The following is a 57,671-nucleotide window of genomic DNA, read 5'->3' as shown; positions in this document are numbered from 1 at the left end:
TTCTGTTTTGCAGCGGATTGGATTCAGCTGTACCTACAATTGTATATTCCATCGTATCACCGAATTCCAAATCTTCAACGATTACAGTGGAACCAATGCTTACTGTATTTGTATCAATTTCATCATTGTTGATAATACGTGCGTTGCGAAGCATTTTCTCAAGAGTAATGATACGCCCTTCAATAAAAGCCTGCTCGTTCTTAGCATCTTCGTACTCTGAGTTTTCACTGATATCGCCATAACCAATGGCTATTTTAATACGTTCAGCGACTTCACGGCGTTTGACTGACTTAAGGTTTTCTAATTCTTCTTCCAGTTTCTTTAAACCATCCTGGGTAAGAATGACTTCTTTATCGCTCATCTAACCGATTCTCCTGTCATGAGAAAAATTTTCGCACTTCGGGCGTGAAACTTAAGTCTTGTAGAAATTTCAGTATCTCGAGAACGCCCAAGAGATAAGTTGCTTCATTAAATCCTAATCAACGAAAATTCACGCATCATTCGAGAATATCATATGCAATCTGACCGCGATCAGACCATCCCTTATGTGGAATTATCTCCCGAGGCGAATTTATACTGTGAAATTATATGGTAACCATTACAAAATGTCAATGTTACCAAAGAACGAAATGAAAACGTTTCATATTCCAACAGGTTAGAATTAGAGAGCTAGTGCAGCCTCGGCCTCTGCTGATAATTGCGCCTGACCTTCTCCGCCTTCAACTTCTGCCGCAAAATTTTCTAGAATACGCACTACATCTTCACGTCTTGTCTCTTCCATGATGGTGTCTTTTATTCGTGCGGATCCTTTAATCCCTTTCAAATACCATGCAATATGTTTACGCATTTCACGTACAGCAACTTCTTCGCCTCTCATTGCGATGAGACGATCCATGTGCAGGATAGCGATTGTAATTTTCTCTTGCACAGATGGCTCAGGAGGGAGTTCTCCGGTTTTCAAATATTGTACTGTACGATAGAGCATCCAAGGGTTACCGAGCGCACCGCGTCCAATCATAACCCCATCAACACCTGTCGTATCAAGCATGCGACGAGCATCTTCCGGAGTCGCTACATCGCCATTACCAATGACCGGGATGGATACCGCTTCTTTAACTTGTTTAATAACACTCCAGTCTGCACGGCCTGTATACTGTTGCATTCTTGTTCTGCCGTGAACACTTACCGCTTGACCGCCGGCTCTTTCAACAGCAAGGGCATTTTCAACAGCGTATATGTGCTCGTGGTCCCAACCGATCCGCATTTTAACCGTTACTGGCTTTTCGACAGCATCAACGACAGCAGCGACCATATCATAAATTTTGTTTGGATCAAGAAGCCAGCGTGCACCTGCATCAATTTTATTCACTTTTGGTGCAGGGCAGCCCATGTTAATGTCGATAATATCAGCGTTCGTCTCTTTATCGACAACTTTTGCAGCCTCTACTAAAGATTCACGGTCGCCGCCGAAAATTTGCAAGCTAAGCGGTTTTTCCCGTTCATCTACATACAGCATTTCAAGTGTACGTTTGTTGCCATGCAAAATAGCTTTATCGCTTACCATTTCCGCGCAAACTAGACCCGTACCGAATTGCTTTGCGATGAGACGAAAAGCAGGGTTGCAAACCCCAGCCATCGGCGCGAGAACGACCTCATTTTTCATTTCAATGTTCCCTATTTTAAGCATTCCTGTTTCAACTCCTTAAGTTTTATTTTATTTCGAACGTTATCCGTTCAGTTCAGTTAGTTCCTGAACAGATATATTTAATCCTTGTGCGATCTTAATTAGCAACTGCTGGTTTATCGGCTTATTTCCTCGTTCAACTGCACCAAGCACCGCGACGGAAATATTTATTTTATTTGCAAACTCTTGCTGAGTATATCCCTTTAACTTTCGAAATGCTCGGATTCTCTGGGCCAACTGAACGCTTTCCATCGCTGCACTCCGTCCTTTCCATCCAACTTATGAAGAGCGCTTTGCACGAATGTGTATAAGTCTGGCTGTTCATCTGCTTGGACAATTTCAGACAATGGGACCAGCACGAAAGCCCGCTCTGCCATACGAGGGTGCGGGAGAATCAGCTCTTCCGTCTCTAGCACTATACCGCCGAACCATAATAAATCTAAATCAACGGTGCGCGGACCCCAGCGAATGGTACGAACACGGCCAAGCTCACGCTCGGTGTCCAGCATAACGTTTAAAAGCTCCTTTGGCTTAAGAGACGTTCGAAGCGAAGCTGCCATATTTAGAAAAGAAGGCTGATCAACATAACCAACCGGATCAGTCTCATATAAACTAGAGCATCGGAGCACGTTAATTTGCGGGTGAGCATCTAACCGATCAATGGCCGAGATTAACGTTCCTTCACGGTCTCCCAAATTGGCCCCCAAAGCAATATAAGCCTCTGATCGTTCAGAGGAGGTATACACAGCCATCATAAGTTCTCACTTTCTCTTCCTATAAAGCTCCACTGTCACACCTTGAAAATGGATGTCAAACGGAGGATGCGGCTTTGTTACTTTTACGCATACCGCATCTATAACAGTATAAGTGTCTAATAGAGAGGATGCAATATGTTCGCCTAACGCTTCAATCAGCTTGAATGATTTTTTCTCGACGATTTCCTTCACGAGCTCATGAACTTCGGCATAATTCACCGTCTTGGTGAGATCGTCATTTTGCCCTGCCGCACGAAGATCGAGATCCATTTCAACATCGATGTAGAAACGTTGTCCAAGCTTTCTTTCTTCCTCAAAAACACCGTGGTAACCGTAATATTCCATGCGGTGCAGCACCATTTTATCCATTACTATTCTTCCGCCCTTCATTCATTAGCATAAAGCATAGCATCGCACATCGTTACTGTACGCTTAATTTGTTTCACATCGTGGACTCTGACCAGCTGACAGCCTTGCGCAATTCCAAAAGCGACTGTCGCCGCAGTTCCTTCAATGACATCATCAACCGGCAGATTAAGCGCGGTGCGGATAAACCGTTTGCGAGACGTAGCAAGCAGCACCGGAAAGCCAAGCTCTGTTAAGCGGTCTAAGGACTTCATCAAAATCAAATTTTCCTTATAATCCTTCGCAAAACCGATTCCCGGATCTAAAATAATATGTTCATCCTTCACACCTGCACGGCGAGCAATTTCTACACTTTCCAGCAAATCGCGGACAACGTCTGACACAAAATCGGTATAATCCCGCTCCTTACGGTTGTGCATCAGAATGACTGGGCACTCTAGCTGAGCTGCAACCTCAGCCATTTGCGGATCTTCCTTAAAACCCCATATGTCATTAATCATATGAGCCCCTGCATGGATTGCCTGACGCGCAACTTCAGCCTTATACGTATCTACTGAAATAGGAATATGAGGCGCCTGTTTATGAATTGCTTCTATAACAGGAATAACACGGGAGAGTTCCTCCTCCATTCCTACCGGTTCATGACCAGGTCTAGTCGATTCCCCGCCAATATCGATCAGGTCTGCTCCATCTTCAATCATTTGCAGAGCATGCATAACCGCCCGTTCGGGATCGTTATAACGTCCCCCGTCAGAGAATGAATCTGGCGTTACATTCAGAATCCCCATAATCAGGGTGGACTTTCCAAGCGTTAAAGTCGTCTTGCCGCATTGGTAACTTCGTTCGTAAATCGTTGGTTTCATTTCAGCATCCCTGCCTTCTTTCTATATAAATTCAACAATTGTGACGTAACTGGCCCAACTGTACCACTGTTCACTTTATAGATTGCTCCGTCCGTATCGATGAGTGAGGTGATCGGCACTACTTCTTGGATAGAGCTTGTTATGAAAGCTTCATCCGCATGAACCAGATGGTCCCACGTGTAGTTGCCCTCAGCGATCTTAATTCCGAGTTCCCTTGCAAGCTGAATGACAAATGCTCTCGTAATTCCCGGTAAAATTCCGTTCTCTATCGCTGGTGTATATAGTCTATCCTGTTTCACAAAAAATAGATTGCTGACAATACCTTCAGCTAAATAACCCTTCTCCGTTAAAAATAACCCTTCCGCCTGCGCCGATGCCGCTTGTAGACTTTCTAGCAATTCCCGTTTGGCGAGAATATTGTTCATATAGTGGAGTGACTTCAGCCTTACCTTGCCCTCTGGGGTATTGCGCCGCAATTTTAACCGCAATAAGCTCTTTCCCCACTCGTAAACGGAAGGAGAAAAAGAAGGCAGCTCCTTCATGTACATGACTCTGGTTGCTCTATGATAGTTTGCCGAAGGCAATCCCAGTACATCTACCCCTGCCGAAACGGTATATCGGATATACGCATCCCGAAGATTATTGGCCGCGAGAAGTGATTTTATTTCATCATTTATTTGACTTGAACTTATATGATGCTCAATTCCAAGCTCCTTACAACCTGCTTCAAGTCTCTCCAAATGTTCATCCAGCAAAAAAGGAACGCCATGATATGTACGAAATGTTTCAAACAAGCCCATACCATACAAAAAGCCGTGATCCATTACGGATATCACGGCTTCGGAGGCAGGGATAACAGCTCCGTTCATCCCAATGTAGTTCATCCTCTTAAACCTCTACCTTATGCTTAAGGAAATTACGTAGCATCTGGTGACCATAGTCGGTAATGATGGATTCCGGATGGAACTGAACACCTTCGATTGGGTACTCTTTATGACGCAGTCCCATAATTTCACCCTCTGCAGTCTCAGCTGTTATCTCTAGGCAATCCGGCAGACTTTCCCGATCAACGATGAGCGAATGATATCTCGTTGCCGTGAAAGGAGACGGCAATCCTTCGAACACAGAAGTGCCTTTATGAAGAATCGGAGACGTTTTGCCGTGCATTAGGCGCTCGGCACGTACAACCTTACCTCCAAAAGCTTGACCTATAGCTTGATGACCTAGGCAAACGCCGAAAATTGGAATAATGCCTTTAAAATGCTTAATGACATCTAGAGTAATACCTGCTTCACTCGGTGAACGTGGGCCTGGTGAAATTAGAATATGGTCTGGGCTAAGCCCTTTAATCCCTTCAATATCAATTTCGTCGTTCCGACGAACGACAACTTCTTCTCCCAGTTCGCCTAAATATTGAACCAAGTTATACGTAAATGAATCATAGTTATCAATAACTAATATCATGAACTCATCCCTTATCTTCTTATTATTGATCGGCAGTTTGTTCACTGTACTGTACCGCTTTGATAGTGGCTCTGCCTTTGTTCAGACATTCGCGATACTCTCGGTACGGGGCGGAATCAATCACAATTCCCGCTCCCGTCTGAATGTAACCTGTACGATCTTTAACGACCAATGTTCTTATAATAATATTTAATTCCATATTGCCGTTATAGTCAATCCAGCCCATTGAACCTGTATAAGGCCCTCTTGTAACCGGCTCTAATTCCTCGATAATTTCCATCGTGCGTACTTTCGGAGCACCGGTTATCGTTCCTCCTGGAAATACAGCTGCAATTACATCATAAACGTTACGGCCTTTAGCGAGTCTACCTTCTACTTGCGATACTAGATGCATGACATGCGAGTAGTATTCAATCGTCATAAGCTCGCTTACGTTCACCGATCCATATTCAGCGATTCGCCCGATATCATTGCGTTCTAGATCGACAAGCATAATATGCTCTGCTCTTTCCTTCTCGGTGCCAAGCAATTCCTTAGCCATGGCCTCATCTTCCTCAGGCGTGCTGCCGCGGCGTCTTGTTCCCGCGATCGGTCTAGCGCTAACATTGCCCTGCTCTACCTTAATAAGCAGCTCAGGAGATGCGGACACAAGCTGAAAATCAGGAAAACGCAGCATTCCCATATAAGGCGACGGATTGAGAAGGCGGAGCCACTCGTAAATGTGCTCTGGAGTCGAACGCAAAGGGAACTCTCTTCTCAGCGATAAATTAACTTGGAACACATCGCCCCTTGCAATATACTCCTGAATGCGGCGTACCGCCTGTTCAAACTGCTCCTGCGGGAAAGGAGTGCTGCCTTCTAATGAGTCAGTCATAGAGTTAGCCTGATCATTCTGCAAAATGCCGCGCCACTCTTCTAGCCTATCTATTAGATGAGGCTGATTTCCCCAGTCATTTATTTCTTGCCAAAGCTCCCTCATCTTAGCGGCACGCCCAGCCGCCTCTTCGTACAACCGCTCTAATTCGTCTGTATTCGGATGACTGTCAGTCGCTTGTTCTACAGAAAAAGGAACATGTACGATGCAATATAGAGCCCCTTCCTGCATATCAATCGCCCAAATCTCATCCATTTGCATCCACACATAATCAGGCAGCTCCAAGTCATCCGCAGCTTGCTGCGGGAGCTCTTCAAGAGAACGAGCAACATCATAGCTCAAATACCCTACGCAGCCGCCGCCAAATTTAGGTGCGCCTTGCACATAAGGAGAGCGGAATGGAGACATCCACTCCTCAAGCATCTCAAGCGGCTTCCCTTGGAGCCAGCTCTCCTCTCCGCTCGGCGAATGTTGAACGAGCGCTCGGTTTCCTTTGCCCCGGATGATAGAGACCGGGTGCAGACCCATGAACGTGTACTGTCCCTCCTTGCCGCTCTCGAGCACAAAGGAATAAGGTGACGCTTCCTGCCAAGCCTTCTCCCAGCTCGAAGGTAGGCGGATGGGCATGTTATCTATTTTTATTATATAGGGAAGCATGGTGTAACCTTCCTTAGACCAAACTGCCCATTGCTCCAATGTTGTTAATAGATGAACCACAGAGTAAAATCCTCCAAATCTATAGCTGGTTAGCTTGCGTTTAGTATACTAAAGCATACCCAGCTTGAAAAGATTATAACGATACACGGACAAAATAACGAGGGCCCCCATAGTCCAGATGACTTGGGGGCCCTTCTTACAAGACAAGTATTTATAAATTAAGCCTCAAAGTTGTAGAGCGGTGTGCTCAAGTAACGTTCACCGTTACTTGGAACAATCGCAACAACACGTTTGCCTTTGCCGAGCTGCTTAGCTACTCTCAAAGCCGCATTAATCGCTGCGCCAGAAGAAATACCAGCTAGAATACCTTCTTCTTTCGCTACACGACGTGCTGTTTCAAAAGCTTCTTCATTCTCGATATGAATAATTTCATCATAGATATCTTGATTCAAAATTTCAGGAATGAAGTTAGCGCCAATACCTTGAATTTTATGTGGTCCTGGTTTACCTCCTGCAAGAATTGGAGATGCCGCAGGCTCAACTGCATAAATTTTAATGTCTGGGAAACGTTCTTTAAGCACTTCACCAGCGCCTGTAATCGTACCGCCTGTACCAATGCCCGCTACGAAAGCGTCGAGTGTTCCGCCAATCGACTCAATCGCTTCAACGATTTCTGGGCCAGTCGTTTCACGGTGGATCTTAACATTTGCTTTATTTTTAAATTGTTCAGCTACGAAGTAGCTCGGATTCTGCTCCAAAATTTCTTCAGCTTTCTTAACCGCGCCGTTCATTCCTTCTGAACCTGGTGTAAGCACCAATTCAGCACCATAAGCTTTAAGCAGATTGCGGCGCTCCAAGCTCATTGTTTCTGGCATGACAATGATAACTTTGTATCCTTTTGCAGCTGCAACCATAGCAAGTCCAATCCCTGTATTGCCGCTTGTTGCTTCAATAATGGTATCCCCTGGCTTAATACGCCCTTCCTGTTCCGCAACTTCAATCATGCTCAGCGCAATACGATCTTTAACGCTTGAACCTGGGTTTTGATATTCAAGCTTTACATAAACTTCCGCACTATCCTCTGGTACAACGCGGTTCAAACGAACAAGGGGAGTATTTCCGATGAGTTCAGTAACATTATTAACGACTTTAGCCATTGTAGAGCCCTCCTTAACAATATGGATAACCTGCTTGCTGCATACCGAAAAGTGTAATATAGCTACATTATTTCCGAGTAAACCAGTCGGTTTTTATGATACTTTCATATTATCAACCTTAAATCATATTGTCAATAATAGACATTAAAAATTGTCATCCACATGAAGTCTTCATCGATTACGATTTAGGCGTATCATCTACAATTGTAGCCTGGAATTTATTTCTCAGCTGCTCCTCTAGTTCCGATTCGCTTATCGCTTTATCCATTGCTAGCTGTTTACGGACAGCGGCTCTAATTTCATCTTCAGTTCCCGGATTCGAAATGTGAATACCCTGAAGCTGAATAACAGCGAAACCATCCTCAAGCCTAATCGGCCCTTCAATGCCCCCGACGTCTAACTTCTCAGCGGCTTTCAAGATTGGCGAAGGTACAAAAGGATCGTCCTCCTCGATTTCCCCTAATTTACCGCCTTGCTCATTGCTAAACTCATCAATTGAATATTGCGAAGCCAGCTTGCCGAAGTCGGCTCCGTTTGCCAGCTGCTGAAGGATACTTTCTGCTTCGGATTCTTCTCTAACCTTAATCATGGCAATGTTCATAGTCTTCTTCGCTTTGAAGTCATCAGCATGGTCTTTCAGGTATCGATCAATCTCCGAATCACTTACTTTAATGCCATTTGTCGCAATTTTATCAAGCAGCAATTGGTATTCTGTCTGAGCTGCGACCTCTGCCCGGCTAAGTCCAAGCTCATTTTGCATCTCTTCATAGTAATCTTGCTCGGACGGATAGCCGCTCATAAGCCGGTCTAGTTCCTGCCGAACTTCCTCAGCTGTGACATGAATGTTAAGGCGCTTCGCTTCCGCGTATACAGCTTTATGATTAAGCATGTCTATGAGTACATCATGACCATAACGTTGCTTCAGCGCTTCGACCCATTCTTCCTCTGAAATGCTCTTACCATCAATAAAAGCAACCGGTTTGCTCCAACCCGTTGTTGCTACACCTGCCCCCGCGCCCGCTGTCTGCATTGGTTTACGGATGAAGTCTATACTAACCATCACAACAACACAGACGAATAAGACAATGACGGCTGCCCACAACCTTTTTTCTTGTCTCGTCATAAGTCTTTCGTTCCTTCAGTCTTATTTCTTAGCTTGTTCTAACAGATGTTCTAATTGTTCCTTATTAAAAGAATACGTTTCGTTGCAAAAATGACACTGAACCTCAGCCCGTCCATCTTCATCGATAATTTGCTTGAGCTCTGATTCCCCTAAGCTGATAAGTGTTCTTTCAACTCGTTCATGGGAACATTGACATTTGAAATGGATGTCCATACCGTCAAGCACCTTCACATCAGGCAAAAGCCAACGCAGCATTTCATCCAGTTCGAGTCCCTGATCAAGCAGCGAAGTAACTGGCGGGAGCGATCCGACAGCTTGCTCAATGACGGTAATTTCATCATCACTTAAACCAGGCAGCAATTGAATAATAAATCCTCCCGCTACAATGACAGAATTATCCGTGTCAACAAGTACGCCTAGACCTACAGCAGAAGGTGTTTGCTCTGATTTAGCAAAATAGTATGTGAAATCTTCGCCAAGCTCGCCCGAAATAATTGGTACACTGCCGCGATAAGGCTCTTTCAAACCTAGATCTTTCGTTACATAAATATATCCGCTCGTTCCGACCGCGCCCGCTACATCCAATTTCCCTAAACTGTTGCTTGGGAGATGAACATGAGGATTGTCTACATATCCGCGGACCTCACCATGTGCATTGGCATCGGCTACGATTTGACCGATCGGACCATCGCCTTTGACTTGGATCGTAAGCTTCTCCTCGCCTTTCAGCATCGCACCCATCATCGCTGCTGCTGTTAACGTACGTCCCATTGCCGCTGTTGCGGTTGGAAATGTATCGTGTCTGCGGCGTAATTCCTCAACAAGCTCTGTTGTGCGTACAGCAAAAGCACGTACTCTTCCATCCATAGCTGTTCCGCGAATCAGCCGATCTTGTTTGTTACTCAAGTTGTTCAGCCCCTTTTATGTTTATTAACGTTTAAAGCTTGTCTTATGTTACGAACAAAATTATTTGTTACGCTCATAAATGATCCGAAGCCCTTCAAGTGTAAGCCAAGAATTGACCTCTTCAATCGTCTTCGTCTCACTGGCAATCAATTTAGCAAGTCCGCCTGTAGCAACGACCTTAGGATTCGCATTCATTTCTAACCTAATACGCTCCACAATGCCGTCTACCTGACCTGCATAGCCATAAATAATGCCTGCTTGCATTGCATGCACCGTATTGCGTCCAATGACGCGCTTCGGCTTCTCAAGCTCTATGCGCGGCAATTTCGAAGCTCGTTGGTACAGCGCTTCTGTTGAAATGCCGATACCCGGAACGATTGCCCCGCCTAAGTAGTTGCCCTGCTCATCAATGCAATCGAACGTTGTTGCAGTCCCGAAATCGACAACAACAAGCGGACCACCGTATATTTCTACAGCAGCTACTGCATTTACAATTCGGTCCGCACCGACTTCTCTTGGATTCTCATAACGCAAATTGAGACCCGTTTTAATGCCCGGCCCAACAAGAAGCGGCTTAATGTGCAGAAACTTCTCGCTCATACGTTCCAGCACGTGCACTAAAGGCGGAACAACCGAAGACATAATCACACCCTCGATATCTTCTACCGAAATACCCGACATCCGAAACAGATTATAGAACATAATTCCATATTCGTCGGAGGTAGACTGCCTCGCTGTGCTAAGGCGAAAATGATGCAGCAGCTCACGGTCTTTATATATGCCGAGTACGATATTCGTATTGCCTACGTCTACTACTAGAATCACGGGCTTCCACCCTCTTTCTTCGCATTTAAATCTAAACTAATATCCAGGCTGTGAAAAGAATACGTAAGACGTCCCACAGAGATCACATCAACACCAGTTTCGGCGATCGATCTTATTGTATCTAAAGAAACGTTGCCTGAAGCTTCTATTATAACATGGGGCGCCTCATTTTTAATCTTCTTCACCGCCTGCTTCATTCGTTCGAGACTCATATTATCAAGCATAATGATATTCGCTTCTGCTCGAAGCGCTTCTTCGACTTGCTCTATATTTTCAGTCTCCACTTCAATGGTCATGGTATGCGGAATATTCGCCCGTGCGCGTCTCACCGCCTCGGATATACTTCCTGCAGCTTTAATATGATTATCTTTAATCATAACGGCATCATAAAGTCCAAAACGATGGTTCGAACCACCGCCTACACGTACTGCATATTTCTCGAGCATGCGGTGTCCGGGAGTCGTCTTCCGGGTGTCCACAAGACGCACTTGCAATCCTTCTAGCGCTTCTACATAAGAATGAGTGCGAGTTGCGATGCCCGATAAGCGCTGCAATAAATTTAACGAGAGTCGTTCCCCCGTTAAAATATGATGCGTGCTTCCTTCAATTTCAGCCAGCACAGTACCCTTGTTAACCGTGTATCCATCCTGTACGTGTGCTGTGAATGACAACTCTGGATTAACGACTTCAAACACGAGCTGAGCCACCGGCATGCCTGCGATGACACCATTCTCTTTAGCATGAATAATGGCTTTCGATTGATGTCCTGGCGGTACTGTCACCTGCGTTGTCACATCGCCAGAACCAACATCCTCTTTCAGCCATGCGCGAATGGACTCTACGAGCCCTTCATTATATCCGTTAAACATCATCACTTGTTTCCTCCAACATTCCTTGGTCACAGTGCATCAAAATATGTTTGCGCCAGCTTGCATCATCGCGGTGCGGAAAATCATCTCGATAATGAGCTCCGCGGCTTTCCTGCCGCTTAAGTGCAGATTTCGCCATAATCACGGAGCAAATAAGCATGTTGGCGAACTCATACTCTTCCCGTTTCTTCAGCTCTGCTTGAAAAATAGGCAGTTGCCTGTTCAGTTCATCAATCGCTTCAGTTAATGTATCCTTATTTCGACGTAAACCAACCTTACGGACCATCACCTTTTGCAGCTTCAGACGACGCTCAATAATCGGCTGCCTTGGCGGACCTAAGCGATGTAAGTCATAAGTAATGTCTATGTCGACATGTTCCAAAGGAGGCAGTTCACGAATATGGTTCACAATTCTGCTTCCAAAAACGATAGCTTCGGATAAAGAGTTGCTGGCGAGTCGATTGGCACCGTGCACACCTGTAGAAGATACTTCACCACATGCAAATAAACGCGCAATATTCGTCTCCCCATTGAAATCCGTCTTCACTCCGCCCATCATATAGTGAGCGGCTGGCGCAACAGGAATCCAATCGGTTGTCATATCAAGTCCATACTGTAGACACGTCTCATAAATCGTAGGGAAACGATGCTTAATCAGCTCTTCCGATTCATGGGTAATATCCAGATAAACGAAGGTTGATTTGGTGCGCTCCATCTCACTGACGATAGCCCTAGCCACAATATCTCTGGGTGCCAATTCCTTCTGTTCATGATATCGTTCCATAAATCGCTCGCCTTTAACATTACGGAGCAAAGCCCCTTCGCCTCGAACAGCCTCAGAGATTAGAAACCTGGGCGCTCCTGGATAACAAAGCGATGTCGGGTGAAACTGTATAAATTCAAGGTCGCGAATTAGAGCACCTGCTCGGTATGCCATAGCTATGCCATCCCCTGTTGCTACTTCAGGATTCGTTGTGTAGCGATATAGCTGTCCTGCCCCTCCGGCGCACAGAATCGTCGCATCCGATTGCACAAAGACACGCTGCCCATCTGGAAGCTGAACAAGTGCGCCAACGCACCCGCCCTCGCTCGTTATTAAATCAATGACAAAATGATTATCCCACACTTCAATATTTTCATTGTGTAAGACATGTTCGGACAGTGCCCTCACAATCTCAAATCCAGTTGCATCCCCGTTCGCATGCAAGATTCGTCGATGACTGTGGGCACCTTCTTTCGTCAGCGCCAGCTCGCCATTCTCCAAATCAAAGGCCGTGCCCATTCTCATCAATTCTTGAACTCCCTGTGGACCTTCATGGACCAGAACATTCACAGAGGCCAATGAACAGAGACCTGCGCCTGCAAACAAAGTATCTTCCAGGTGCGCCTCTGGAGAATCATCATCAGAGATGACGGCCGCAATGCCTCCTTGCGCATACCTTGTATTACTTTCTAGAATCGATTTCTTCGTAATTATAACGACATGACGGTCTTCACTTGCTTTGATCGCCGTAAATAGCCCCGCTATCCCTGAGCCGATAACGATAACATCGGTCTTGATCATGGGAAGAGCTCGCAAATCGAAATCAACCAGATATCTTGGAATCATTCCGCCTACCACCCTATCTTAGACAAGAGAGTAGCGCATGCTACTGAACTTGTAACATGCGCTCTAAAGATTTTCTAGCTTTATCAGCAACGACAGGAGGCACATATATTTGCGGTTTCATTGTTTCCAAGCATTTTACTAATTTCTTCAAGTTATTGACCTTCATATTCGGACAAACAAGATATTTGGTTGCAAAATGAAATGTTTTATGAGGACTATCAAGTCGTAACTGGTATCCCGTTCCGTCTTCCGTACCTACGATAAATTCTTTACAATCGGATTTTTTGCAATAATCTATAATGGCGGTTGTACTTCCTACAAAATCACCCATAGCAACAACTTCTGGACGACACTCCGGATGTACAACAAACTTAGAATTTGGATATTTCGCCTTCATTTCAATGACATCTTTGACGGTCAACATGTCGTGCGTGTTGCAATACCCTTCCCATATAATGAGCTTCTTATCGGTATGCTGCTGAACATAATGACCTAAGTTTTTGTCAGGTACCCAGATAATTTCATCAGAATCGATAGACTGTATCACTTTCACGGCATTAGACGAAGTGCAGCAAATATCAGTCTCTGATTTCACTTCTGCAGATGAATTAATATATGTAACCACTTTAGCATTAGGATGCTGAGCTTTAAGCTTCCGGAGCCCATCAACGTTAACCATGTCCGCCATTGGACATCCTGCTCGCTCATCGGGAATAAGCACTGTTTTATTCGGAGCTAATATTTTGGCGCTTTCGCCCATAAAGTGAACACCGCAAAAAACGATCACATCTGCATCTGTCTGTGCGGCTTTTTGTGCTAATAAGAAAGAATCTCCTCGAAAGTCAGCTACTTCTTGAATTTCATCACGCTGATAATAATGCGCTAATATAATCGCGTTTCGTTCTTTTTTTAATTCCATAAGACGCTCACGCAGCTCACGATTCTGCCCGGCTTTACGCTCTAATGCTAAAGCTTCCAATGACTACCCTCTCCTTTAAAGATCGTGAATGAAACGCTCATGATCTCTCTGTCATATGAAATATTGGTATACATTTTCATAATAACTGCGTATCTGTAGGAACCTAGGTGCAGGGTATTACTAATGCTTTTTAACTTAGCTGTTGCCGTTCACTCAATTAATGTACACAACGTTAAAGCACCTGTCAATGAATTGGTAAATAGGGCAGACACAAGTATTCAAAGGTTAATACATTATATGAAGAAAAATCCGGAAAGCACTTGGCGTGCTTCCGGATTTTCTATATATTGCTTATAAATTTTATGCCAATTTAAGATGCATTATGATGGTCTATTGTCTGAATTCGGATCATCATCGGTAGGAACATCAGGCCGAGCTGGTTCATCATCTTTACTTTGAATACGAACTCTAACATCACCGATCGTATCGATAATTGGTTCGCCGCTTTCAGGAGTTCCGCTATTACCTTCGCCATCTTCTGTTATAGAACCTTTCTCAATAAGGTCGGCGATTTGCTGGAAGTCAAGCGTTTCTCTTTCAAGTAAAGTTTGAGCGATAAGGTGAACCTCTTTAGAATGCTCAGTAAGGAGCTGCTTACATTTTTCATAACATTCATTGATGAAGCGCTGCATTTCTTGGTCGATCTCATAAGCAATCGAATCACTGTAATTCTGCTCATGACCAATATCGCGGCCCAAGAATACTTGACCTTGCGTGCTGCCAAATTGCAATGGTCCTAACTTCTCGCTCATACCATATTCCATAATCATGCTGCGCACGATGCCCGTTGCTTGTTGGAAGTCACTGTACGCACCTGTACCGATTTCACCGATGAACAGTTCTTCGGCTACACGTCCGCCGAGTAATCCCGTTACACGATCAAGGAGCTCCTGCTTCGTCACGAGCATACGGTCTTCCTTCGGAAGCATAATAACATATCCGCCGGCACGGCCGCGAGGAATAATCGTTACTTTGTGCACCATGTCCGCATGTTCTAGGTAATAACCTACAATCGTATGACCTGCTTCGTGATAAGCGACAATCCGTTTCTCACGGTCGCTGATGACGCGGCTGCGTTTCTCAGTTCCGACGATGACACGGTCAATCGATTCATCAATTTCGGCCATTGAAATATCTTTACGGTTTCTGCGAGCTGCAAGAAGAGCAGCTTCGTTAAGCAAGTTTTCCAGATCTGCACCGGAAAATCCTGTTGTCCGTTTAGCGATGACATCAAGCTTCACATCTTTGGTCAGCGGTTTGTTGCGAGAATGAACTTTGAGCACCGCTTCACGGCCTTTCACATCTGGACGATCGACCGTAATTTGACGGTCAAACCGACCCGGACGGAGAAGCGCTGGGTCAAGAATATCTGCACGGTTCGTTGCTGCGATAATGATAATGCCTTCGTTCGCACCGAAGCCGTCCATTTCAACGAGCAATTGATTTAGTGTCTGTTCGCGTTCGTCATGTCCGCCGCCAAGTCCAGCACCGCGCTGACGACCTACGGCGTCAATTTCGTCAATAAATATAATACATGGCGCGTTCTTCTTCGCGTTCTCGAACAAATCGCGAACCCGAGAAGCACCGACACCGACAAACATTTCTACAAAGTCAGAACCGGAAATACTGAAGAATGGCACACCCGCTTCACCCGCAACAGCACGTGCAAGGAGTGTTTTACCTGTACCCGGAGGTCCTACAAGGAGAACACCTTTAGGAATACGTGCACCGACCGCATTGAACTTACGAGGATCTTTCAAGAACTCAACAACTTCAACGAGCTCTTGCTTCTCTTCGTCGGCACCAGCCACATCTTCAAAGGTAACTCGTTTCTTCTCTTCATTATATAAGCGGGCACGGCTTTTCCCAAAGTTCATCACTTTACCGCCGCCGCCTTGTGCTTGGTTGAATAGGAAGAAGAAGAGAATGAACATAATGACTAACGGAACAATGGAAGTTAAGAAGGTGAGCCAGATGCTTTCACCCTGCATTTTCTTCCAATCAAGTGTGAATTTATTTTTCTCACTATAATTCGTTAGCTCAGCTACGACTCCAGGATCATAAGGAATATAGGTCGTAAACTTATCCGACTTCGCATTTGCGCTCGGTTTTCTATATTCACCGCTAACGAGGTAAGCGTAACCGTCAAACTGTACGGTCATCTTCTCGATATTATTGCTAGTCAACTGAGTACGGAACTGGTCGTAACTTGGGTTATCCGCTGCATCGTTGCCGCTGCTGACGAATTGGACAATGCCCACCACGACTAAAAAAAGAATTAGATAAAAACCAGAATTACGGATGAACCGATTCATCCCCTACCTCCTCTCAAGACACTTTAGTTATTTTACCATAGCCTGTCTTACCATCTCAACAGAGGTGGCAGAAGCGGTAATCCTGCATAAGTTAGATCATGATTAGCTGGAGTAGACTTCCGGCTTCAGGATTCCGATATAAGGGAGGTTACGGTATTTCTCTGCATAATCCAATCCATATCCTACCACGAAGGCATCCGGCAGTACAAATCCAGTGAAATCAGCTTGAAGATCGACTGTCCGGCGGGCTGGTTTATCAAATAAAGTAACTACACGAATGGATTTGGCATTGCGGCGTTTCAGCACATCATTAATCAAGTAGCTGAGCGTAAGTCCGCTGTCGATAATGTCTTCAACAATAAGTACATCACGGCCCTCAACAGATACGTCCAAATCTTTAATGATTTTAACAACACCTGATGATTTGGTAGACGCCCCGTAGCTGGATACTGCCATAAAATCAATTTCGATCGGCACAGTAATCCGTTTAATTAAATCAGCCATAAATACAAATGCGCCTTTAAGCACGCAAATAACAAGAGGATTACGACCCTCGTATTCAACGCTTAGCTTCTCGCCAAGTTCTTTAACCATCTCTTGAATCTGTTCCTCACTAATAAGTACTTCTTGAATATCGTTCTGCAACTAAGTGAACCCCCTACCGTTATACTATGAAATGCTTACTTTGACGATTACTGATCGTCTTGCTTACCGAATATCTTCCAAACGCATATATAATATGGAAGTTGTCTGCTGCGTAACTGCAGCATGCACGGATCGCCTTACCCCTGGAATCCACAATATTGTTCCCGAAGCGTCTGTAACAATAGGAATTTGATGGCGCATGGATGGAGGTATCTTATCATCGATGAAAATATCTTTTACCTTTTTGCTGCCGTTTAATCCCATGACCTTCATTACATCACCGGGCAAACGCGAACGCACTGTAAGTGGAAAATTCAGTTTGTCCGCATCAAATATTGCTTCGTTCTTCGAGTGTATTATTTCCGAATTTTCCTTGCTTTCATGACTGCGAAGTTCTGTAACTAAGCTTCGCTGTATTGAACCCAAGGATAGGATCGTGGACTTTCGCTCTAATGTGTATGTAAAGATGTCTTGATCCGCCGAACAATCCGGGAGAAAAGACACGTGATCATATTCACGTACACAGCGTAAGCCGCCCCCTAAATCAAGGCTCCATGTAGTGGGCATCTCTTGGATGATTCCACTGCGCACAGCCTCGATTTTCACAAAATCGATGTCTTCCGTATTTAATGAAAGATAATTTAATATTAGTTGAATCAACCTCCGTTGTAAAGCAACATGTAGTCCGGTAAAGGAGCGAGCTGACAGAGCATATCCACGGCCGCTCGCAGTCACAATTTGATCAAACAGCGCCTTTGCGGACTGACTCATATAATCGTCTTCTTCTCCAATAACCTCGGCAAGACGATTCAGAGATTGGGGCAGTTGTCTATTATATTTCCCCAAAAAGGGAAGCACATCCAATCTAATCTCATTTCGAGCATATTTATTGGACAGGTTGCTGCTGTCAATTACGTAAGAAAAACCCTCAGCTTCACAGAGTTCGATCAGGTCTGATTTGTATATACGTAGAAACGGCCTAATAAGTTCCACATTTTTTTCACGCCGTTTGATCTTCATGCCGGCAAGTCCCGTTGGCCCTGAGCCGCGAAGGAGACGCATCAATACCGTTTCCGCCTGATCATCGGCATGATGAGCAAGCGCAATGGACTGCGCTTTATATTTATCCGCAACATCTAACAGAAACTGATACCTTTTCTCGCGGGCGGCAAGCTGTGTGCCCTTCCCGCTTTCCTTCATATATGCGGGCACATCGATGACTGCGAGTTCGAACGGAATACCGAGCTTGAATGCCGTTTCCCTAACCATCTCTGCCTCTGCATCCGATTCAGCACCCCGAAAACTATGGTTTACATGCGCGCATATCAGTTCAAGAGGTGTGTCTGTCCGAGCAATATAGTGCAGAACATGCAAAAGAGTCACAGAATCCGGCCCGCCGGATACTGCGACTATAATACGGTCATGGGGAGACCATAAATGATATGCCTGTGCGGTTTTACGCACCTGTTCTGCCATGGTGTACATCTTAAGGTCACCCATCTGTTCTCCCCTTCTTCTCTAGTTAGCATTGATCAATGTATAAATTAAAATCGCACTACAAAATAAATAGCGCAGCAGAGCATGATGATGGAGAAAGCAAAGGCGCTTTTGAGCCACCTAGGAGTAACATGTGTTTGCTTTGACTTTAACTTTACGGCTGCCGGATAGACATCTCTCTTCCAACTGGTTATCGCTTCAGTCGTATCTGCAAACTCATGGAGTATCGCTTTCCTAAGCCATTTGGCATAAGGGTGGACGTTAGGATGGCCCAGCAGCCCAAGTAAATCCTGCGTGCTTCGAGCTTGCGGCAGCTGCTGATTCGTCACTTTCTTGAATCCTTCATCATACAGCAAATTAAGACATAGCAAAGCAAACGAGAACAAGTCATACCCTTCATCCGCAGTTCGGCTGCCTGCGTTCCAGTAACCGCGATCGTATCGTTCGGTGAACTGCTTAATACTCCGTCCGATACTGCTTACACCGCCATAGTCAATCAGTTCAACATGTCCATATTCAGACACAAGAACATTATCCGGTTTAAGATCACCGAATACCCAGCCGCCATCATGTAATTGTTGCAGCTTTTCAAGCAGACTTAAACCGACGAAACCAAGCCATTCTCTTTCCTTTTTTTCCAAAAAAGCATGAATAGGTACGCCTTTAACATACCGCATCACATAGAAAGGAATTTCCTTGTTATCCGAAGTAAAATCATCTACTTCTACAAGAAAAGAGGATGCATGCTGATCATGGCCCTGCTTTCTTGACGTCTTGTAATGTTTTTGCCCCTGAAGCGAATGAAGCACATTGATCTCGGACTGCAGGTCAACCGTTTCGTAGCCCATTTTAAGAGCGTACAATTGTCTCGTGCCTACTTTCTGTACAAGGTAGACCATCCCATTCGCACCTTGGCCTAGCATGCGATGTATATAGTACCGACTGCGCCTCCACTTGCCGACAATAATCGTCCCTGGGGAAAAGGTGGTTTTAAACGACGTAGTCACCTAGTATCCCTTCTCTTTTCATCATCTCTTCGTTCCATGCTTGATTATTATTAAGTGTACCATATTGATAAAAATCAATCACCTTAAATATCGCTGGTCCAGTCGGCGTAGCCCCCTTCATTTGGATCCTGCCAAATAAGGAATGGATGCGGCTAATATCCTCTGTCCAGTCTAAATCGAGCACTGCTTCTTCTCCGCTGTGTCTCCCGGGATAGTGGAATACAGCGAGCTGGCTCGTCCCTTGTCTTGCTTGTAAACTAAGCATTAAATCGCGAGCCGCATCCTCGACAGACCTAAGCTTCGGCTTCATGCTCGCGCTGGCGTCAATCAGAAGCGCAACCTGCAGCGGACTTGTCTCGGACAGCTCATCTACCACTTCAACAACCTGAGCCCGCTGATGCGGCGGCAAATCTTCCAGCGAACCGTCTCCTAATATATGAGTCAATTCTTTGTGAACGGCATGTTGTATCGTTTGAACGACAGTTTTACGCGTCATCATTTGCATCGTTTGTGCAAGCTGGGGTGTGCCTACAACTCTGCTGATCCCTCCGCCGGCTTTAGCGATTTCAGCAATTTCAATGCTTCCCAGCTCTCCAATCGTTCCGTAGTCTATAACCCCAACGACGTTAACCGTTATGCCTTCCTTCAGCGCATGAGCAGCCGCGAGTACCGGGCTTACGCCCACATTGGAGCAACCGTCTGTAATGAGCAGTATTTGTTTCATGTGATGATCCTCCCAATCTTCTCTTTTATTTCCGTATTTATTTCGCAGTCTGTTATTCTCTAGCATTTCCACTTCAGAGAATATTCAAACTATGAAAGAGAGAAGATGAGAGCACCCGCTTAGCTTACTGTTCTTGGCCGCTCTAGCCTTTCAACGCCAGGCACACGAAGCGTAGCCCATTCTGGACGATTGTGATCAATTCTGGCAACGACAACCGTCATATCATCATGAATTTGATTTTGCTGATAGCGAATCACTTGTTCTAGCAGACAGGTCGCTATTTCCTGAGGGTCCTCGTATTCTATCTCTTGAATAAGACGTTTAATCCATAGCTCCTTATTTACGGCATGACCCGGAGCATCATAGATTCCATCCGTCAGCATAACGATAGTATCCCCTGGCTGAAGCTTCATCGTAATTAGATCGACTTCGATATCTTGAATAATGCCAATAGGCAAATTGCTCGCTGTAACCGCGATAACTTCATCGCCCCGCTTAATAAAGCTAGGTGAGGAGCCAATTTTCATAAATGTTGTTTCGGCAGTATATTGGTCAATCAGCGCCATATCTACCGTCGCATACATCTCTTCTTTAGAGCGAAGCATGAGGATGGAGTTAACCGATTTTATAGCCAGCTTCTCATTCATACCCGATTGAAGAAGCTGCTCCAAAATATTAAGTGCAGTGCTGCTCTCTGCACGCGCCCTCTCCCCGTTGCCCATTCCATCGCTGAGCGCTACTGCAAAGCACCCGCTTCGCAGATCAACCATACTGTAGCTGTCTCCAGACAACATATCCCCGTTCTTCGCTGCTCCTGCCACACCTGTCTCAATTTCGAATGTCTTCGCTGAGCCAAAGGTCACCGTCTGCAGACCATCACGCGAACTTAACATTCGCTCATTCATAACCGCAATATGTTCTCCCACAATATCAGATAACAGCGGCGCAATAATTTTGCGGCACTCGTCGTATCCCCTTATAAAAGCATGAACAATTTCGATTTCTACGCTGCCTTGATCTAAGCTGATAATATCGACACTATGTATGGACAGCCCGAGCCTTTCTAAAGCTTCACGAATTTGTTCTTCCTGTTGATACATGGCTTGTCCTTCTCGCTTAATTTCCTTCGCCAAATCCTCCATCACTTGAGATACACCCGACAGTTGGTCGGCAACCAGATGTCTGCTATCGAATATTTGCCGTTTCCAGTGCATATCATGCTTGTATAAGTCGTATTGCTGCTTCATCACATCAAGCACTTGATCCGGTTTCGCACAGACTCGGTTCCATTCTGCAGGGATATCCGTCTTCGTCATGTCAGGATTTTCTTCGATGGACGACATCATATCGGTCATATATTTATAGGTCTGATAAAACTTCATGTCCCAACATTGGGTGCGGCGATAGCAGCCAGCGCACGTCGTCTCCGATACAGCATTCATAAAATAATTTAATTCTTCACCTCTTCCAACATTCTCCCCGACGGTTGCAAGCTGACCGAAGCTTCGGGACAGCTGTTTAAATATTTGCGAGAACTGCGTCACCCGATCTGCTGTAAGGTCCCGTATCCGTTTAGCATACTCGTGCTGGGAATGGGAGTAATCCTGGGTGCCGGGTACGTATCTGGCGATCATGGCGATAATCCCTTTTGGCGTTATAAAGAATAAAGTGATAGCGGCACACGTCTCCCAAGTGGAGATCATAACATCTCCCGCTCCTGCGGAATAAATCGATAGAATGGACGAACCTAGCAGCATTCCGAGTGATACAGTCAGCTTGCGTCCTTCCTTAAGCATGCCGGCAAGCATACCCGAAAAAGCTAGCAAACTCATCTGATAAATGGCCGACAAATCCGCAAGGCTAAGAATGAGTCCTGTAATTACACCTACAGAAGCGCCCAGCGGAGCACCGCCTACTAATGCAAAAATTAAAATTAAATATCTGGACAAAATATGTTCCGCCGAAAGCGAATAAACCGTCCACCCGACTGCACCTGTCATGACAGACGCCAGTAAAATGATTAAACATAAAATTTCTTCATTCCGCAGCGTATAATTCTTTTTGCGATAAGTAAACATCGGGATCGCTTGAGTAAATACCAAGGTGAGCACAAAGCTGAGAATGGCATCCATTGTAATCATCATCAAGCTATACCACGTAAGAGAAGGTCCAAGCACCACATTAAAGATGTTAACGAGAAATACAGAAGTAAATACCATCATGGGGGCGTATGATAATTCCGCATGTTCATACGTTTCAAGCCCTTTATGAATCAATATAAAAATAAACAGCTCTGCCGCAACCATCCAAGTCGCCATATGAGGAGCAAAGAAGCTCCCAAGCAGCACTGCCGCTCCGATCGGTACAATTAAATCTCTGCGTAAAAACATCATGACACCGAAATAAGCCATCGCGAAAGGAAAAAGCTCATTAAGGATCATTGCCTTGCCTAGTAAAAAACCCATGATTGTAAGCAGAAATGCCCATTTATTGGCTGCCAATGCATGATTGGTTTTTTGGATGATCGGCCACTTCCTCCAGTCCTTTATGAATTTTTGGATAGGCATTAATCCCTTTGCGACTTTGCTGCCCGGGAACAAAATCACATTTCTTTTATCCATCATCATTGGCACCACCTATTTACAAGTTTTTAGATGGTACCCATTATATAAGCGCGCAAGAGGAAAGTTTGTCAAACGAGAGAGACATGCCCTAAAGAATTTTCCGACAAAATAGACGGAGAGTCCGAAAGAGCACGAATCCGCAACAGCACTCGTTATTTTTATCATTTTAGCGGCTTATCTTATGTATCCGTCGCCGCTCTTCGTCAATAGCGGTTCCTGGTCTAGTAGCGGTTTACTAAGAGATACAAGGAAACCCGGCGGATGATGTCGCTAATTTCTTCAGGAACGACAAAAAAACCGTAAGCGATCATTCGCTTACGGTTTATATTTTTATATAATTACATACGTTTGGCGCCGCGGCCACCACGTTTGCCTTCTGTGTTCTTCTTCAGCGACGAAATGCGCTCTTCACTATCTTTTAGGAAGCGTAACATTTTATCCTCAAATGACGTTTTATTCGCCTGTGGTTTGAAGGAACGTCCTCCCCGATCGCGATTAAAACCGCCACCGCCTCCGAATCGTTCGCCTTCTTTATTCCCTGTACGTTCTGGTCTTGGTGCTCTTGACGGCTTGGATTCTACCGGCTTATCCACAGCTTGTTTGATGGAAAGACCAATCTTACCGTCCTTATCAATGTTAATCACTTTGACGGTAACCACATCATTAATTTTCAGGTGATCGTTAACATCCTTGACGTAATTATCGGCGATTTCCGAGATGTGAACGAGACCCGTGACACCTCCTGACAGATCCACAAATGCTCCAAAATGCGTGATGCCTGTCACCTTGCCTTCTAACTTGGTGCCCACTTCGATTGCCATAGAATAAAATGATCCTCCCTTAAAAATATACAGCAAATTATAGATTTAAGAATCTATAAGTTTGGCTTACAGTGATTTGATTATACCGAATGCATAAACCAAGGTCAACAGACATATACCCGTGTATATTACTATTTTCCTCCATTTTGTTGCTGCACTCTGATTGGCGTTTCATCCGGCAAATACATATCATATTTCTTGCGCGCAATTTGACCGATATATTCAGGATCTTTAAGTCGACTAACTTCGTACTTTAATTGATCCAGCATTTGCTGGTTAGCTTGCTCTGATTTCTGCTTTTCTAGTAATTGAGCTGATTTATCACTCAAGTGAATGGACTGCGAAACAAGAGTACATACCGCCCATGTCATGAAAACGGCTATAAAGGACAACCATAATGCTTTACGTCTGCGCGCACCAGCATTTTTCATATGTTGTTGATTCATATTAGCTTGTACAGACGATTGCCGCATCGTTATGTCCCTCCCTTAAACCAGCGTTTCCATATCGAAATAATGGTGCGTTTGATTGCCGGAATCCAATTGTTCATTCCAGTTGCCTTCACAAGTGGAGATAACATCCACATGAACAACTTCCAAAAAGGCATTAAACATTGTAACATAATTTTGCCTAAGAATATAGTGGTCGCCCAAGCAAAACGAAGCAGCATCTTGATCAGTTTATATAAACCAATAAGTGGCGTAACGATGAGAATATGATACGTTCGCAATATTCCGCGCCATATAATTCTTATTATCTTTATTAACATTACCACAAATTTTTCCGTTGCAACACTAAACAATAAAAAATAAATCCATCCTCCTAGAAATAGGCCTAAAAACACATATAACCTCAGCTCTCCGTTATTGCTTCTAAAAAGCATCTCAAAGACAAACATTGCCGCCCCTAGCCAGTAGACCAAATCAAGAAGATGGGTGCACCATCTGGGAAAATGAAGCTGCTCAGACACCACCCGATAGCTGTTAAAGGCTAATCCGAGCACCGCTCCTGAAAACAACATCATACACAGCGTCAACCATTGCGTATCTAAATTCATTTGAACATTTTGCCGAGCAGACCTTTATTTTTATGCTGTGATCCAGGTTCTAAATAGGTCAAAGAATTGACCAACCCTTCGATCGCAACTAATCCTTGCTCAAGGCTTAAATTTTTAATATGTAAATTTTGTCCGCGAATGGTGAGGTGACCGAGTTCAGTCTGAAGTAAAAACTCTTCACTGTCGAAGCTTTCCACATTAATAACTCCGGATATTTCCAGAAGCTTGCGGCTTTGCATATGCACGTCCTGCCGCTTCGTATTTTTCCCTTGTTCGATCATAAGCATGTACCCCTCCTTCTTACAGTTAGCTTATGGACGCTTTAGGAGCTTTAGAACTAGTACATGCAAGAAAAAAGCGCCCCTCTTCAAATGAAGAGGGGCGCTCTTTGATCGAGTGTTATTACCAATCCAAACCGTTATCTTTCAGGATAGGTTCTTCCTTCACTAGAGTATAGAGGCTGCTCGCCTCTTCCTTCTTCGTGCTCTCAGCAAGCCGTTCGACACGCACAGTGACGAGCTTCTGGCCGAATTGAACCGTAATTTCATCGCCCACTTTCACTGTGCTGCTCGGTTTGGCTTCCCTACCATTGATAAGAACGCGACCTTGATCGGAGACATCCTTAGCTACAGTACGCCGCTTAATTAACCTCGATACTTTTAAAAATTTATCAAGACGCATTATTTAACGGCTTCTTTAAGTTTGTTGCCTGCTTTGAATGCAGGAACGTTAGATGCAGGGATTTCGATTGTTTTACCTGTTTGAGGGTTACGGCCAGTACGGCTGGAACGTTTACGAGTTTCGAAAGTTCCGAATCCGATCAGTTGCACTTTGTCTCCTTTAGCAAGTGCATCTGTGATTTCGCCAAGAAATCCGTTCAATACGGATTCTACGTCTTTCTTAGTTAGGCCACTCTTGCTGGAAATGTTGTTGATCAAATCTGTTTTGTTCATTATTAAATCCTCCTATATTTACAAATATAAATAACATGCGGGAATATTAGCTTTGTGCCAAGCTTGCCGCGTGTATGTCTCTAATCAATATTCTTCCTTCAATCCGAAATTCCTGCAAAAATAGTTAATTTTTTTGGCACTTTTATGAGAAAAAGGTCTAATTATGTCTATTCTATAGAAGATCGAGGTTGAATTAACTATTTTTAACATTTTTCGTTACTTGTTTAACGTTTTCGCTTCATTCCAATAACGGTCCATTTCCGCCAGATCGCTCTCTTCGAATGTTTTGCCTAACGATTTCAATTTCTGTTCAATATATTGAAACCGACGGACAAATTTATGATTCGTAAGCGATAACGCTTCTTCTGGATCAGAATGAATAAATCTAGCGACATTAGTGACGGCGAACAGAACGTCCCCGAGCTCCAATTGCTGACTTTGCAGATCTTGACCTTCTGTAATGGCCTCTTTCAATTCAGCCAGCTCTTCGTCGATTTTGGCGAATACTCCGTCTAGATCTTCCCAGTCAAAGCCCACCTTAGCCGCTTTCTTCTGAAGCTTATAGGCCTTCATGAGGGCAGGCAAATCACGTGGAATTCCGTCCAGTACAGATTGTTCACTTGGATCTATTCCTTTACGACGTTTCTCTTCGGCCTTCATTTGTTCCCAATTTTGCAGTGCTGCTTCAGCGTTCCCCGCAGTACGCTCGCCAAATACGTGCGGATGACGGAACAGCAGTTTCTCATTCAGACTCGCGATGACATCGTATACGTTGAACGAGCCGAGCTCCTCCTCTATTTGAGAATGGAGCATAATTTGGAGCAACAAATCGCCAAGCTCCTCTTGCATATGCACTGGATCGTCTTCATCGATCGTCTCTAACACTTCGTAGGTCTCCTCGATCAAATGCTTACGAAGTGTTTGATGTGTCTGCTCGCGGTCCCAAGGACAGCCCTCTGGGCTTCTCAAGATGCTGACGATTTCGTGCAGCCTTTCAAATGTCCGAACTCGGTGCTCGTCCTCATCGCTTTTCGGCACATAGATAAGTGACAAATTGCCGTAGCCTTCCACTCGATCCAGCTCATAGAGAGGCACCCTCACAATCTGTTCCTCACCGCTCACACCAAGAGCATGTCCTACGACGACTAAATAATCATCGGGATAAATGTCCATAAGGCTGAGCTTCACATCCGAAGCTGTGAACATATCATACACTTGTCCAATAACCGTATGTAGCTGAGGTTGAATAAGACGGCTCTCCAGCCCGCTTGCGTCAAGCAATTGAAATCCTTCGATTGGGTCGAATCCAAGCCGTATAAACGCCTCATCCAAAAAGCTCTCTCCGCCGAGTACTGTAAGCTGAATCTCTCGCTCAGGACAGCGCTCCTTCAAAATCTGCACCGTTGCCTCAGCTACCATCGGATGTCCTGGGACAGCGTAAATAATTTCAGTATCAGAGGTGCCAGAGCCAGCAATGGTCATTAAACGATCTGCGATCTCTTCGTATACCTCATGAAATGCATCCCTCGCTTCATATACATCGTCAAATGACGTATAGGGCAGCTTCAACTCGTCAAGTAACCGCACCACAGGGTGTTCCTTAGTTCTAACGTATACCTGTGTCGCTTGCTGCAACTTTCTCATAATGCCAATTGTGAGTTGATCCGGATCACCCGAACCGAGTCCAACAACCGTTAATGAAGCGCTCATCTATTTTCCTCCAAACGTGAAATCCTAAGTAGATCAAATCACACAATAGTTATACTATACCTTATCGTAAAATTTTAGCCGCTTCAAGCCGCTTGACGAGAGATGGGCCTATTTTCGGCAATAGGGCGAGCTCTTCCTTCGTAATAAGCTTCGTAAGTATTAGCATAATGAAAAAGACTACTGCTCCAATACATATACCTAGCAAACTCTCGAGAGCAGCAGCAAAGCGTCCGCCATTCATGCCGCCAGCTTCAAGTACGGCAGAGGTGATTATGCTTACTGCCGCTGCCGAACATGCCATGGCACCTACAATCATTGCCGGTTTCATTGCGTAGTTAGCGGCACGCAGCCGCAGTCCTGTTACGCGCTTCAATAGAATGATATTAAACAATGCAGATACTGCATACGACACAGCGCCGGCAATTGCTGCACCGCTAATTCCCATACTAGGGATAAGCATCATGTTGAGAACCGTCTTGAGCACCGCTGCACCTAGCAGATGAATAGCCGGAGCTTTGGCATAACCCATACCTTGTAATAACGCTGCTGAGATCGTCACCATCGTACTTCCTGCAGCCGTAAAGGCAATCCATCTCATTGTGGTCGTTCCCGCATTATCTTGGTATAACATAATATTGATCGGTTCTGCAAGTATGGCAAGTCCTGCGGATGCAGCGAGTCCAATAAGCCAAAACCAGCGAAGCGCTTGAATCGTTTGCTTTTGTATGAGCAGTTTCTGTCCTTTATAGCTAGCCTCTGCCAATGCGGGAATAAATAAAACAGACAATGAAGCAGCCAGCATGGTCACGAGCTGAACAAGAGGAATGCCGCGGTTATAAATACCGAATTGCACCATCGCCCCCTCTTCACTCCATCCGCTTTGCTTGAGCAGCCGAGGAACTGTAAAAGTATCGACCAAATTAATGAGCGGCACAGCCAGCGAGCCTGCACAAATAGGAATCGCATAGATCAAAATTTGTTTCAATAACCGGTAATAAGGTTCTGATTTCTTATGAACTAACGCTCTTTGCGCTCTTTGTGTTCTATGGCGATCATGCCGCCAATACATAATCATGACGAGAAGGCCGCCAAGCCCTCCAGCTGCAGAACCAAACGTTGCTCCAGCAGCTATCGCAGACGAAGATGCACTTGTTCTCGTCAAGTATAAAAGCAGCGCAATCATGACTGCTACACGTACACATTGCTCAGTAACCTGAGATACTGCGGTCGGCATCATATTCTGTTTTCCTTGAAAGTAGCCCCTAAGCGCCGACATTAACGGCACGAACAGAAAGGCTGCAGATGCTGTACGAATGGCAAGTGTTGTATGACGATTATCAATGACAGAAGATATATAAGGCGCTCCAAAATACATACCTAGACCGCACACCAAGCCAACCACGGTTATAAAGCTGGATGACACCTTGAGGACATCACGCGCTCCTTCATCGTCTTCTGCTGCCAGCCGTTCTGCCACAAATTTTGAGATCGCTGTAGGTAGACCGATCGTAGCCAGTGTAACGATCAAATTATAAAAAGGATAAACGGTATTATAAATACCAAACGCTCCATCGCCTCCGATATTTTGAAGCGGTATTTTTTGCAGCGTTCCAATTAATTTTGATACAATGACCGCCAAGCTCAGTACAGCAGCTCCCCTGAGCAGCTTGGCAGCAGGCGATTGTTCCTTCATGGTTCCCCCTATGTGCGATGTCGACAATCTTAATTTCATCCCATGTCATATTACTCTATTATAACCGTGATTAATGCAACAAAAAAACTCCCGCCTGTTTCCTTAAGATTCTACATAAACCTTACGAAACAGTAGGAGTATTTTATTATCCAAACGATAGAGCTGGTTATTGTTCCATTTGTTTGCCAAGGAAACCAGCGGCTGTTTCTGCCAGTCTCATTTCAAGTTGCGACATTTTCACAGACTCATCTTTGCTTAGCAGTACAACCGTACCGATAGGATCGCCGCTTGATATAATTGGCGCAATCACGAAGCTGGAAAGTGTCTCAGGGTGGTCTTTACTAATCTCGTAAGTACCCGCAGATGTTTCCAATATCGTTTTGCGGTTATCCATACTATTTTCAAGTATTGAGCCTACCTGTTTATCCAAATATTCTTTCTTAGATCCTCCGGCAACCGCAATAACGTTGTCTCGGTCAGAAATAATTGTAATATGGCTTGTGCTCTCATAGAGAGATTCCGCATATTCTTTCGCAAAATCACCTAGTTCACCGATCGGCGAATATTTTTTCAGAATAACTTCACCATCACGGTCAACGAATATTTCAAGCGGATCTCCTTCGCGGATTCTTAACGTACGGCGAATTTCTTTTGGAATGACAACCCTGCCAAGATCATCAATACGACGGACTATTCCAGTAGCTTTCATGTCACATGTTGCCCCACTTTCTAAAGAAGATTTTTCAACTACTGTTCATTATGGAAAAGAGGAGGGTTTCAAATATGTTCATTTGTTATCTGCCCATAGTATTCATCTGTTCCCAAATCGTTATACATCCAAATTAACTATTAGTTGCGGTATAACTATAATTTTTTTAGTAGCTTTCGTTAATAACTATTTTTTGGTAGAACTGCTGCTCTTGTCGCTCTTAGGCAGATCTACTTTTTTAATCATATTTTTAAGATCGTTCTCAATAAACTTGTCCATTTTCTCGGAACCAACAAGCTGACGAATCGATTCAATTTGATCCTTCGTTAGATCTTCAAATTTGGTCTCCTTACGGGATTCAACTCTCATGATGTGATACCCGTATTGCGTTTCTATTGGATCACTAATTTTGTGAAGCGGAAGCGTAAGCGCTGCTTTTTTGAACTCGTCCACCCAGTTGCCTACAGGAGTGTTCTCATACAATCCGCCTTTATCCTTCGAACCTGGATCATCTGAGTACTGTTTCGCAATAGCTGCGAAGTCAGCGCCGTTATCAAGCTTTGCCTTTACTTCCTTCGCTAATTTCAGCGCGTCATCTTTCGAACGTGTCTTATTGTTAGCGTCAGTAAATGCAATCAATACATGGCGAACAGAAGCGATCGTGTAATTGTCTTTCGTTTGTTCAAACTTCGCCTTGATCTCGTCATCTTTCACTTGATCTGACCAATATTGAACAACAGCAAAATTTCGAATCATGTAATCATCTAGATTCTGTTCGGTTAGCTTTTTGGCATCCAGCATTTTTTTCAGTTGATCGGCCGAAACCGATGCCTTCATCGCTTTGAGCTGCTCTTCCGCCTTTCTCTTGCCTTCTTCTTTTTCCTTAGCACTTACTTTGTTCTTGTACAAATACTCGGAAGCAATTTGTTGTTTAATCAAGTACTCTTTAAATGCATCCATATCCATAACGGACGCATACTCTGGATACAGCAGAGACATGACGCCTAATTCACGATTGAACTCATCCTGTGTAATTTCCCCGCCAGTATAGGTAGCGACCACTTTCTCTTTGTTTCCGCAAGCCGCGAGTACAGATATACACAGCACTGCAATAAGTGTGAAAATCGACATTTTCCATAGACGTTTGCTGTTATTTAACCGCATCCTGTAGTTCCCCCTTTTGTTTAAAAGCCTTTTTAGAAGCTTCAAAAAATTTCTCCACGAGTCCCATCAGTTGTTCAGTGGTTAATCCTTTACCTTTGATGCGGATCGCCATGACGGCACCTTGCTCAAATTGTACACGTCTTTCAAACGTATTGCCAACTTGTGCAAGTACAGAGAAATCTATGGCTTTTTCTTGACCTTCATAAAATTTAATGACAAGGTCATCACCGCGCTGTGTAATTGATTCGATTCCGTACATTCTGCCGTAAATTTTAAGACGCGCAACGCCAAGTAAATTTACGACGGCTTGCGGCAAATCGCCATACCGGTCGATCAGCTCATCCTCAAGCTCAGCTACATCGTCAAAGGATGTTGCAGCAGCCACCTTCTTATAAATTTCAATCTTCTGAACACTGTCATAAATATAATCCGATGGCAGGTAAGCATCAATTCCAAAATCAATAAGCGTATTCCAATCCTTCGTCTCAGGAACAGCTTCTCCGAGCATCGCAACTTTCCGCTTCTGAATTTCTTCAGCGAGCATTTGCGAGTAGAGGTCGAACCCGACCGAGGCAATGAAACCATGCTGCTCTGCTCCAAGCAAATTACCCGCTCCGCGTATAGAAAGGTCGCGCATAGCGATTTTGAAGCCTGAACCGAGCTCGGTGAATTCTTTAATCGATTGCAGACGTTTTTCCGCAACTTCGGTCAGAACTTTATCCCGTTGATACGTAAAGTAGGCATAGGCAATTCGGTTGGAACGTCCTACTCGTCCACGCAGCTGATACAGCTGAGATAGACCCATCTTATCGGCATCGTAAACGATCAGCGTATTTACATTCGGAATGTCCACACCCGTCTCGATAATGCTTGTGCTTACAAGCACATCGTACTCTCCATCGAGGAAATCGAGAATCGTCTTCTCAAGCTCCTGTTCCGACATTTGTCCGTGACCAATGCCGACTCTCGCTTCAGGAACGAGCATCGATATTTGATTGGCCATTTCCTGAATGCCTTGCACGCGGTTATACAAGAAGTATACCTGTCCACCTCGGGCGAGCTCTCGTTCGATCGCTTCACGAACTAATGTCTGGCTGTACTCAACGACGTACGTCTGCACAGGGAACCGGTTCTCAGGAGGCGTCTCAATAACCGACAGATCGCGTACTCCCAGCATAGACATGTGAAGCGTGCGCGGAATCGGAGTTGCTGTAAGCGTCAATACGTCTACATTCGTTTTGAGCCGTTTCAGCTTCTCTTTATGCGACACGCCGAACCGCTGTTCTTCATCGACGATAAGCAGTCCGAGATCTTTGAAAATGATGTCCTGTGACAGCAAACGGTGCGTCCCAATAACGATATCGACCGTACCTTGACGGATGCCTTTGATCGTTTCGTTCTGCTCCTTGCGGGAACGGAAGCGGCTGAGCACTTGAATGTTGAATGGATAACCAGAAAAGCGCTCACGGAAAGTCTCATAGTGCTGCTGAGCTAAGATGGTCGTCGGCACAAGAACAGCCACCTGCTTACCTTCAATAGCCGCTTTAAAAGCAGCGCGAATCGCTACTTCTGTCTTACCGTAGCCCACATCGCCGCACAGCAGCCGATCCATAGGGCGGCTTTGTTCCATATCCTTTTTAATCTCTTCAATGGCACGAAGCTGATCCGGCGTCTCATCGTATGGGAACATCGCTTCGAATTCCTGTTGCTCCGGCGTATCCTTTTCAAAAGCGTAGCCCGGTGAGGATTGACGTTCCGCATACAGCCTGATGAGATCATCCGCAATATCCTGAACAGAAGATCGAACTTTATTTTTAACACGGGTCCATTCGTTTCCGCCCAGCTTGTATATCTTAGGCTCTTTGTCTTCAGATCCTACATACTTCTGAATAAGATCAATCTGCTCGATCGGAACGGATAATTTGTCACCGCCAGCATACAAAATGTGCATGTAATCTTTGTGAATGCCGTTAATTTCAAGAGTGCCAATCCCTACATATTTGCCGATACCGTGATTGCGATGAACGACATAGTCACCCACCTTGAGCTCTGTATAGCTCTTGATGCGCTCTGCATTGTCCATGCTTTTCGTTAGCTTGCGGGCTTTACGCTGTTTCTGAGAGAACATCTCTCCTTCAGTAATGACGACGAGATGAATGGAAGTCATTTCGAACCCAGATTGCAAGTTCCCTTGAATAATGGTCGGTTCCTCAATACCGTAATCCTGGAGAACACGGCGCATGCGATCCATCCGTTCCTCGCCGTTTGCAAGCATGATCACTTTCGTGCCTGCCTTTTTCCACCGTTCCATTTCAGCCTTCAGAACGTTCATCTGCCCATGGAAGTCTTGCATGCCGCGGCAAAGGAAATTCAGCACATTTTGAGGCTGAGTATGCGGAACTTGGCGCAGGAAGAGCGATACGAACAAAGTTTGGAAAGGACGATGATACAATACCTTTTCATGCTCGGTAGCCAGAACAAGACTAGGCATCGTTTTTCCGTTTTGCAAAAGATGCAAATTCCACTCCGATTCATCGCGTTCCAATTGTTTGGCCGTTTCAATGAGCCTAGCAGGCTCATCGAAGATGAGAAGCGTATCCTTAGGAACATAATTATAAAGTGTCTTGCGCTCCGGATAAAGTAGAGAAATGTATTTATAAATTTCTGGAAAATAAATATGCTGACGCAGCATTTCAATTTCCTTGTCCATTTCCTCACGAAGTCTCAGCTTCGCTTGGCGGTCTGTCATTTTCCCAAGCTGCTCCTCTAAGAGCGAAGCTGCAGCGCTGGCGGCCCGCTCAAAACGCGCCTTGTCCGCTATCAATTCCTTACATGGAGTAATGACGATTTCATTCACTTTATCAATGGAACGCTGATCCGCAGGATCGAAGGTTCGCATCGAATCAATTTCGTCATCAAACAGCTCGACCCGAAAGGCTAGCTCAGATGTCATTGGATAAAAATCAACAATACCGCCGCGAACGCTCATCTCGCCTTTTGATTCAACCCGTTCAACCCGTTCATATCCAAGCTCAATCATTTTGCCTAGCCACGATTCCAGGTTGATGCTCTCTCCCTGCTTCAGCGTAATTTGTGCATTAGCCATCACTTCAGGAACAGGCAAGAATCGTCTAACTCCTGAAAAAGGCACAACGACAATACCCCTAAAACCTTGAGAACATTTCATCAGCACTTCTATGCGCTGAGCCAGTGTCTCGGGGCTTGATATGGCCGCTTCTGCAGCCACAAGTTCATTAGCTGGGTACAGCAGTACTTTGTCTGGAGAAAGCGCTTCCTGCAGGTCATCCGCAATTTTTTGAGCAGAGAACATATTATGCGTCACCACGAGCAGAGGACGTTTCGTCTCCTCATGAAGTGCCGCTAACATCACTTGCCTAGCAGATCCGGATAATCCAGAGATGAGTTGTTCCTTCATCCCCGCGGATATACCCGCAGTAATTGAACCAAAATCAGCATCTTTAGAAAAAGCCTCTATAAGTGCTTGTAACAAAAGGAGCACCTCTCTTACGCTTACGAAGTCGAAATATATACAAAAATAGAGTATCAGCCAGCCCAAATAGAAACAGCTTTGCCGTCCTTTTATGGAGGACGGTATTCGTCATGCATTATTCATCAAAATAAGCCTCAGCAACCGTGCCAAGGCCTTAAGCTGACAGTACTATCTACTGACCATGCTCATCCAAATTGGAACTGTTAATATATTACATTTATTGAAGAGGATTGGAAAGCAGCGTCAGCTCAGGATTGCCTTCAAACGCTTCCCTGCAGTAATCACAAGTCACACGAACCGTTACTTCGCCACTTGAATCATAGGCTATTATATCTCTGCGTTCCTCGGGGGTCAAGAAATGGAAACCAAGCTGCATTTCGGTTACCTTCGGAGAATCAATTCGCCCAATGAAGGTACGACAATGCCGGCAAATATAGTTTATTGCCATTTATATGCCTCCTGAAAATAGGTTATACCTTAAGTAATGCCCAATTTCATCGAAATTTAGCCCCTGAAGTTACCGCTTTTGCTCATTAACCATTAAACTTAGCCATCGTTTGCTCGAATGTATGATTCAAACTGTATTCAAGGGCATCACAAGTATCTTCAATCATCTGTTTAAGCAGTGAATCTTCTTTCTTAGGGAAAGGAGCAAGTACATAATCGACAATTGAAAATCCTGGCTCAGGACGTGAAATCCCCATTCTAACCCGATTGAACTGTTGTGTGCCAATATGCTGGATAATCGATTTAATGCCATTATGACCGCCAGCGCTTCCTTGATAGCGAAGACGTATCTTGCCGATCGCCGTGTCCATATCATCATACACAACGATCAAATCATCGATGGATGCCTTATAGTAATCCATAAACGCTCTTACCGATTCGCCCGATAGATTCATATAAGTCATCGGTTTGATGAGAACGACTTTGCTGCCGCCGATGTTCCCTTCTCCGATTAACGCTTTGCATTTATTTTGTTTCACGGATATTCCATGCCTGTCTGCTAATCGGTCGATCGCCATAAATCCGACATTGTGCCGTGTTTTTTCATACTCTGAACCTGGATTTCCAAGTCCGACAATCCATTTCATTACCTTACCTCTCTTTCTTCCTATATATGTTTAACTACACGGCTAGGGGTTACATTTCCATTTAGGAAATATAACCCCTCGTCCGCGGCCGTTTATTATTCAATTTCGAATAGTTTACTAATTGATAATTCCTCGTGAACACGAATAATAGCTTCACCCATTAACGGTGCAACAGACAACACTTTCAGCTTACCCGATGGATTGGTATGTGTAAGCGGAATGGTATCCGTTACGACAACTTCCTTGAGCGGTGAATTCTCAAGACGTTCCATCGCTGGACCGGAGAACACTGGATGTGTACAGCACGCGTATACTTCCTTCACACCGCCTTCAACGAGCGCATTTGCACCTAAAATAATTGTGCCTGCCGTATCAATAATATCATCGATTAGAATCGCTGTTTTGCCTTCGATATTACCGATAATATTCATCACTTCGCTGACGTTAGGCTCTGGACGGCGCTTATCGATGATCGCAAGCGGCGCATTTAGGAAATCAGCTAATTTTCTCGCACGTACCACACCGCCATGGTCTGGAGATACGACGATAGGGTTCTCGATTTTCTTAGAACGGAAATATTGTGCCAAAATCGGTACCCCTAGCAAATGATCCACCGGAATATCAAAGAAGCCTTGGATTTGCATTGCATGTAAATCCATCGTAATGACGCGGTGAGCGCCAGCTTTTTCGATCAAGTTAGCAACCAGTTTAGCCGTAATCGGATCTCTAGAGCGAGCTTTACGGTCCTGACGTGCATACCCGTAATAAGGAATGACAACGTTAATGCTTTTCGCGGAAGCACGTTTGAGCGCATCTACCATAACAAGAAGCTCCATCAAGCTGTCGTTAACTGGAGCACACGTAGGCTGCACAACATATACGTGGCAACCACGTACACTTTCATTCAATTTAATTTGAATTTCACCGTCGCTGAATCTCATCGTTTCAGAGTCGCCTAGAGGAATGCCGATATAGTCAGCAATTTGGCGGGCTAGCGTCGGATTCGCGTTACAAGTAAATATTTTTAATTTTGAGTCACAATAAGTCATAAAATAAAAACCCTCCGTGCTGGTTCATTGGAATCATCAATCAGATGCTTTACTGCGTAACGGCTATTAGAATCATCTAAATCAGCTTATTTTTGTTCGTTTTGTTTTTTCTTTTCTATGGCACGAGCACGGATTTTTTCCGCATAGCCCGGTTTATTCTCTTGCCGTTGTCTCGCGATCGCCATATCGTTCTCTGGGACCGAGTCCGTAATGGTCGACCCCGCGACCACATATGCTCCTTTGCCGATCTTCACTGGAGCAATTAAGTTCACGTTACTGCCGACAAACGCGTCATCTTCAATTTCAGTAATGGATTTATTATAACCATCATAGTTGACTGTAATCGCGCCGCAGCCGATATTAACGTTCTTGCCAACAACGGCATCACCGATATAGCTTAGATGCGACACTTTAGAGCCGTCATCGATTGAAGCGTTCTTCACTTCAACGAAATCGCCTATTTTCACATGCTCACCGAGTTTCGCGCCAGGACGAAGATATGCATACGGTCCTACCGTCGTATTCGATCCGACTTCAGCTTGGTTAAGAACCGAATATTTAACAGTGGCAGAATCATGAATAATACTGTCGCTAATTTCGGTGTTAGGACCGATTTCACAATCCGTTCCGATCGTCGTTGTACCGCGAAGAACGGTGCCTGGATAAATAATCGTATCGCTACCTATCGTTACTCCGGCTTCAATGTAAGTTGAAGCTGGGTCAATGAACGTTACCCCGCCGATCATATGACGCAAGTTGATGCGTTCGCGCATAATTCGTTCTGCTTCCGCAAGCGCCACACGGTCATTAACCCCTATGGACTCTGCCGGATCCGCTGTACGGTATGCTTGAACCATATTACCTTCATTTCGCAAAATAGCAATGCAATCCGTCAAGTAATATTCCTGCTGTGCATTGTTATTGTTCAACTGTTCCAGCGCCGCAAATAATTTGGCATTGTCAAAGCAATAAGTTCCTGTATTAATCTCTTGAACAGCATCCTCATCAGGCGTACAGTCTTTTTGCTCTACAATACGCAGCACTGATCCATCTTCGTCGCGAATGACGCGCCCGTAACCTTTCGGGTTATCGAGTGTAGCTGTCAGAATGGTTGCGGCAGCTCCCTTGCTTTCATGAAGCTGGATAAGCGCCTCAAGCGTCTCAGAAGTAACAAGCGGTGTATCGCCGCAAATAACAACTGTCGTTCCTTCCTCGTTTCCTATCAATGATTTAGCCTGCTTAACAGCATGACCTGTACCAAGCTGCTGTTCTTGCAGAACATATTCTGCAGATTCACCTAGATAAGATTTCACTGCTGCAGCACCATGACCAACGACGACAATGTTTCGCTCACAATTTGCGTTTTTTACTGTATCTAAAACATGACCTACCATGGGTTTTCCGCAAACGGAGTGAAGCACCTTATACAATTTTGATTTCATGCGTTTGCCTTGCCCTGCGGCAAGGACAATTGCCATTCTTCTCAAGAATGCCTACCCCCTACTCTTGAACTCAATACGTAATATATCTTATTCTATCAAAAAAGAAAAGAGAGCCATAGCTATGGCTCTCTTCCTTGAACCCCAATAAATGTACATTAAGCGCCTTCTTCGATAACTTCGCTTTCAACCGCTGCGCGCTCATACTCAGCTAAAACAGCAGTTTGAATCTTCTCGCGAGTACCTGAAGAGATTGGGTGCGCAATATCGCGGAATTCTCCGTCTGGAGTCCGCTTACTTGGCATAGCCACGAACATACCATTGTTTCCATCAATGACGCGAATGTCATGAACAACAAATTCGTTATCGATGGTAATGGATGCGATCGCTTTCATTCTCCCCTCAGAGTTAACACGGCGGAGTCTTACGTCCGTAATTTGCATGTGTGTTCACCACCTTTTTCCATCAGAGACTTGGTGTATAATTCCACACAGCAAATCAAAATCCTTCTTTTTTATAGCAAATTTATCCTAAAATAAGGAATTTTTTTTCGTAGAAGAATGTTTTCGACACCTTTCGAGTGCGCTTGATGGTATTTCTCCCATTTCGACAGCTTCGTTATCGATCTATAATTGGAGTTTAATCGTTGAAATAATTACCTGGCGCAGCTTCAATCATTTTCGTTTTGGAATCAACCGCAGTGAGCTTGGCTAAAGAAATATAATCCGTAAGCAGCCGCTCATCGGAATCTACTGTTCCTGATTCAAGCAGTACCCCGACACCTGCAACCGTCGCATCGAACTCGGCAAGCAGATCCATCATCCCTTTAATGGTACCGCCCGCCTTCATGAAATCATCAACGATCAGAACTCGTGATTTCTCCTTAAGCGCTCTGCGAGATAGTGTCATCGTATGCAAGCTTTTATGAGAGCCAGAGACATAATTAATGCTAACGGCGGACCCTTCCGTTACTTGATGGTCCCGTCTAACGAGCACAACAGGCAAATTAAGCTGTGCTCCAGTCGCATAGGCTAGCGGAATCCCCTTCGTCTCTACCGTCATGATGACATCAATGTCTCGGTCAGCAAATGCGGTCGCAAATATTTTGCCCACTTCGTTCATGATGGCAGGTTGTCCAAGTAAATCAGACATGTACAAATAACCGCCCGGCAAAAGCCGATCAGACTGCTCAAGCTGTCTGCAAAAATTTTGAATAAAGCTAAGCGCATCTTCCTTGTGCAGTTTAGGCATGAATTTAACACCTCCAGCCGCCCCAGCGAGCGTATGAAGAACACCAATGCTGCCTTCTTCAAATACCTCTTTGATGATCGCCAGATCCTCACTTATCGACGATTTAGCTGCTCCATAACGATCAGCAAATGTCGTTAACGGAATTAAGGTATGCGGTCTAGACAATAAAAACTCGGTCATTTCCACCAGTCGTGCGCTTCTTTTTAGTTTTTTCACAAAAATACCTCGCTAAATCCGAATGTTATTAATAAAATATAACACAAATGTTCGTTTTTGTCCAAAAGATACATTATATCTTATGTCAATAAACGGACAGCGTACACTTCTTTGCAAAAGCCTCGCAACCCGTTATAAATGCGTGCCACCTTCGATTCTTTCGAGACGAGCCCGAATACAGTCGGTCCGCTGCCTGACATGAGTACGCCATCTGCACCAAGCTTAAGCATCGCCTCTTTCAGTTGCATCACTTCAGGGTGCAAACGGAGTGTAACATCTTCAAGCACGTTGCCAAGCTCTTGGCATACTTTTGCAAAAGATTGCTGCTCAAGCGCCTCCTGCATTCGTCTAGAAGAAGGATGCTTCGTGTTTTCATCAATCTTCAATTTGCCATAAACTTCAGCAGTTGACACATTGATTGGTGGCTTCGCCAAGACAACCCAGCATTGCGGCGGATTCGGCATCTTTGTAAGCACCTCGCCGCGCCCTGTTGCTAGCGCTGTGCCGCCCGTTACACAGAAAGGAACATCAGAACCTAGTTCTGCACCTAACTCCTGCAGCTCCTCATCATCGATGTTTAAACCCCACAGCCGATTCAGACCCCGTAATGTTGCCGCAGCATCACTGCTTCCACCGGCGAGTCCTGCTGCGACGGGAATCTTTTTATCTAAATGTATGTATACCCCGCGGGTTACATCATACCTTTCTTTAATCAGCTTTGCAGCTTGAAACGCAAGGTTCTTCTCATCGAGCGGAATATACCCTGCTTGACTTGAGATAATGATGGTATCTCTAGGCAACTCATACATTTCAAGACGATCCGCAAGATCGACCATCGTCATGATCATTTCTACTTCATGATATCCATCAGCTCTTTTATGCAATACATCCAGCATTAAATTAATTTTTGCCGGCGCTTTTTCATATATTTTCACGGCCACTCACCAATCCTTAGCTTTTCCATTAGGACAACCTAACATATTATATGTAAAACAGTCTGCCTACGTCTATCTCAGGGTATATTTTCACATTTTCTACTCCATCTTAGCAAACTAATGCTTACAAGTCATTTTATCCCAAAAAGGTCTAGAACGAATAGGCCAAAAAAGAAAAGCTTCCCGATTGCTCGGAAAGCTTGATTTGTGCCTATTAGGGTTGCTGGTTACGTGATGCAGCCTGTTCAGCAAGCTGAATAGCTCTTTTCACCATATTCCCTGCATCTTTAGCCTTAATACCGCCCCAACCTTCCTTCTGGACCGTATCATAAAAACCTAAATCCTTGGCCAATTCGTACTTCAGGGTTTCCGACATTACGCTGCGTCTTTTCCGCGACATCGCCAGTCCTCCTTCGATATTATAGGGGATGTTCAAGGTTCGCGAATAGTATCCCTCGGCCTTCCCTTTCTCATTCTGAGCGATTATTCCAGTATTACTTATATATAAATGCGAAAAGCAGCCTAAGAAAGGCTGCTTTGATTGCAAAAAATTACGATTTTACATACGTAATCCGCATTTCGCCCTCGTCTTCACAGACGGTGACTTCTACAGATTCCGTAAGTATATCGGCATAACTGTAAGACACACGTTTAAAAGTCTGCTGTTCTTGATCCAGCTTGACTATAAATACAGAAGGGTAGGTTTCTTCCAAGACGCCAGTTCGTTCGATGGTCTTACGTCGACCACCGTTAGCCCTCAGCAATATTCTCTGCCCAACATGAGCTTCGAGATTGCGTTTGATTTCCAATAGCGCATTTTTTGCCATTGCCTGAACCACCTCTTTCCTTGTCCATTATACAAAAAAAGATGGTTCTTGTCAAATTAAAATAATTAATTATATCAGTATCATTTTTGTGTTGTCAACGAATATTTTTTTACATCCATGCTTAATCCTCACTTTGCCCTTCTTCAGCGAATAAAATCCGCTCGTATGTAAGAAAAAACAAACAAAAACCCCCATAAATGGAGGTTGTCATGAATTCATTTTCACATGTTAAATAGCAGAAGGGGTCACCTTCAGAATAGACAGATCCTGCAGTCGCGGCAGGCCTATTCTATACGTCCCTTTCGTCTCGATGCCTCCAACGCCTTGTGAACCGCTGATTGTATTGTGAAATACATCAGCCATATTCACAGTGTCTCGTATCGACGTATAAGCGGCTTTAGCGGCAACATAGACGGGATCTAGCGCATGGATAAGGATTCTTCCCGGAGAACTGGCGAAGTTTGCTCCTGCTTGCAGCAGAGCCTCGAAATGAGACTGACAAGCCCCTGCAACGATAGTTAATGTATCATAATTTCGTTCATATTCACGCGCGACGCGAATAGCTTGAACGAAGTTAAGCGAATTTTTATAGCTGTTTAAGCTGTATAGATCATAAGTTTGCCGATGCTTAAGCACGCCGTCATGACCTGTAATCACCACAATATCGGGACGAACACGGGGCAACAATCGATAAAGAGCGTTCGCCATACTCGATTCGTGGACATAATGCCCCTCTGTTGGAATTTTCAGCTTCTCATATACATTCATACTTTTTTTTAAATAATTCGGATCCCCATCCAAATGAAGAACTTTACCCGGTATTTCAAAATATGCAAGCTCACCTTGAACGTAACCTTGATTGTACCAATCTTGAACCAAGCCTTCTGGGCTCCGTTCAGCTTGCTTCTTACGCTCTTCACTAAGCAATCTCATCGATTCTGCCGCTTTAATCTGCGCTTGCTGTTCCTTAGAGTTAGTCGGTGTAAAGGGGACCTTGATTAAATCGTATAGAGGGCTGTCAGCCAATAACCGGAATTCTGTCCCTTTGATAATCGCCTGATTATTCCGTACCTCTTCCACTCGGAAGGTCACATCGCCCCCGTATGACTTACGGACAACCAAGTCTCCTAAGTTCATCAAGAAAATCACCTCTTCCCCATCGTATGGGCAGACACCAAGATTGGTTACTCGGAAGAAGCAATTAGCCATAATCTATTCGCAGGCAAAAAGAAAGAATTAACGCACACCTGCTCGAAGCAATATGTTGCTCAGGTTAGCGAACTCTTCGATACTTAATGTCTCTGCACGTCGGTTTGGGGCAATACCGGCTTCATTCAGCAGACGATCAAGTTCGGCGCGTTCTCCGCCAGAAAAATAGCGATTTTTTAAGTTATTTGATATGGTTTTGCGACGCTGAGCGAACGAAGACTGTACGACCTCAAAAAAGTGACCTTCATCGTCTACATCAATCGGCGGTGCTTCTCTTACCTTCAATCGAATGACTGCCGAATCCACATTAGGCTGCGGAATAAATACGGTATGAGGCACCGTACAAATAATCTCAGGCTCGCAATAATATTGCACAGCAATACTGAGACTGCCATAGTCTTTGCCGCCAGGAGCCGCACCCATTCTAAGCGCTACTTCCTTCTGAATCATAACGACGATGTTCTCAAGCGGCAATCTTTGCTCCAACAGTTTCATCAATATAGGCGTAGTTACGTAATAAGGGAGATTGGCAACGACACTAACCCTAGACACTTCTCCAAACTGCTCTTTAAAAAGCTGCTGCAGATCAAGTTTAAGCACATCACCATGATACACTGTAACGTTCGGGTAAGGTTCTAGAACCTCCTGTAAGATAGGAATAAGGCGCTGGTCAATCTCCACTGCCGCAACTTTCTCTGCAGCTTGTGCGAGCTTCTCTGTTAAAGCGCCGATACCTGGACCGATCTCAAGAGCGCCCTTCGTCTTATCAAGACCTGCTGCCCCGACAATTTTATGTAATATATTTTGATCAATTAAAAAGTTCTGACCTAAGCTCTTCTTAAATGAAAATCCATGGCGATGAATGATTTCCTTCGTTCGTTTAGGCGTAGCGATTTCTTCCATACCGTTCACCTTGATTCACAATCCTTCTTTTTCGATTTGAGTAAGCGCCTTTGCAAATTCTTCTCTGCTAATTTTAAAAATGCGTAGCCGCTTATGAAATTGTTTGCCATTACAATATCCGATCCCGAGAATGTTACCCATTGCCATGCGCCGTGCGGCTGCATTAGGATGGACAATTAACCCTGCCTCTATTAAATCTTCCCAGTCAATGAGACCCTCTGATTCGTCATATTCCGTATGTACTCGCGACAATGCGGTGCGAATGGCTTCTGGCGAAGCGTTCTCTACGCCGATATCCCCTTTGCGAGTCGCGTCCGCCTCTGGAATAAACGCATGTTTGCACCCTGGAACACGCTGTGAAATGATTTTGCGAATACGTTCTCCTGCATGATCGGGATCGGTCAAAATAATAACTCCTCGCCGCTCCTGAGCAAGTTTTATACGTTTAATGGTATTAGCGTTGATAGCAGAACCGCCTGTCTCTATAGTATCGGCATCTACGGCCCGTTTAACGGCAACCGTATCATCTCGGCCCTCTACGACAATCACTTCTTTAATCATTAGGTACTTCTCCCTTTGATGTAACTTGTCTAATTATAGATAAAAAAGAAGAGGATATGATCCTCTTCTTTAGCATGAGATATTCATGATCTTAATACTATAACATAAGCTTTTGATTGTAAAATAAGTAACAAAATAATAGGTACTAGTTAAGCTCAGGTTTTACAGGACCGATTACATAAACGGTACGGCCGGTTTTCCGTCCGAAGCTTTTAGCACTTTCGAGTGTATCGTAATATACATCCATTTTGTTACCCTTAATGGCGCCGCCTGTATCTTCTGCACGGCGGAAGCCGATACCTTCGATATATACCCACCAGCCGAGTGGGACAACCCTCTTATCAACAGCGATGGTACGTCCTTCTGTCACTCTTGTGCCAGTGGCCGTTCTCGTGCCAATGCCTGGTTCTTCAGTAGAATAAGCTGTTAAGGATACGTTTTTTAGCACTTTTTTGTACTTAAACGATATTCCAGCTCTCACGATCCTATTCGGACTGGCGCTCACATTTCTCGTCGATAGGGCAGCGGTTTGAATCACACTTTTCTTTGTACCAACTGCAACTACCTTATGAACGAGGTTCTTCTGAACCTCTTTATCAATCAATACTGACGACACGAGTTTGCCGTCTTGATATGTTTGCTCAATATGTTGAATAACGACTCCAGATTGTCCGTCTTGCACAACTTTCGTTTTACCTTTCGGTAAGCTCGGATCACTTGTCTTCACAACGCTGAAAGGAACCGTTGTTCTGCGCTGTACAGTCTTCTTCTCGACTCGTACGACCTTAATGTTCATGTTGGCAGAGACCGGACTATCCAGTGAAGGATATACCTTATCGTTACTGGATAACTGAAATCCGAGTTGTTCTAATGCGTTCTTAACTGTATTTCCTGTTGTATATTTCATTTGCTTACTGCCGTCTGCCGTCACATGGACAGCTACAGCGTGCTCGATAACAACTTTGTCTCCATCACTTAAAGTACTGTTCAGCGGCATCGATACTCGGTCCTGTGGATTCAGAACGATCGACTGCTCAGCTAGTACTTCATGCAACATCGATTTGCGGGTTTCTACCGCTTGGGTCTGACCGTCTACAACAAGGTAGATCTGTTTGTCGGACTGACCATTAATCCATACTAAGATCATGATTGTAAGCACGACTGAGATGATAGCGACTACTGATAAGTGGCGCACATTCACATGCTTAAATCGCAACGCGTAAGACATGCTGGATGATCGTGAACCATGGGTGTCTTCTGGTTGGAAAATGCCCATTTCTTCCGTCCTCCTTCATAGCCCCGCCATCTAGGTTAATACATGATTACAAATAGACGTGACTATATAAAATTTAATACAGAGCACACAGGTGGTAACGATGCGCCCTGCACCGCGGTCCCAGTCTGATCGTTATTCACAGTCACTTCCTGTTATACACACAGTATGATGACAAGCTTTCCTTTATTCAAAACAAAAGAAGCCACAGAAAGAGTAAGAGGAACTCTTTCGTGGCTTCCCGAAATTGAAATAACGGAAATCGGAAACACGATCGTAGCCTCTCTCGATACGCTTACGGGGTTAGCTGTCGGGTTCGGGCTTGAGAGAAGCCCTATCTCGAGACCTGCGCTCATGGCGTAGACTCTTGAATTCACCCCTGAGACCCAAGAAGAAATCAACTACAGAGTCGCTCAAATTGCTATCTGCGACATCTGCATCGGTTCCCCCGTTCTCCGTTGTCGGAGACTCAGCGAGACTGGTCCTGCGGAACCAAAATAGTCTATTCCCAGATGAAAAACTAGGAAATATGTACCATTTTTGATTCAGCATTAAAGCACTGAAAAGATGATAACGTGTTTCGATGCATGTTGTAAAGGAGTAATCAACCACATTTTTCTTAATTAATAGTTAAAAAATTGTAATCTTCTTCTGTTTTCTAATTAAAACTCACATATATATCGCTCTAGCTTCTTTTTTTATAACAAATACTCGTTATTTTAACGAATACCAAATCGTTCCAGTGCATTTTGGGTCGTAATGCTAGCAATTTCCTCCACAGAGACGCCTTTAATTTCAGCTGCTGCTTCTGCCACAAGTTTCACATATCCAGACTCATTTCTTTTTCCACGGTATGGATGAGGAGTTAAATAAGGGGAGTCCGTCTCAATGAGCAATCTGTCCATTGGAACCTCCGCCAATACTTCTTTTGGCTGCTTCGCATTCTTAAACGTAATGGGGCCGCCAAAAGAGATATGGAATCCCATATTTAAGCACATTTTAGCCGTTTCCCAGCTGCCGGAAAAGGAGTGCATTACTCCGCCCACTTCACTTGCTTTCTCTTCACGTAAAATTTTCACGATATCTTCATGTGCGTCGCGATTATGAATAACAATCGGCATATTCAGTTCACGAGCAAGTCCAATTTGCTGGCGCAATACATGATGCTGAACGTCTTTAGGGGATGTATCCCAGTAATAATCGAGTCCAATTTCTCCAATGGCAACTACTTTCTCATGACTGCATAAAGATGCGATCCAATCTAAATCCCCATCTTTCATCGTGACCGCATCGACAGGATGCCAGCCGACAGCTGCATATATAAAATCGTATTTTTCAGCAAGTTTCATTGTTGTCGGAATTGTCTCCCGATTAAACCCGATATTTATCATTCGAGTGACACCCGCTTCTACCGCACGCGCTATAGTATCTTCGCGGTCTTCATCAAATTGCGGTGCATCTAAATGTGTATGCGTATCAAATAACTCTATCATGTAAATCCCCTTTCTTAAGTCTGCTTCATGAACGGAAGTCAGTTCGTTCAAAAATGCGTGCAATATGTACCGGCAAATTTCCCTTCACCGATGCAAGTTTATTTTCCGGGAAGTATAAGTATACTTTCCCCCGCTGAATACCGCTGATCGAACGGACAATATCAGACACTTCAGAAATTTCCCGCAAGTTCTCCTCTCGGTCCAGCAGTAAAATCTGTTCATTTATTTTATCGCCTGCGCCGAATACTTTATAAGGTTGATCCGATGGAAAATCGATTTCCATATCATAATCTGGATTGAGTCCTGCCTGCAGAAAAGCTCGGCGAATCTCGTCAACTTTTTCATAATCTGCCGGGTCTAATTCTACATATTTATATAGCTTTCGTGACATAAATCTCGCGCATAAATCGCTCAGAAGCTCATCTTCTTCATATACCCACTGCGAAAATGCAGTTTGGATCAGCGATTCATCCAGCATTAAGTATTCCTGCACCGTAAGATCTTTATGAAATAAAGCTGGAAGCGGATGAATCAAGAAGCGGAATTTGTGTCCTGCCTCATACAGCTCTTTTGCACGGCGGAATATTTGACGCAAAATGATCTCCGAGCTTCTCGTTACAGGATGAAAGTAAACTTGCCAGTACATTTGGTAACGTGACATTAAATAGTCTTCAACGGCGTGCATTCCGGATTCTTTCACAACCACTCGATTATGATAAGGTCTCAGCATTCTTATAATCCGATCCATATCAATGGTACCATATTCGACTCCTGTAAAATAAGCATCGCGAAGCAAATAATCCATTCGGTCGGCATCTAGCGGACTCGACACCAAATTGACAACGATCGCCTTTTCATACTGTTTAGATACAACAGAAGCGACTTTGGCCGGCAGTTCGTGATGAACTTGCGTTAAGACTTGATTCACTTCCGTGTTGCCAAGAATAATACGGCAAGTCCAATCCTCATGATTCATATGAAAAGCTTCTTCTATAGAATGGGAGAATGGCCCATGCCCTAAATCATGCAGCAGAGCTGCGCAGAGAGCGACAATTCTCTCTTCCTTGGGCCAATCCGTATAACTGCCTCTCTCAAATTGAGAAATAATCCGTCTAGTAATCTCATAGACTCCAAGTGAATGAGAAAATCTGCTGTGTTCAGCACCATGGAAGGTTAGAAAGGAAGTTCCTAATTGCCTGATGCGACGAAGCCTTTGAAATTCATATGTATTAATAAGTGACCAGATGACCTCATCTTGAACATGAATGTAATTATGAACAGGATCTTTGAACACTTTCTCTTCTCTTAACAACTGGTTATTGCTCGCCACAGTCTCATCTCCTTCAAATTGTATCGATTTCCAAAGATTTATATTGAAAATAAATTGAAAATTTCACATAATAGACAAGTGATTTTCGAGAATTTCGACACTTTATGTCGAATTGTGTCGTATTATATCAAATAATATTTTCCATTACTTTTTGATAGTAAAGTATTAAAAAATGTGAATAAACATTGACAAATTACACATTCTCGAAATATTAACCTTTTTTTCAACTGTAAAAAATTTTTATAGGTTGACTGATTTGGGAAAGGTTGGTATTATTAATATCATAATAGATAGAACAATGTCGAATTATGACATACAAAAAATTATATTATTTATACGGTGAGAGAGGAGCAATATTAATCATGATGAAATCAACAGGTATTGTAAGAAAAGTAGACGAACTAGGACGTGTTGTTATTCCTATAGAATTACGTCGCACACTTGGCATTGGCGAGAAAGATGCTCTTGAAATTTATGTAGACGGCGAGCGCATTATGCTCAAAAAATATGAACCTGCTTGTATCTTCTGTGGCAATGCAGAGAACGTTACATACTTCAAAGGAAAAATTGTTTGCAGCGATTGCATTTCAGAAATTCCTGTACCTGTGACAAAATAAAAAAAATAGTATATAATAGAATTAATTAAATTGTTAATTCTAACCTTTTTCATATCTCCTTGACCTTCCTTGGCGTTTATATAAGCCTCGTGAAGGTTATTTTTTTGTCCTTGTTGTATGACTTTACTCTAATAATGCATTATAAATATCCCGCTTCGATACTCCGCGATCACTAGCTGCTTTTTTCATCGCATCTTTTCGGCTAATTCCTTCTGTTTGTTCATAGTGTGCCACATGCTCTTCAATAGATAATTGTTTCCACCATTCATCCAATTGTTGCTGCTCCTCTTCAGCAGTTATTCCCTGAACTATAACGCAATACTCACCTAGAGGCGGATGTTCTTCCAGCCAATTTAAACACTCTTGAACGGATCCGCGAAGCATTTCCTCATATCGTTTGGTAAGCTCTCTCGCTAGAACAACCTGGCGATCACCCAGTACCGTGCCAATATGCTCCAATGTTTTGATCACGCGGTGAGGTGATTCGTATAAAATTAAAGTACCTTGCGCACTTTGCACAGACGTCAGTATATGTTCCCTTTCTTTCTTCTCTCTCGGTAAAAATCCAAGGAACGTAAATCGATCGGTCGGTAAACCCGATGCAATAAGAGCTGATAATCCGGCATTCGCCCCCGGGATTGGAATCACGGGTATTTCTTGTGCGACAGCCAGTTTAACTAGATCTGCACCTGGGTCAGAAATGGCCGGTAATCCCGCATCACTGACAAGCGCTAAATTTTTTCCTTCTATTATATAGCGTATTAATTCAGGGCCGCTTGCTTCTTTATTATGTTCATGATAACTAAACAACATCTTAGGCGATATATTAAAATGCGTTAGCAGTTTTCTCGTCTGCCTCGTATCCTCAGCCGCGATAATATCACATTCCTGAAGCGTTCTTACCGCCCTATATGTCATATCCTCTAAATTACCGATCGGAGTTGCGACAAGATACAGTTTACCAGGTGCTCCTTTATCTCCCTTGTCTTCAAAACTTCGTTGAACCGTAATACTCATATTCTTCCCTCTTTTGATCCGTAGTATATATCATAAATTTCCGGACAGTATTCTCCCTGTTCATTATATACAATTAGCGGCGGCAACAAACGGACATCCGGCTTACCATTGCGTATCGCTTCGATGAGCACCATATTTGCTTCTAAATGGGCACGCGGATGAACAAATCGAATGCGTTTTGGCTCGAGTCTATTTTCACGCATAAGAGATATAATTTCACCAAGACGCTGCGGTTTATGAACCATCGCCACTTTGCCGCCTGTCCGAATAAGACGTTTACACGCAGCTATGACTTCTTCCAGTGTACAGCTTATTTCATGGCGAGCAATGGCCTGATGTGGATTAAGCTTAATATCTTGTCCTCGCAATGCCATGTAAGGGGGATTGACAGTGATTGCGTCATAGACTTCATACCCCGTTTCCAAATGCAGTTCGCGTAAATCGCCGTGTCTAATTTGAATACGGTGTTCAAGTTCATTCATCTCCACACTCCGCTTAGCCATATCCGCTAGACGTTCTTGAATTTCAATTCCTTCAATATGTGCTCTTGTGCGCGTTGACATGAGTAGAGGAATAACACCATTTCCTGTACAAAGATCAATAATTTTGCCTTTCTGCGGTAAGCTCACAAAATGCGCAAGCAGCACCGCATCCATTGAGAAACTGAACACCTCATCGCTCTGAATAATATGCAAATTTTCAGTAAGCAGATCATCTATACGTTCTGCATCATTAATGAGTACTTTTTTCATTGAAACAATCCTTTACTATTCACTTGAAAAAAAACCGTAGGCAGTTTCTCCTACGGCTCTTGTCATTTATTTATTCAAAAAAGATAAGCAAAACAGGCAATCGCCCTCCGTGCGCAAATGACCATAATAGACGTTGCAAATGTGAAAGCCTTCATGATATAACCTTGCTAAATTGTCATATCCTTCTCCTACCACGTCCATAAATTCTTTCGACGGTCCTGCCACTGGGACAATATGTTCTGCTGTCACCTTGGAACCTTTTTGGACTGGCACTTCCCGCTTCAGTACTTTGCGAAGCTGTTCATTTTCAATCGTTAGTCGTTGATTTTCTTCCAGAAGTTCTTTAATGACTAGCTTCAGTTTACCTAAATCACTGTGCATATTTCCCAGTTGGGTTTCCATTTCTTGAATATACGCAAAAATATTCTTTTTATCCAATTTCCCACCCCGGAGCTACCTCTTTGGTTTTTACTTAACGACAACGTCATCCATTGAAAGTTCTTTGACTTTGCTAAGTTCAAATATCTGGACATGAACGGTACGAGCACCCGCATTGATTGCAACAACCTTGCCATCACCATAAGAGGTAACGACAAGTTCGCCAACCGATGGAAGCTCTTCCTTAACACTTTCATAATTATCATGTTCAAATTTAAGGCAGCACATGAGTCGTCCACACAGCCCTGAAATTTTCGTTGGATTGAGCGACAAACTTTGATCCTTAGCCATTTTAATAGACACCGGTTCAAAATCGCCAAGCCACGAGGAACAGCACAGAACGCGTCCGCAAGGACCTATCCCGCCTAACATTTTCGCTTCATCGCGAACCCCGATTTGCCGAAGCTCGATTCTTGTTCGGAATATACTTGCTAAATCCTTAACAAGCTCCCTAAAGTCTACTCTACCTTCAGCAGTGAAATAAAAAATAATTTTATTTCGGTCAAAGGTATATTCGACATCTACCAGCTTCATTTTCAATTCGTGTTCTTTAATTTTATTTAAACAAGTGGCAAACGCATCTTTTGCCGCAAGCTTATTTTCCTCAACAATAAGAGCGTCAGAATCACCTGCAATACGGATTACCTTTTTGAGCGGCAATACGACATCGGATTCTTCAACCTCTTTTTTTCCGACTACAACTTTTCCATACTCGATCCCGCGAGCCGTCTCAACAATAACCGATTGATCCTTTTCGATCGGTAAATCGAGCGGGTCGAAATAATATATTTTACCCGCTTTTTTAAAGCGAACACCCACTACACTATACAAAAACTAACCCCCTTGTATGCCAATCAAAAACTGTTCGAGACAGAGCTGGCCGTTCACATGAAATCGTAACTTTTTTTTACTTTCAGCGGCCAGAGCCATGCAAGAGACCCATTCTTCCGTGCTGCGGGCTGTTGCAACTTTGGAGATAAACTCCAGTTGATCTATAAAAACGATACTTTCGTGCTGATCATAAGAAGCATAAATCATATCTTTGAACCACAAATGAAAAAGGTCAAACAGTCGATCTAGGTAATCACCAAGTCCACCTTTAAACAGCTTCTGCTGTGCAGTTATGAGCGAGGCGCTGCCTTTGCCCATAGACTCCTTCCCTAATTGTAACATTACGTTTCTAATTTCTGCAAACCAATTCTGTTGGAGAATTTCTCTACATTCATCAAGTCCTGCCGCCAAATGCACCGCACATCTGGCAAGCTGTTCTGGATATCCTTCATCCGAAAGCGCCTGCAGCATCACCTTCATATTCATCGCTTGAAATGGAACTTTTTGCGACCGGGATTGAATCGTTGGAAGCAAAGCCTGTCCATTATCTGTGATGAGTATGGCAACTGCTGGTGAAGGCGGTTCTTCCAAAAATTTGAGCAGACTGTTCGCAGCTTGTACCGTCATTTTCTCCGCCTGATCAATAATGTAGACCTTTGGATGTTTCGACTCTTTTCGGTATGAGAAAATTCGCTGTAAATCACGAATCTGTTCTATTTTAATACTTGCTCCATCGGGAGCGATGATATGAATATCTGGATGATTACCGTGCTCAACTTTACGACATTCTAGACACTCACCGCATGCATCATCCACACACTCGGTACAGAAAATAGCCTTAGCAAATGTAAGCGCCATTGTCATTTGTCCGCTGCCAGCAGGACCGCTAAACAAATAGGCATGAGAGATTTTATGTTCTCTAAGTCCATTTTGCAATATTTGCTTCGCGATATCCTGCCCTATAATTTCCTTAAACGACATATTACCTCTCTTTTCTATGCGATCAATTAGAACAGAAGGTTGATGAGCATGCCGCGAATATCACCTATTTTTTGCAGCAGTTCAATTTTACCTTCTTCGCTTTCAAGCAGTTCGTCTGCCATCGATAGAAGTGTTGCATCAATTTCTTCAAGCAGCTTATATCTCTTCGTTCGTCCTCTACGGTCGAAACCCCGTGTTTCTTTAATTTTAACACCGCGGCGAACCGTATCTTCCAAAAATCGCTTGACCATTTGTCTATATGATTTTAATTCCCTAATGGTCATTGAACGGGCGAGACGATCTCCCTGCAACTGAATCTCTTTGAACCGACGATTGAGTTCTTCTGAGCTCGCTTGCCCTTCCTGCTGATGCATAACGTCAGCAAAGTTTTTTTGTTGTACTGGCTTTGGCGATCCATCTGTAACCGCCCTTCCGCTTTGCGGCGGAATGTAACCCGGATTGATTTTCAAAGGGATCCCTGCCTTATCTATTAAAAATGCTCAAAACGGTCAACTGGAAGTACGAATACGGTAGCTCCTCCTACCTGTACTTCAACAGGAAGAGGTAAATACGAATCGGTCGTGCCGCTCATCGGTGTCATTGGCGTGACAAGCTGCTCTCGCACTTTACAGCTGCTGCGGATAACGTTAAGTACCGCCTCCACCTGACTGTCATCGACTCCGATCATAAACGTGCTGTTCCCAGCCCTTAAAAAGCCGCCAGTACTAGCCAGTTTGGTAGCTCGGAAATTTGCCTTCACAAGCGCGCTAGACAATCGATTGCTGTCTTTGTCTTGAATAATCGCAACAATCAGTTTCACTTACAGCCCCTCCTCGTAATTTACAGCTCATCATTCTCGAATCTATTTCCTGAATATGAGCCTCATTATAATTATTTGACAAATTGGATTAGAAATCCTTTAAAATTCGCACTTCTAATTGACGAATCATTTCTTCTGCTACTTCTTCTTGTGAACGAGATGCATCAACAACGAAAATGCGGTCAGCGTACATATCTGCAATAATCTTGTAGCCTTCTCGTACTTTGTAATGAAATGATAGATTTTCTAAATCAAGCCGATTCACTTCATGATCATCGCTTGTTGCAATGCGTTTGAGTCCGATTTCAGGAGCAATATCTAAATAGAAAGTAAGGTCTGGGAGAAGATCTCCTATCGCAAATTTATTAATTGACCATACATTCTCCAGTCCAAGTCCTCGCGCATACCCTTGATAGACTAGACTGCTGTCTACAAATCGGTCGCACAGAACTAGAATTCCTTGCTCTATTGCCGGTCTAACCTTCTCTGCAAGATGCTGGCGACGTGAAGCTGCATACAGTAACGCTTCTGTACGAGCATCCATTGCCGTATGCTTCGGATCAAGAATAATGTCTCTTATTTTCTCAGCAATTTCAATTCCGCCTGGTTCCCTTGTCACAATGTAAGGAATAGACCGGCTGTCTAAGTAATCAGCTATTCTCTGAATTGCCGTGGACTTTCCTGATCCTTCACCTCCCTCAAGAGTAATAAATTTTCCTCTACTATTCATCTGTCTTCCTGCTTTCATCTATTATATATACTCTAATTGTTTTTAATGTTGGATCTGCTGTACCTTGGCATTTTACATGTTGATCACTAAGCTTGATAAGCTTGCTCGCCAGTTCATCCGTAATGAGCTCGCCTGGATACACAATTGGAATACCTGGCGGATACGGTATAATCATTTCAGCCGCAGTGCGGCCTGCGCTTTCTTGTACAGTTACCTTATCTATTCGATCTTGAGAGACAGGACTCAGCCGAAATGGAACTGGTTCTGAAATATCCGCTGTATTGTTCCACGTGGAAAATTCGACAAAATCGATCTGCTCCTTGTCATTAAAAGGGATACTTTGATGGGCTTCTTCATATATATGCTGGAGTGCTTCTAAAAGGTACTTAGCATCTTCGGTCGTAGATCCGATACTAAAAACAAGTACGACATACCTTTCATCGCTCATTTCTGGTATGCATCCGTAACGCTCCAGCTCTCTCTGTAAGTCATACCCGCTAAGCTTTCCATTCTTATCATACAATACAACTTTGAATGGATCCTGTGTTATATATGCATCATTCGCCCAAGTGGAAGGCTGGAGCAATCCAATGTGCGGTATTTTGTTTAGCCCGTTCTTAAAAGCTTCTACAACCGCAAGTCCAGAATGAAATAAATTGTCCCCTTCTACATCAAGCAAATGACGGCTCAAATCCAGTGAAGCCATAATGGGATAAGAAGGACTCGAGCTTTGCACTATCGCAAGGCGCTGACGAATCAACTCCCGATTAAGGAGTTTGCCTTGTATATGAAGCATTGCTCCCATCGTCATCGCTGCCAACATTTTATGCGTGGATTGAACGACACCATCGGCGCCGCTTGCAAGTGCATTTCTTGGCAAAGCAGGATGTTGTCCATAGTGAGCACCATGCGCCTCATCAACGAGCAGCGGTATTCCATATGAATGACACGCTTCAGCTAAACTCGTTAAATCTGTCCCCATTCCGTAGTAGTTGGGAGACGTTACAAGCAGTCCTTTGGCATGAGGATAACGTTCAAGCGCTCTATTTACTGTATCAACGGACGGCGTCGTTGCCAGCCCCGTTTCAACATCGACCTGCGGCGCAAGAAACACCGCATTCGCACCAGCCAACATAAGGCCATTCAGAACCGATTTATGCACATTGCGCTGTACCAGTAATATATCTCCCGGTTCGGTACATACGGAAAGGATCAGTGCCAAGTTGCCAACCGTACTTCCCCCAACGAGAAAAAATGTTTGTTCCGCTCCAAAGCACCTTGCTGCAAGTTCCTGAGCTTCCCTAATCACACCCTCAGGATGATGAAGATCATCAGTACCTATAATTTCAGTAAGATCAATCTCCATCACTTCCGAGAACTTATTAGGTCTGCCTGCATTTATATACACTTGTCCATTTTTATGACCTGGCACATGAAATGATTTATATCTATGATTCTTATAATCAAGCAACGCATCATACAGCGGAGCTTTGTCATTTTTTTTATCCATTTTTATTTCCTTATCCAATTTACTCTTTCTTTTATTTTATCGTAAAAAAGGGACAAACACCTAATAAAAACACAAAATTTGACGAATTTCCCATAAACAAAAAAGGCTCTTAATTTAATAAGGCCTCCCTGTATGTGCTTCATTTTTACGCGTTTTTCTCAACCCATATTTGTTTTAATTGATGAATAAAGAAAGGATATTTCGCGTCCTGCACGTCCGTCTGTACAATTTCGGATTCACAATCCTCACAAATAAATTCCGATACAATAAATATTCCTTCATCCTTTTGCTCTCCGCAAATAATACAGGTGCTTACGGCATGATCCTCCATAAACGATCCCACCTTGTTTGTTTTGCTATCAGTATGGTACAGTTTCTACTATTTTAAACACCTTTCATAGCAGTTTCAAATATTTATATATAAATATGCCCAGATTATACCCCGTGTGTCTGTACACAGTACATAAAATCGTAAACAAAACTTTGAATTCGTCCGATATATTTATTAAACAAATGCATTCTATGTCCTATAAAACAAGAATCACTGAAAAATAAAGGAGGACAGCTTGCCATATGGCAATTGAACAAAACGAGAAAGCTACTTTTTATCAATATCGACTTATTCGAAAAATAAACAGAAACTATAAAATGCGTCGCATTTATATGGTTTTACCGCTGCTTATGGTCATTAGTGAAATATGTTTATTTTCTTGGTCAAGTATACTGTTCTTTGTACTAGCTGCACCAGTCGTCATTTGGATTCAATATGTCATATCGCACTCCGTGCTCGTTATAGCTGGACAGTCTTATCGCAAAAGATGGCGTTTTTCTAAACAATTCCCATGGTTCGGCTATATGCCGGATCAGCATGTAGGTTATTCTATTTTTCGAAGAGTCAGCTTGCACATGACATGGATTGGACTTTGTGTCATTGCTGTACTTATTCCGTGGTCGCCTATTTCGTTTATATTATCGCTAATCTTTTGGCATGTCTGGTCTATACTCCCTCGAATTTATACATTTGTATGTTTAAGAAAAGAACCTAAGGACGGCATGATTAAATTTAATCCTGAAGATATATCATACTATCTCCAATAGGCAAAGAAAAAAGCCTCCATTAAAATGGGGGCTTCTTATTTACTCTTACTTATTCCTTTGACCGCAGGATTCTCGTCTTCCTTTACAATCATTAAAGTAAAATAATTATCGTATACCGCTATATGAATCATTTGCGTACCTTTTTGAAAAGCACGCATATTGCCCATCCTCTCGGATTCATGTTCCGTCCAGCCCCATGTTTGAATTTCTTTCAAATAGGCGTCTGGAATACCGTTCATTTCCTTTAATCCATTCAAAGAATAACGCACATAATCCATCTTTGGATTATTAGACGTATGGTCCGTTTTATTCGCTTCCTTCGGAACTGGAAATCCTTTATCGATTGCCGAGCCTTCAAAAGACGTCCAAGAAGTTTCATGTTGTGAGCATCCAGCTAAAAAGATTAGCAACATGATCAGTATGAAGCAACCCCAGCATTCTCTTCTTTGCAAGACATCTTCCTCCTTACTTGGCTAATCTGTCTAATACAGACCGAAAATTCACTGTATCATTTAGAGTGGTGTAATTATACCTAATACTTAGTATATTATACCTACAAATAATTCCTTATCAGTAACAAAAATGTTACAATATATTATTTGTTTTAATTGAATGATTCTGATCCTCTTATGAATTCATATAAAAAAAACCACTGCCGATATTCATCAACAGTGGTTTTTTGCTTGGCAACGTCCTACTCTCCCAGGACCCTTCGGTCCAAGTACCATCGGCGCTG

The 57,671-nt window shown here is 43.8% G+C and carries 61 protein-coding genes and 1 riboswitch (1 of these 62 running past the window's edge); of the genes, 2 read left to right on the top strand and 59 right to left on the bottom strand.

Translation table 11 applies throughout. From position 1 onward, the window contains the following. From greA to J2Z20_RS16415, 48 genes are all read right to left on the bottom strand, one after another. Nucleotides 1–361 carry the 5' portion of a transcription elongation factor GreA gene (greA, locus tag J2Z20_RS16650; RefSeq protein ID WP_209853006.1) on the bottom strand. 116 nt of this gene lie to the left of the window's left edge, so only the first 361 of its 477 coding nucleotides appear in the window; it begins with the start codon at nucleotides 359–361; its stop codon lies beyond the left edge, outside the window. A 300-nt stretch (nucleotides 362–661) separates the two neighbouring features. Next, a complete protein-coding gene (gene dusB / locus J2Z20_RS16645) occupies nucleotides 662–1,687 on the bottom strand; it encodes a tRNA dihydrouridine synthase DusB (RefSeq protein ID WP_209853004.1) in 1,026 nt (341 codons plus the stop codon). Between the two features lie 39 nt (nucleotides 1,688–1,726). Next, the gene (locus J2Z20_RS16640) at nucleotides 1,727–1,936 is read right to left on the bottom strand and encodes a helix-turn-helix domain-containing protein (RefSeq protein WP_209853002.1); all 210 of its coding nucleotides are present in this window, start codon (nucleotides 1,934–1,936) and stop codon (nucleotides 1,727–1,729) included. Continuing rightward, nucleotides 1,888–2,436 carry a 2-amino-4-hydroxy-6-hydroxymethyldihydropteridine diphosphokinase gene (gene folK / locus J2Z20_RS16635; protein ID WP_209853000.1) on the bottom strand — a complete coding sequence of 183 codons (549 nt, stop codon included), beginning with the start codon at nucleotides 2,434–2,436 and terminating at the stop codon, nucleotides 1,888–1,890. Before folK ends, J2Z20_RS16640 begins: the two co-directional genes overlap by 49 nt. A 9-nt stretch (nucleotides 2,437–2,445) precedes the next feature. After that, on the bottom strand, nucleotides 2,446–2,808 hold the full coding sequence (folB, locus tag J2Z20_RS16630) for a dihydroneopterin aldolase (RefSeq protein WP_209852998.1): 363 nt from the start codon (nucleotides 2,806–2,808) through the stop codon (nucleotides 2,446–2,448). Nucleotides 2,809–2,825: 17 nt separating this feature from the next. Continuing rightward, nucleotides 2,826–3,668: a dihydropteroate synthase gene (folP, locus tag J2Z20_RS16625; RefSeq protein WP_209852997.1), complete on the bottom strand. Its 843-nt coding sequence runs from the start codon at nucleotides 3,666–3,668 to the stop codon at nucleotides 2,826–2,828. Then, entirely contained in the window at nucleotides 3,665–4,552 is an 888-nt protein-coding gene (gene pabC / locus J2Z20_RS16620; RefSeq protein ID WP_209852995.1) for an aminodeoxychorismate lyase, read from the bottom strand. The genes folP and pabC overlap by 4 nt, the downstream gene beginning before the upstream one ends. Nucleotides 4,553–4,556: 4 nt before the next feature. Continuing rightward, nucleotides 4,557–5,132 (bottom strand): aminodeoxychorismate/anthranilate synthase component II, encoded by a 576-nt coding sequence (gene pabA, locus J2Z20_RS16615; protein WP_209852993.1) that lies wholly within the window; start codon nucleotides 5,130–5,132, stop codon nucleotides 4,557–4,559. A gap of 22 nt (nucleotides 5,133–5,154) precedes the next feature. Beyond that, complete coding sequence (locus J2Z20_RS16610; RefSeq protein ID WP_209853011.1) at nucleotides 5,155–6,663, bottom strand: anthranilate synthase component I family protein; 1,509 nt, start codon at nucleotides 6,661–6,663, stop codon at nucleotides 5,155–5,157. 218 nt (nucleotides 6,664–6,881) lie between these two features. After that, nucleotides 6,882–7,820, bottom strand: coding sequence for a cysteine synthase A (gene cysK, locus J2Z20_RS16605; protein WP_209852992.1), 939 nt, complete (start codon nucleotides 7,818–7,820; stop codon nucleotides 6,882–6,884). A 178-nt stretch (nucleotides 7,821–7,998) separates the two neighbouring features. Further along, nucleotides 7,999–8,943 (bottom strand): peptidylprolyl isomerase, encoded by a 945-nt coding sequence (locus tag J2Z20_RS16600; RefSeq protein ID WP_209852990.1) that lies wholly within the window; start codon nucleotides 8,941–8,943, stop codon nucleotides 7,999–8,001. Nucleotides 8,944–8,964: 21 nt separating this feature from the next. Further along, nucleotides 8,965–9,849 carry an Hsp33 family molecular chaperone HslO gene (hslO, locus tag J2Z20_RS16595; RefSeq protein WP_209852988.1) on the bottom strand — a complete coding sequence of 295 codons (885 nt, stop codon included), beginning with the start codon at nucleotides 9,847–9,849 and terminating at the stop codon, nucleotides 8,965–8,967. Nucleotides 9,850–9,909: 60 nt separating this feature from the next. Next, complete coding sequence (locus J2Z20_RS16590; protein WP_209852986.1) at nucleotides 9,910–10,674, bottom strand: type III pantothenate kinase; 765 nt, start codon at nucleotides 10,672–10,674, stop codon at nucleotides 9,910–9,912. After that, nucleotides 10,671–11,546: a carboxylating nicotinate-nucleotide diphosphorylase gene (gene nadC, locus J2Z20_RS16585; protein ID WP_209852984.1), complete on the bottom strand. Its 876-nt coding sequence runs from the start codon at nucleotides 11,544–11,546 to the stop codon at nucleotides 10,671–10,673. The genes J2Z20_RS16590 and nadC overlap by 4 nt, the downstream gene beginning before the upstream one ends. Beyond that, a complete protein-coding gene (gene nadB / locus J2Z20_RS16580) occupies nucleotides 11,536–13,152 on the bottom strand; it encodes an L-aspartate oxidase (RefSeq protein WP_209852982.1) in 1,617 nt (538 codons plus the stop codon). The genes nadC and nadB overlap by 11 nt, the downstream gene beginning before the upstream one ends. Before the next feature lie 40 nt (nucleotides 13,153–13,192). Further along, nucleotides 13,193–14,131 (bottom strand): quinolinate synthase NadA, encoded by a 939-nt coding sequence (nadA, locus tag J2Z20_RS16575; protein ID WP_209852980.1) that lies wholly within the window; start codon nucleotides 14,129–14,131, stop codon nucleotides 13,193–13,195. A gap of 320 nt (nucleotides 14,132–14,451) precedes the next feature. Continuing rightward, nucleotides 14,452–16,446 carry an ATP-dependent zinc metalloprotease FtsH gene (ftsH, locus tag J2Z20_RS16570; protein WP_209852978.1) on the bottom strand — a complete coding sequence of 665 codons (1,995 nt, stop codon included), beginning with the start codon at nucleotides 16,444–16,446 and terminating at the stop codon, nucleotides 14,452–14,454. A 102-nt stretch (nucleotides 16,447–16,548) separates the two neighbouring features. Further along, nucleotides 16,549–17,091 carry a hypoxanthine phosphoribosyltransferase gene (gene hpt, locus J2Z20_RS16565; RefSeq protein WP_209852975.1) on the bottom strand — a complete coding sequence of 181 codons (543 nt, stop codon included), beginning with the start codon at nucleotides 17,089–17,091 and terminating at the stop codon, nucleotides 16,549–16,551. 63 nt (nucleotides 17,092–17,154) lie between these two features. Then, nucleotides 17,155–18,591 (bottom strand): tRNA lysidine(34) synthetase TilS, encoded by a 1,437-nt coding sequence (tilS, locus tag J2Z20_RS16560; protein ID WP_209852973.1) that lies wholly within the window; start codon nucleotides 18,589–18,591, stop codon nucleotides 17,155–17,157. Nucleotides 18,592–18,635: 44 nt separating this feature from the next. Next, a complete protein-coding gene (locus tag J2Z20_RS16555) occupies nucleotides 18,636–19,595 on the bottom strand; it encodes a serine/threonine protein kinase (RefSeq protein WP_342454329.1) in 960 nt (319 codons plus the stop codon). Continuing rightward, on the bottom strand, nucleotides 19,579–20,319 hold the full coding sequence (locus tag J2Z20_RS16550) for a vWA domain-containing protein (protein ID WP_209852971.1): 741 nt from the start codon (nucleotides 20,317–20,319) through the stop codon (nucleotides 19,579–19,581). Before J2Z20_RS16550 ends, J2Z20_RS16555 begins: the two co-directional genes overlap by 17 nt. A 119-nt stretch (nucleotides 20,320–20,438) precedes the next feature. Continuing rightward, nucleotides 20,439–22,886 carry a stage II sporulation protein E gene (spoIIE, locus tag J2Z20_RS16545; RefSeq protein ID WP_415640043.1) on the bottom strand — a complete coding sequence of 816 codons (2,448 nt, stop codon included), beginning with the start codon at nucleotides 22,884–22,886 and terminating at the stop codon, nucleotides 20,439–20,441. Nucleotides 22,887–23,281: 395 nt separating this feature from the next. Continuing rightward, the gene (locus tag J2Z20_RS16540; RefSeq protein WP_209852967.1) at nucleotides 23,282–23,764 is read right to left on the bottom strand and encodes a S1 domain-containing RNA-binding protein; all 483 of its coding nucleotides are present in this window, start codon (nucleotides 23,762–23,764) and stop codon (nucleotides 23,282–23,284) included. 131 nt (nucleotides 23,765–23,895) lie between these two features. Continuing rightward, complete coding sequence (locus tag J2Z20_RS16535; RefSeq protein ID WP_209852965.1) at nucleotides 23,896–24,237, bottom strand: FtsB family cell division protein; 342 nt, start codon at nucleotides 24,235–24,237, stop codon at nucleotides 23,896–23,898. Nucleotides 24,238–24,239: 2 nt separating this feature from the next. Further along, the gene (yabQ, locus tag J2Z20_RS16530) at nucleotides 24,240–24,821 is read right to left on the bottom strand and encodes a spore cortex biosynthesis protein YabQ (RefSeq protein WP_209852963.1); all 582 of its coding nucleotides are present in this window, start codon (nucleotides 24,819–24,821) and stop codon (nucleotides 24,240–24,242) included. After that, nucleotides 24,818–25,102 carry a sporulation protein YabP gene (gene yabP / locus J2Z20_RS16525; RefSeq protein ID WP_209852961.1) on the bottom strand — a complete coding sequence of 95 codons (285 nt, stop codon included), beginning with the start codon at nucleotides 25,100–25,102 and terminating at the stop codon, nucleotides 24,818–24,820. The genes yabQ and yabP overlap by 4 nt, the downstream gene beginning before the upstream one ends. 121 nt (nucleotides 25,103–25,223) lie before the next feature. Continuing rightward, the gene (locus J2Z20_RS16520; RefSeq protein ID WP_209852959.1) at nucleotides 25,224–25,502 is read right to left on the bottom strand and encodes an RNA-binding S4 domain-containing protein; all 279 of its coding nucleotides are present in this window, start codon (nucleotides 25,500–25,502) and stop codon (nucleotides 25,224–25,226) included. Continuing rightward, a complete protein-coding gene (locus J2Z20_RS16515; RefSeq protein WP_209852957.1) occupies nucleotides 25,502–25,774 on the bottom strand; it encodes an HU family DNA-binding protein in 273 nt (90 codons plus the stop codon). The genes J2Z20_RS16520 and J2Z20_RS16515 overlap by 1 nt, the downstream gene beginning before the upstream one ends. 216 nt (nucleotides 25,775–25,990) lie before the next feature. Next, entirely contained in the window at nucleotides 25,991–27,484 is a 1,494-nt protein-coding gene (gene yabN / locus J2Z20_RS16510; protein WP_209852955.1) for a bifunctional methyltransferase/pyrophosphohydrolase YabN, read from the bottom strand. Between the two features lie 61 nt (nucleotides 27,485–27,545). Then, a complete protein-coding gene (locus J2Z20_RS16505; protein ID WP_209852953.1) occupies nucleotides 27,546–29,177 on the bottom strand; it encodes a putative polysaccharide biosynthesis protein in 1,632 nt (543 codons plus the stop codon). A gap of 166 nt (nucleotides 29,178–29,343) precedes the next feature. Beyond that, nucleotides 29,344–29,886 carry a stage V sporulation protein T gene (spoVT, locus tag J2Z20_RS16500; protein ID WP_209852951.1) on the bottom strand — a complete coding sequence of 181 codons (543 nt, stop codon included), beginning with the start codon at nucleotides 29,884–29,886 and terminating at the stop codon, nucleotides 29,344–29,346. Nucleotides 29,887–30,072: 186 nt separating this feature from the next. Next, a complete protein-coding gene (locus tag J2Z20_RS16495; protein ID WP_209852949.1) occupies nucleotides 30,073–31,050 on the bottom strand; it encodes a peptidylprolyl isomerase in 978 nt (325 codons plus the stop codon). After that, nucleotides 31,037–34,561 (bottom strand): transcription-repair coupling factor, encoded by a 3,525-nt coding sequence (gene mfd, locus J2Z20_RS16490; RefSeq protein WP_209852947.1) that lies wholly within the window; start codon nucleotides 34,559–34,561, stop codon nucleotides 31,037–31,039. Before mfd ends, J2Z20_RS16495 begins: the two co-directional genes overlap by 14 nt. 217 nt (nucleotides 34,562–34,778) lie before the next feature. Continuing rightward, the gene (gene fin, locus J2Z20_RS16485; RefSeq protein WP_209852945.1) at nucleotides 34,779–35,009 is read right to left on the bottom strand and encodes an anti-sigma-F factor Fin; all 231 of its coding nucleotides are present in this window, start codon (nucleotides 35,007–35,009) and stop codon (nucleotides 34,779–34,781) included. An 85-nt stretch (nucleotides 35,010–35,094) separates the two neighbouring features. After that, a complete protein-coding gene (pth, locus tag J2Z20_RS16480; RefSeq protein WP_209852943.1) occupies nucleotides 35,095–35,655 on the bottom strand; it encodes an aminoacyl-tRNA hydrolase in 561 nt (186 codons plus the stop codon). A gap of 95 nt (nucleotides 35,656–35,750) precedes the next feature. Next, complete coding sequence (locus J2Z20_RS16475; protein WP_209852941.1) at nucleotides 35,751–36,704, bottom strand: ribose-phosphate diphosphokinase; 954 nt, start codon at nucleotides 36,702–36,704, stop codon at nucleotides 35,751–35,753. Between the two features lie 86 nt (nucleotides 36,705–36,790). After that, nucleotides 36,791–38,182, bottom strand: a complete 1,392-nt coding sequence (glmU, locus tag J2Z20_RS16470; protein WP_209853009.1) for a bifunctional UDP-N-acetylglucosamine diphosphorylase/glucosamine-1-phosphate N-acetyltransferase GlmU — start codon at nucleotides 38,180–38,182, stop codon at nucleotides 36,791–36,793. Nucleotides 38,183–38,301: 119 nt separating this feature from the next. After that, complete coding sequence (gene spoVG / locus J2Z20_RS16465) at nucleotides 38,302–38,586, bottom strand: septation regulator SpoVG (protein WP_209852940.1); 285 nt, start codon at nucleotides 38,584–38,586, stop codon at nucleotides 38,302–38,304. 196 nt (nucleotides 38,587–38,782) lie between these two features. Continuing rightward, nucleotides 38,783–39,610 (bottom strand): pur operon repressor, encoded by an 828-nt coding sequence (purR, locus tag J2Z20_RS16460; RefSeq protein WP_209852935.1) that lies wholly within the window; start codon nucleotides 39,608–39,610, stop codon nucleotides 38,783–38,785. Between the two features lie 80 nt (nucleotides 39,611–39,690). Continuing rightward, complete coding sequence (gene ispE, locus J2Z20_RS16455; protein ID WP_209852933.1) at nucleotides 39,691–40,545, bottom strand: 4-(cytidine 5'-diphospho)-2-C-methyl-D-erythritol kinase; 855 nt, start codon at nucleotides 40,543–40,545, stop codon at nucleotides 39,691–39,693. A 214-nt stretch (nucleotides 40,546–40,759) separates the two neighbouring features. Next, nucleotides 40,760–40,945 carry a small, acid-soluble spore protein, alpha/beta type gene (locus J2Z20_RS16450; protein WP_209852931.1) on the bottom strand — a complete coding sequence of 62 codons (186 nt, stop codon included), beginning with the start codon at nucleotides 40,943–40,945 and terminating at the stop codon, nucleotides 40,760–40,762. A 151-nt stretch (nucleotides 40,946–41,096) separates the two neighbouring features. Further along, the gene (gene veg, locus J2Z20_RS16445; protein WP_209852929.1) at nucleotides 41,097–41,372 is read right to left on the bottom strand and encodes a biofilm formation stimulator Veg; all 276 of its coding nucleotides are present in this window, start codon (nucleotides 41,370–41,372) and stop codon (nucleotides 41,097–41,099) included. Nucleotides 41,373–41,600: 228 nt separating this feature from the next. Then, complete coding sequence (gene yabG / locus J2Z20_RS16440) at nucleotides 41,601–42,509, bottom strand: sporulation peptidase YabG (protein WP_209852927.1); 909 nt, start codon at nucleotides 42,507–42,509, stop codon at nucleotides 41,601–41,603. Between the two features lie 99 nt (nucleotides 42,510–42,608). Further along, nucleotides 42,609–43,484: a 16S rRNA (adenine(1518)-N(6)/adenine(1519)-N(6))-dimethyltransferase RsmA gene (gene rsmA / locus J2Z20_RS16435; protein WP_209853008.1), complete on the bottom strand. Its 876-nt coding sequence runs from the start codon at nucleotides 43,482–43,484 to the stop codon at nucleotides 42,609–42,611. A gap of 15 nt (nucleotides 43,485–43,499) precedes the next feature. Then, on the bottom strand, nucleotides 43,500–44,045 hold the full coding sequence (rnmV, locus tag J2Z20_RS16430; protein WP_209852925.1) for a ribonuclease M5: 546 nt from the start codon (nucleotides 44,043–44,045) through the stop codon (nucleotides 43,500–43,502). A gap of 145 nt (nucleotides 44,046–44,190) precedes the next feature. Beyond that, the gene (locus J2Z20_RS16425; protein WP_209852924.1) at nucleotides 44,191–45,321 is read right to left on the bottom strand and encodes a resuscitation-promoting factor; all 1,131 of its coding nucleotides are present in this window, start codon (nucleotides 45,319–45,321) and stop codon (nucleotides 44,191–44,193) included. A 273-nt stretch (nucleotides 45,322–45,594) separates the two neighbouring features. Next, a riboswitch (cyclic di-AMP (ydaO/yuaA leader) is annotated at nucleotides 45,595–45,803 on the bottom strand. Between the two features lie 234 nt (nucleotides 45,804–46,037). Further along, nucleotides 46,038–46,808 carry a TatD family hydrolase gene (locus J2Z20_RS16420; RefSeq protein ID WP_209853007.1) on the bottom strand — a complete coding sequence of 257 codons (771 nt, stop codon included), beginning with the start codon at nucleotides 46,806–46,808 and terminating at the stop codon, nucleotides 46,038–46,040. A 28-nt stretch (nucleotides 46,809–46,836) separates the two neighbouring features. Then, nucleotides 46,837–48,141, bottom strand: coding sequence for an HD domain-containing protein (locus tag J2Z20_RS16415; protein ID WP_209852923.1), 1,305 nt, complete (start codon nucleotides 48,139–48,141; stop codon nucleotides 46,837–46,839). Between the two features lie 362 nt (nucleotides 48,142–48,503). Between J2Z20_RS16415 and J2Z20_RS16410 the strand changes: the two genes are divergently transcribed. After that, a complete protein-coding gene (locus tag J2Z20_RS16410) occupies nucleotides 48,504–48,758 on the top strand; it encodes an AbrB/MazE/SpoVT family DNA-binding domain-containing protein (RefSeq protein ID WP_209852921.1) in 255 nt (84 codons plus the stop codon). Between the two features lie 123 nt (nucleotides 48,759–48,881). Here J2Z20_RS16410 and rsmI read toward each other — a convergent pair whose 3' ends face one another. From rsmI to J2Z20_RS16360, 10 genes are all read right to left on the bottom strand, one after another. Next, entirely contained in the window at nucleotides 48,882–49,775 is an 894-nt protein-coding gene (gene rsmI, locus J2Z20_RS16405; RefSeq protein ID WP_209852919.1) for a 16S rRNA (cytidine(1402)-2'-O)-methyltransferase, read from the bottom strand. Beyond that, nucleotides 49,772–50,527 (bottom strand): tRNA1(Val) (adenine(37)-N6)-methyltransferase, encoded by a 756-nt coding sequence (locus J2Z20_RS16400; RefSeq protein WP_209852917.1) that lies wholly within the window; start codon nucleotides 50,525–50,527, stop codon nucleotides 49,772–49,774. The genes rsmI and J2Z20_RS16400 overlap by 4 nt, the downstream gene beginning before the upstream one ends. A 66-nt stretch (nucleotides 50,528–50,593) precedes the next feature. After that, complete coding sequence (gene yabA / locus J2Z20_RS16395) at nucleotides 50,594–50,965, bottom strand: DNA replication initiation control protein YabA (protein ID WP_209852915.1); 372 nt, start codon at nucleotides 50,963–50,965, stop codon at nucleotides 50,594–50,596. A gap of 30 nt (nucleotides 50,966–50,995) precedes the next feature. Next, nucleotides 50,996–51,796: a PSP1 domain-containing protein gene (locus J2Z20_RS16390; RefSeq protein ID WP_209852913.1), complete on the bottom strand. Its 801-nt coding sequence runs from the start codon at nucleotides 51,794–51,796 to the stop codon at nucleotides 50,996–50,998. 3 nt (nucleotides 51,797–51,799) lie between these two features. Continuing rightward, a complete protein-coding gene (holB, locus tag J2Z20_RS16385) occupies nucleotides 51,800–52,777 on the bottom strand; it encodes a DNA polymerase III subunit delta' (protein ID WP_209852911.1) in 978 nt (325 codons plus the stop codon). A gap of 26 nt (nucleotides 52,778–52,803) precedes the next feature. Continuing rightward, nucleotides 52,804–53,247 (bottom strand): YaaR family protein, encoded by a 444-nt coding sequence (locus J2Z20_RS16380; protein ID WP_209852909.1) that lies wholly within the window; start codon nucleotides 53,245–53,247, stop codon nucleotides 52,804–52,806. 20 nt (nucleotides 53,248–53,267) lie between these two features. Beyond that, nucleotides 53,268–53,597 (bottom strand): cyclic-di-AMP receptor, encoded by a 330-nt coding sequence (locus J2Z20_RS16375; protein ID WP_209852907.1) that lies wholly within the window; start codon nucleotides 53,595–53,597, stop codon nucleotides 53,268–53,270. An 88-nt stretch (nucleotides 53,598–53,685) separates the two neighbouring features. Then, a complete protein-coding gene (gene tmk, locus J2Z20_RS16370; protein WP_209852905.1) occupies nucleotides 53,686–54,327 on the bottom strand; it encodes a dTMP kinase in 642 nt (213 codons plus the stop codon). Further along, nucleotides 54,320–55,837: an aminotransferase class I/II-fold pyridoxal phosphate-dependent enzyme gene (locus tag J2Z20_RS16365; protein ID WP_209852902.1), complete on the bottom strand. Its 1,518-nt coding sequence runs from the start codon at nucleotides 55,835–55,837 to the stop codon at nucleotides 54,320–54,322. The genes tmk and J2Z20_RS16365 overlap by 8 nt, the downstream gene beginning before the upstream one ends. Before the next feature lie 145 nt (nucleotides 55,838–55,982). After that, entirely contained in the window at nucleotides 55,983–56,168 is a 186-nt protein-coding gene (locus J2Z20_RS16360; protein ID WP_209852900.1) for a sigma factor G inhibitor Gin, read from the bottom strand. Between the two features lie 242 nt (nucleotides 56,169–56,410). Between J2Z20_RS16360 and J2Z20_RS16355 the strand changes: the two genes are divergently transcribed. After that, the gene (locus tag J2Z20_RS16355) at nucleotides 56,411–56,935 is read left to right on the top strand and encodes a hypothetical protein (protein WP_209852898.1); all 525 of its coding nucleotides are present in this window, start codon (nucleotides 56,411–56,413) and stop codon (nucleotides 56,933–56,935) included. 35 nt (nucleotides 56,936–56,970) lie between these two features. On the opposite strand, the gene J2Z20_RS16350 is transcribed toward J2Z20_RS16355, so the two are convergent. Beyond that, complete coding sequence (locus tag J2Z20_RS16350; protein ID WP_209852896.1) at nucleotides 56,971–57,387, bottom strand: hypothetical protein; 417 nt, start codon at nucleotides 57,385–57,387, stop codon at nucleotides 56,971–56,973. Between the last annotated feature and the right edge of the window lie 284 nt (nucleotides 57,388–57,671).

The sequence above is a fragment of the Paenibacillus sediminis genome, assembly GCF_017873765.1.
Lineage (GTDB): Bacteria > Bacillota > Bacilli > Paenibacillales > Paenibacillaceae > Paenibacillus_AG > Paenibacillus_AG sediminis.
Note: the sequence above shows the minus strand (reverse complement) of the source record. Positions and strands in the feature narration are given on the sequence as shown.

Excerpts from the sequence above, each read along its gene's own strand:
- nadB (WP_209852982.1), bottom strand. The coding sequence starts at position 13,152 with ATGATTCCAAGATATCTGGTTGATTTCGATTTGCGAGCTCTTCCCATG.
- yabG (WP_209852927.1), bottom strand. The coding sequence starts at position 42,509 with ATGAACTTAGGAGACTTGGTTGTCCGTAAGTCATACGGGGGCGATGTG.
- fin (WP_209852945.1), bottom strand. The coding sequence starts at position 35,009 with ATGGCAATAAACTATATTTGCCGGCATTGTCGTACCTTCATTGGGCGA.
- tmk (WP_209852905.1), bottom strand. The coding sequence starts at position 54,327 with ATGAATAGTAGAGGAAAATTTATTACTCTTGAGGGAGGTGAAGGATCA.
- nadC (WP_209852984.1), bottom strand. The coding sequence starts at position 11,546 with ATGATGTTTAACGGATATAATGAAGGGCTCGTAGAGTCCATTCGCGCA.
- rnmV (WP_209852925.1), bottom strand. The coding sequence starts at position 44,045 with ATGATTAAAGAAGTGATTGTCGTAGAGGGCCGAGATGATACGGTTGCC.
- dusB (WP_209853004.1), bottom strand. The coding sequence starts at position 1,687 with ATGCTTAAAATAGGGAACATTGAAATGAAAAATGAGGTCGTTCTCGCG.
- J2Z20_RS16610 (WP_209853011.1), bottom strand. The coding sequence starts at position 6,663 with ATGCTTCCCTATATAATAAAAATAGATAACATGCCCATCCGCCTACCT.
- ftsH (WP_209852978.1), bottom strand. The coding sequence starts at position 16,446 with ATGAATCGGTTCATCCGTAATTCTGGTTTTTATCTAATTCTTTTTTTA.
- J2Z20_RS16640 (WP_209853002.1), bottom strand. The coding sequence starts at position 1,936 with ATGGAAAGCGTTCAGTTGGCCCAGAGAATCCGAGCATTTCGAAAGTTA.
- J2Z20_RS16450 (WP_209852931.1), bottom strand. The coding sequence starts at position 40,945 with ATGTCGCGGAAAAGACGCAGCGTAATGTCGGAAACCCTGAAGTACGAA.
- J2Z20_RS16515 (WP_209852957.1), bottom strand. The coding sequence starts at position 25,774 with ATGAACAAAACAGATTTGATCAACAACATTTCCAGCAAGAGTGGCCTA.
- veg (WP_209852929.1), bottom strand. The coding sequence starts at position 41,372 with ATGGCAAAAAATGCGCTATTGGAAATCAAACGCAATCTCGAAGCTCAT.
- folB (WP_209852998.1), bottom strand. The coding sequence starts at position 2,808 with ATGGATAAAATGGTGCTGCACCGCATGGAATATTACGGTTACCACGGT.
- cysK (WP_209852992.1), bottom strand. The coding sequence starts at position 7,820 with ATGGCTAAAGTCGTTAATAATGTTACTGAACTCATCGGAAATACTCCC.
- J2Z20_RS16540 (WP_209852967.1), bottom strand. The coding sequence starts at position 23,764 with ATGGCAATCGAAGTGGGCACCAAGTTAGAAGGCAAGGTGACAGGCATC.
- holB (WP_209852911.1), bottom strand. The coding sequence starts at position 52,777 with ATGTCGTTTAAGGAAATTATAGGGCAGGATATCGCGAAGCAAATATTG.
- J2Z20_RS16495 (WP_209852949.1), bottom strand. The coding sequence starts at position 31,050 with ATGCGGTTAAATAACAGCAAACGTCTATGGAAAATGTCGATTTTCACA.
- pth (WP_209852943.1), bottom strand. The coding sequence starts at position 35,655 with ATGAAATGGATTGTCGGACTTGGAAATCCAGGTTCAGAGTATGAAAAA.
- rsmA (WP_209853008.1), bottom strand. The coding sequence starts at position 43,484 with ATGGAAGAAATCGCTACGCCTAAACGAACGAAGGAAATCATTCATCGC.
- spoVG (WP_209852940.1), bottom strand. The coding sequence starts at position 38,586 with ATGCAAATTACGGACGTAAGACTCCGCCGTGTTAACTCTGAGGGGAGA.
- J2Z20_RS16535 (WP_209852965.1), bottom strand. The coding sequence starts at position 24,237 with ATGCGGCAATCGTCTGTACAAGCTAATATGAATCAACAACATATGAAA.
- J2Z20_RS16550 (WP_209852971.1), bottom strand. The coding sequence starts at position 20,319 with ATGAAACAAATACTGCTCATTACAGACGGTTGCTCCAATGTGGGCGTA.
- spoIIE (WP_415640043.1), bottom strand. The coding sequence starts at position 22,886 with ATGCCTATCCAAAAATTCATAAAGGACTGGAGGAAGTGGCCGATCATC.
- rsmI (WP_209852919.1), bottom strand. The coding sequence starts at position 49,775 with ATGAGTATTACGGTTCAACGAAGTTTTGAAGACAAGGGAGATAAAGGA.
- yabQ (WP_209852963.1), bottom strand. The coding sequence starts at position 24,821 with ATGAATTTAGATACGCAATGGTTGACGCTGTGTATGATGTTGTTTTCA.
- spoVT (WP_209852951.1), bottom strand. The coding sequence starts at position 29,886 with ATGAAAGCTACTGGAATAGTCCGTCGTATTGATGATCTTGGCAGGGTT.
- J2Z20_RS16410 (WP_209852921.1), top strand. The coding sequence starts at position 48,504 with ATGATGAAATCAACAGGTATTGTAAGAAAAGTAGACGAACTAGGACGT.
- glmU (WP_209853009.1), bottom strand. The coding sequence starts at position 38,182 with ATGGCAATTGTCCTTGCCGCAGGGCAAGGCAAACGCATGAAATCAAAA.
- pabA (WP_209852993.1), bottom strand. The coding sequence starts at position 5,132 with ATGATATTAGTTATTGATAACTATGATTCATTTACGTATAACTTGGTT.
- J2Z20_RS16355 (WP_209852898.1), top strand. The coding sequence starts at position 56,411 with ATGGCAATTGAACAAAACGAGAAAGCTACTTTTTATCAATATCGACTT.
- pabC (WP_209852995.1), bottom strand. The coding sequence starts at position 4,552 with ATGAACTACATTGGGATGAACGGAGCTGTTATCCCTGCCTCCGAAGCC.
- yabN (WP_209852955.1), bottom strand. The coding sequence starts at position 27,484 with ATGAGCGCTTCATTAACGGTTGTTGGACTCGGTTCGGGTGATCCGGAT.
- J2Z20_RS16520 (WP_209852959.1), bottom strand. The coding sequence starts at position 25,502 with ATGCGTCTTGATAAATTTTTAAAAGTATCGAGGTTAATTAAGCGGCGT.
- J2Z20_RS16505 (WP_209852953.1), bottom strand. The coding sequence starts at position 29,177 with ATGAAGGAACAATCGCCTGCTGCCAAGCTGCTCAGGGGAGCTGCTGTA.
- folP (WP_209852997.1), bottom strand. The coding sequence starts at position 3,668 with ATGAAACCAACGATTTACGAACGAAGTTACCAATGCGGCAAGACGACT.
- folK (WP_209853000.1), bottom strand. The coding sequence starts at position 2,436 with ATGGCTGTGTATACCTCCTCTGAACGATCAGAGGCTTATATTGCTTTG.
- J2Z20_RS16400 (WP_209852917.1), bottom strand. The coding sequence starts at position 50,527 with ATGAAAAAAGTACTCATTAATGATGCAGAACGTATAGATGATCTGCTT.
- J2Z20_RS16360 (WP_209852900.1), bottom strand. The coding sequence starts at position 56,168 with ATGGAGGATCATGCCGTAAGCACCTGTATTATTTGCGGAGAGCAAAAG.
- tilS (WP_209852973.1), bottom strand. The coding sequence starts at position 18,591 with ATGGGTGACCTTAAGATGTACACCATGGCAGAACAGGTGCGTAAAACC.
- J2Z20_RS16425 (WP_209852924.1), bottom strand. The coding sequence starts at position 45,321 with ATGGGCATTTTCCAACCAGAAGACACCCATGGTTCACGATCATCCAGC.
- J2Z20_RS16365 (WP_209852902.1), bottom strand. The coding sequence starts at position 55,837 with ATGGATAAAAAAAATGACAAAGCTCCGCTGTATGATGCGTTGCTTGAT.
- yabP (WP_209852961.1), bottom strand. The coding sequence starts at position 25,102 with ATGATCGAACAAGGGAAAAATACGAAGCGGCAGGACGTGCATATGCAA.
- J2Z20_RS16600 (WP_209852990.1), bottom strand. The coding sequence starts at position 8,943 with ATGACGAGACAAGAAAAAAGGTTGTGGGCAGCCGTCATTGTCTTATTC.
- J2Z20_RS16475 (WP_209852941.1), bottom strand. The coding sequence starts at position 36,704 with ATGACTTATTGTGACTCAAAATTAAAAATATTTACTTGTAACGCGAAT.